General features: G+C 53.3%; 51 protein-coding genes (2 of these 51 running past the window's edge). 21 read left to right on the top strand and 30 right to left on the bottom strand.

Annotated elements, in window-relative coordinates; all coding sequences use genetic code 11:
- Both KP708_RS02760 and KP708_RS02765 read right to left on the bottom strand, forming a co-directional pair.
- Positions 1 to 443, bottom strand: the beginning of a protein-coding gene (locus KP708_RS02760) for an FGGY-family carbohydrate kinase (RefSeq protein ID WP_215750291.1). It extends 1204 nt beyond the left edge of the window; only the first 443 of its 1647 coding nucleotides appear in the window; its start codon is at positions 441 to 443; its stop codon lies beyond the left edge, outside the window.
- Positions 444 to 760: 317 nt separating this feature from the next.
- Positions 761 to 1783 (bottom strand): aldo/keto reductase, encoded by a 1023-nt coding sequence (locus tag KP708_RS02765; protein ID WP_215750292.1) that lies wholly within the window; start codon positions 1781 to 1783, stop codon positions 761 to 763.
- Positions 1784 to 2042: 259 nt separating this feature from the next.
- Between KP708_RS02765 and KP708_RS02770 the strand changes: the two genes are divergently transcribed.
- Complete coding sequence (locus KP708_RS02770; protein WP_215750293.1) at positions 2043 to 3161, top strand: class I SAM-dependent RNA methyltransferase; 1119 nt, start codon at positions 2043 to 2045, stop codon at positions 3159 to 3161.
- On the opposite strand, the gene KP708_RS02775 is transcribed toward KP708_RS02770, so the two are convergent.
- The gene (locus KP708_RS02775) at positions 3140 to 4048 is read right to left on the bottom strand and encodes a LysR family transcriptional regulator (RefSeq protein WP_252347388.1); all 909 of its coding nucleotides are present in this window, start codon (positions 4046 to 4048) and stop codon (positions 3140 to 3142) included. The two genes, KP708_RS02770 and KP708_RS02775, sit on opposite strands and share 22 nt — an antisense overlap.
- Before the next feature lie 511 nt (positions 4049 to 4559).
- On the opposite strand from KP708_RS02775, the gene KP708_RS02780 reads away from it, so the two are divergent.
- On the top strand, positions 4560 to 6956 hold the full coding sequence (locus KP708_RS02780; protein WP_215750294.1) for a TonB-dependent receptor: 2397 nt from the start codon (positions 4560 to 4562) through the stop codon (positions 6954 to 6956).
- A 429-nt stretch (positions 6957 to 7385) separates the two neighbouring features.
- Here the strand turns inward: KP708_RS02780 and KP708_RS02785 are convergent, their stop codons facing one another.
- The 8 genes from KP708_RS02785 to KP708_RS02820 form a co-directional block, all read right to left on the bottom strand.
- On the bottom strand, positions 7386 to 8192 hold the full coding sequence (locus tag KP708_RS02785; protein ID WP_215750295.1) for a cysteine hydrolase family protein: 807 nt from the start codon (positions 8190 to 8192) through the stop codon (positions 7386 to 7388).
- On the bottom strand, positions 8189 to 8614 hold the full coding sequence (locus KP708_RS02790) for a cupin domain-containing protein (RefSeq protein WP_202207887.1): 426 nt from the start codon (positions 8612 to 8614) through the stop codon (positions 8189 to 8191). Before KP708_RS02790 ends, KP708_RS02785 begins: the two co-directional genes overlap by 4 nt.
- Positions 8615 to 8619: 5 nt before the next feature.
- Positions 8620 to 10242 (bottom strand): CocE/NonD family hydrolase, encoded by a 1623-nt coding sequence (locus KP708_RS02795; RefSeq protein WP_215750296.1) that lies wholly within the window; start codon positions 10240 to 10242, stop codon positions 8620 to 8622.
- A complete protein-coding gene (locus tag KP708_RS02800; protein WP_215750297.1) occupies positions 10242 to 11528 on the bottom strand; it encodes a cytosine deaminase in 1287 nt (428 codons plus the stop codon). The genes KP708_RS02795 and KP708_RS02800 overlap by 1 nt, the downstream gene beginning before the upstream one ends.
- Positions 11525 to 12289: an ABC transporter permease gene (locus tag KP708_RS02805; protein WP_215750298.1), complete on the bottom strand. Its 765-nt coding sequence runs from the start codon at positions 12287 to 12289 to the stop codon at positions 11525 to 11527. Before KP708_RS02805 ends, KP708_RS02800 begins: the two co-directional genes overlap by 4 nt.
- Entirely contained in the window at positions 12286 to 13083 is a 798-nt protein-coding gene (locus tag KP708_RS02810) for an ABC transporter ATP-binding protein (RefSeq protein WP_215750299.1), read from the bottom strand. Before KP708_RS02810 ends, KP708_RS02805 begins: the two co-directional genes overlap by 4 nt.
- Positions 13080 to 14081: an ABC transporter substrate-binding protein gene (locus KP708_RS02815; protein WP_252347389.1), complete on the bottom strand. Its 1002-nt coding sequence runs from the start codon at positions 14079 to 14081 to the stop codon at positions 13080 to 13082. The genes KP708_RS02810 and KP708_RS02815 overlap by 4 nt, the downstream gene beginning before the upstream one ends.
- A gap of 123 nt (positions 14082 to 14204) precedes the next feature.
- Complete coding sequence (locus KP708_RS02820; protein ID WP_215750300.1) at positions 14205 to 14729, bottom strand: DUF2165 family protein; 525 nt, start codon at positions 14727 to 14729, stop codon at positions 14205 to 14207.
- A gap of 221 nt (positions 14730 to 14950) precedes the next feature.
- Between KP708_RS02820 and KP708_RS02825 the strand changes: the two genes are divergently transcribed.
- Together KP708_RS02825 and KP708_RS02830 are read left to right on the top strand one after the other, a co-directional pair.
- Positions 14951 to 15787 (top strand): creatininase family protein, encoded by an 837-nt coding sequence (locus KP708_RS02825; protein WP_215750301.1) that lies wholly within the window; start codon positions 14951 to 14953, stop codon positions 15785 to 15787.
- A complete protein-coding gene (locus KP708_RS02830; protein WP_215750302.1) occupies positions 15784 to 17130 on the top strand; it encodes an FAD-binding oxidoreductase in 1347 nt (448 codons plus the stop codon). The genes KP708_RS02825 and KP708_RS02830 overlap by 4 nt, the downstream gene beginning before the upstream one ends.
- A gap of 321 nt (positions 17131 to 17451) precedes the next feature.
- On the opposite strand, the gene KP708_RS02835 is transcribed toward KP708_RS02830, so the two are convergent.
- From KP708_RS02835 to KP708_RS02855, 5 genes are read right to left on the bottom strand one after another with little or no spacing between them, the layout of a single operon-like run.
- The gene (locus tag KP708_RS02835) at positions 17452 to 18345 is read right to left on the bottom strand and encodes a TauD/TfdA family dioxygenase (protein ID WP_215750303.1); all 894 of its coding nucleotides are present in this window, start codon (positions 18343 to 18345) and stop codon (positions 17452 to 17454) included.
- Positions 18342 to 19637 carry an MFS transporter gene (locus KP708_RS02840; protein WP_215750304.1) on the bottom strand — a complete coding sequence of 432 codons (1296 nt, stop codon included), beginning with the start codon at positions 19635 to 19637 and terminating at the stop codon, positions 18342 to 18344. Before KP708_RS02840 ends, KP708_RS02835 begins: the two co-directional genes overlap by 4 nt.
- Position 19638: 1 nt before the next feature.
- Positions 19639 to 22089 (bottom strand): TonB-dependent receptor, encoded by a 2451-nt coding sequence (locus KP708_RS02845; RefSeq protein ID WP_215750305.1) that lies wholly within the window; start codon positions 22087 to 22089, stop codon positions 19639 to 19641.
- A 52-nt stretch (positions 22090 to 22141) separates the two neighbouring features.
- Positions 22142 to 23509, bottom strand: coding sequence for an LLM class flavin-dependent oxidoreductase (locus tag KP708_RS02850; RefSeq protein ID WP_215750306.1), 1368 nt, complete (start codon positions 23507 to 23509; stop codon positions 22142 to 22144).
- Entirely contained in the window at positions 23509 to 24738 is a 1230-nt protein-coding gene (locus KP708_RS02855) for an acyl-CoA dehydrogenase family protein (protein WP_215750307.1), read from the bottom strand. The genes KP708_RS02850 and KP708_RS02855 overlap by 1 nt, the downstream gene beginning before the upstream one ends.
- An 840-nt stretch (positions 24739 to 25578) precedes the next feature.
- Here KP708_RS02855 and KP708_RS02860 point away from each other — a divergent pair.
- The gene (locus KP708_RS02860) at positions 25579 to 26748 is read left to right on the top strand and encodes an acyltransferase (RefSeq protein WP_215750308.1); all 1170 of its coding nucleotides are present in this window, start codon (positions 25579 to 25581) and stop codon (positions 26746 to 26748) included.
- A gap of 160 nt (positions 26749 to 26908) precedes the next feature.
- Here the strand turns inward: KP708_RS02860 and KP708_RS02865 are convergent, their stop codons facing one another.
- The 4 genes from KP708_RS02865 to KP708_RS02880 all read right to left on the bottom strand — a co-directional run bounded on the left by KP708_RS02865 (position 26909) and on the right by KP708_RS02880 (position 30592).
- Complete coding sequence (locus KP708_RS02865) at positions 26909 to 27634, bottom strand: SDR family oxidoreductase (protein ID WP_215750309.1); 726 nt, start codon at positions 27632 to 27634, stop codon at positions 26909 to 26911.
- A 63-nt stretch (positions 27635 to 27697) separates the two neighbouring features.
- Positions 27698 to 28036, bottom strand: a complete 339-nt coding sequence (locus KP708_RS02870; protein WP_215750310.1) for a DoxX family protein — start codon at positions 28034 to 28036, stop codon at positions 27698 to 27700.
- Entirely contained in the window at positions 28029 to 28688 is a 660-nt protein-coding gene (locus tag KP708_RS02875; protein ID WP_215750311.1) for a TetR/AcrR family transcriptional regulator, read from the bottom strand. Before KP708_RS02875 ends, KP708_RS02870 begins: the two co-directional genes overlap by 8 nt.
- A 494-nt stretch (positions 28689 to 29182) precedes the next feature.
- The gene (locus KP708_RS02880) at positions 29183 to 30592 is read right to left on the bottom strand and encodes a coniferyl aldehyde dehydrogenase (protein ID WP_252347390.1); all 1410 of its coding nucleotides are present in this window, start codon (positions 30590 to 30592) and stop codon (positions 29183 to 29185) included.
- 100 nt (positions 30593 to 30692) lie between these two features.
- Between KP708_RS02880 and KP708_RS02885 the strand changes: the two genes are divergently transcribed.
- Positions 30693 to 31301: a TetR/AcrR family transcriptional regulator gene (locus KP708_RS02885; RefSeq protein ID WP_215750313.1), complete on the top strand. Its 609-nt coding sequence runs from the start codon at positions 30693 to 30695 to the stop codon at positions 31299 to 31301.
- A 436-nt stretch (positions 31302 to 31737) separates the two neighbouring features.
- On the opposite strand, the gene KP708_RS02890 is transcribed toward KP708_RS02885, so the two are convergent.
- The 4 genes from KP708_RS02890 to KP708_RS02905 form a co-directional block, all read right to left on the bottom strand.
- A complete protein-coding gene (locus tag KP708_RS02890) occupies positions 31738 to 32343 on the bottom strand; it encodes a superoxide dismutase (protein WP_215750314.1) in 606 nt (201 codons plus the stop codon).
- A gap of 33 nt (positions 32344 to 32376) precedes the next feature.
- Positions 32377 to 32919, bottom strand: coding sequence for a DUF2753 domain-containing protein (locus tag KP708_RS02895; protein WP_215750315.1), 543 nt, complete (start codon positions 32917 to 32919; stop codon positions 32377 to 32379).
- A gap of 976 nt (positions 32920 to 33895) precedes the next feature.
- Entirely contained in the window at positions 33896 to 34780 is an 885-nt protein-coding gene (locus KP708_RS02900; RefSeq protein WP_215750316.1) for a bifunctional 5,10-methylenetetrahydrofolate dehydrogenase/5,10-methenyltetrahydrofolate cyclohydrolase, read from the bottom strand.
- A gap of 9 nt (positions 34781 to 34789) precedes the next feature.
- Positions 34790 to 35545: an IclR family transcriptional regulator gene (locus tag KP708_RS02905; RefSeq protein ID WP_215750317.1), complete on the bottom strand. Its 756-nt coding sequence runs from the start codon at positions 35543 to 35545 to the stop codon at positions 34790 to 34792.
- Positions 35546 to 35697: 152 nt separating this feature from the next.
- Here KP708_RS02905 and KP708_RS02910 point away from each other — a divergent pair, with 152 nt between their 5' ends.
- Genes KP708_RS02910 through KP708_RS02930 form a run of 5 tightly spaced genes read left to right on the top strand, consistent with a single transcriptional unit; the run spans position 35698 to position 40571 of the window.
- Positions 35698 to 36279, top strand: a complete 582-nt coding sequence (locus KP708_RS02910) for an NAD(P)H-dependent oxidoreductase (protein ID WP_215750318.1) — start codon at positions 35698 to 35700, stop codon at positions 36277 to 36279.
- A gap of 28 nt (positions 36280 to 36307) precedes the next feature.
- Positions 36308 to 37162: a tetrahydrofolate dehydrogenase/cyclohydrolase catalytic domain-containing protein gene (locus KP708_RS02915; protein WP_215750319.1), complete on the top strand. Its 855-nt coding sequence runs from the start codon at positions 36308 to 36310 to the stop codon at positions 37160 to 37162.
- Entirely contained in the window at positions 37159 to 38028 is an 870-nt protein-coding gene (locus KP708_RS02920; RefSeq protein ID WP_215750320.1) for a methylenetetrahydrofolate reductase, read from the top strand. The genes KP708_RS02915 and KP708_RS02920 overlap by 4 nt, the downstream gene beginning before the upstream one ends.
- Complete coding sequence (locus tag KP708_RS02925) at positions 38025 to 39332, top strand: lipase family protein (protein ID WP_215750321.1); 1308 nt, start codon at positions 38025 to 38027, stop codon at positions 39330 to 39332. Before KP708_RS02920 ends, KP708_RS02925 begins: the two co-directional genes overlap by 4 nt.
- A 57-nt stretch (positions 39333 to 39389) precedes the next feature.
- A complete protein-coding gene (locus KP708_RS02930) occupies positions 39390 to 40571 on the top strand; it encodes an MFS transporter (RefSeq protein ID WP_215750322.1) in 1182 nt (393 codons plus the stop codon).
- A gap of 3 nt (positions 40572 to 40574) precedes the next feature.
- On the opposite strand, the gene KP708_RS02935 is transcribed toward KP708_RS02930, so the two are convergent.
- The gene (locus KP708_RS02935) at positions 40575 to 41597 is read right to left on the bottom strand and encodes an isopenicillin N synthase family dioxygenase (RefSeq protein ID WP_371822726.1); all 1023 of its coding nucleotides are present in this window, start codon (positions 41595 to 41597) and stop codon (positions 40575 to 40577) included.
- Between the two features lie 311 nt (positions 41598 to 41908).
- On the opposite strand from KP708_RS02935, the gene KP708_RS02940 reads away from it, so the two are divergent.
- The 7 genes from KP708_RS02940 (at position 41909) to nadC (ending at position 49835) form a co-directional block, all read left to right on the top strand.
- On the top strand, positions 41909 to 42916 hold the full coding sequence (locus KP708_RS02940) for an ABC transporter substrate-binding protein (RefSeq protein WP_215750324.1): 1008 nt from the start codon (positions 41909 to 41911) through the stop codon (positions 42914 to 42916).
- Positions 42913 to 44271 carry an amidohydrolase family protein gene (locus KP708_RS02945; protein ID WP_215750325.1) on the top strand — a complete coding sequence of 453 codons (1359 nt, stop codon included), beginning with the start codon at positions 42913 to 42915 and terminating at the stop codon, positions 44269 to 44271. The genes KP708_RS02940 and KP708_RS02945 overlap by 4 nt, the downstream gene beginning before the upstream one ends.
- Positions 44272 to 44376: 105 nt before the next feature.
- The gene (locus tag KP708_RS02950) at positions 44377 to 45447 is read left to right on the top strand and encodes an NAD(P)-dependent alcohol dehydrogenase (protein ID WP_215750326.1); all 1071 of its coding nucleotides are present in this window, start codon (positions 44377 to 44379) and stop codon (positions 45445 to 45447) included.
- Between the two features lie 99 nt (positions 45448 to 45546).
- On the top strand, positions 45547 to 46428 hold the full coding sequence (locus KP708_RS02955) for an NrtR DNA-binding winged helix domain-containing protein (RefSeq protein ID WP_215750327.1): 882 nt from the start codon (positions 45547 to 45549) through the stop codon (positions 46426 to 46428).
- Between the two features lie 82 nt (positions 46429 to 46510).
- Entirely contained in the window at positions 46511 to 47494 is a 984-nt protein-coding gene (nadA, locus tag KP708_RS02960; protein ID WP_215750328.1) for a quinolinate synthase NadA, read from the top strand.
- A gap of 2 nt (positions 47495 to 47496) precedes the next feature.
- Positions 47497 to 48966 (top strand): L-aspartate oxidase, encoded by a 1470-nt coding sequence (locus KP708_RS02965; protein ID WP_215750329.1) that lies wholly within the window; start codon positions 47497 to 47499, stop codon positions 48964 to 48966.
- An 11-nt stretch (positions 48967 to 48977) separates the two neighbouring features.
- Positions 48978 to 49835 carry a carboxylating nicotinate-nucleotide diphosphorylase gene (gene nadC, locus KP708_RS02970; protein WP_215750330.1) on the top strand — a complete coding sequence of 286 codons (858 nt, stop codon included), beginning with the start codon at positions 48978 to 48980 and terminating at the stop codon, positions 49833 to 49835.
- A 61-nt stretch (positions 49836 to 49896) separates the two neighbouring features.
- Here nadC and KP708_RS02975 read toward each other — a convergent pair whose 3' ends face one another.
- Positions 49897 to 51975 (bottom strand): phosphocholine-specific phospholipase C, encoded by a 2079-nt coding sequence (locus tag KP708_RS02975; protein WP_215750331.1) that lies wholly within the window; start codon positions 51973 to 51975, stop codon positions 49897 to 49899.
- 243 nt (positions 51976 to 52218) lie between these two features.
- Between KP708_RS02975 and petA the strand changes: the two genes are divergently transcribed.
- Genes petA through KP708_RS02990 form a run of 3 tightly spaced genes read left to right on the top strand, consistent with a single transcriptional unit; the run spans position 52219 to position 54763 of the window.
- Entirely contained in the window at positions 52219 to 52875 is a 657-nt protein-coding gene (gene petA, locus KP708_RS02980) for a ubiquinol-cytochrome c reductase iron-sulfur subunit (protein WP_215750332.1), read from the top strand.
- An 8-nt stretch (positions 52876 to 52883) separates the two neighbouring features.
- Positions 52884 to 54080: a cytochrome b N-terminal domain-containing protein gene (locus KP708_RS02985; RefSeq protein WP_215750333.1), complete on the top strand. Its 1197-nt coding sequence runs from the start codon at positions 52884 to 52886 to the stop codon at positions 54078 to 54080.
- Positions 54077 to 54763 (top strand): cytochrome c1, encoded by a 687-nt coding sequence (locus KP708_RS02990; RefSeq protein WP_215750334.1) that lies wholly within the window; start codon positions 54077 to 54079, stop codon positions 54761 to 54763. Before KP708_RS02985 ends, KP708_RS02990 begins: the two co-directional genes overlap by 4 nt.
- A gap of 74 nt (positions 54764 to 54837) precedes the next feature.
- Here the strand turns inward: KP708_RS02990 and KP708_RS02995 are convergent, their stop codons facing one another.
- From KP708_RS02995 to KP708_RS03010, 4 genes are all read right to left on the bottom strand, one after another.
- Positions 54838 to 55296: a cytochrome c gene (locus tag KP708_RS02995; protein ID WP_202208011.1), complete on the bottom strand. Its 459-nt coding sequence runs from the start codon at positions 55294 to 55296 to the stop codon at positions 54838 to 54840.
- A 150-nt stretch (positions 55297 to 55446) separates the two neighbouring features.
- Positions 55447 to 56343: a cytochrome-c peroxidase gene (locus KP708_RS03000; protein WP_215750335.1), complete on the bottom strand. Its 897-nt coding sequence runs from the start codon at positions 56341 to 56343 to the stop codon at positions 55447 to 55449.
- Positions 56343 to 56861: a hypothetical protein gene (locus KP708_RS03005; protein WP_215750336.1), complete on the bottom strand. Its 519-nt coding sequence runs from the start codon at positions 56859 to 56861 to the stop codon at positions 56343 to 56345. Before KP708_RS03005 ends, KP708_RS03000 begins: the two co-directional genes overlap by 1 nt.
- A 155-nt stretch (positions 56862 to 57016) precedes the next feature.
- On the bottom strand, positions 57017 to 57671 hold the 3' portion of the coding sequence (locus KP708_RS03010; protein WP_215750337.1) for a neutral zinc metallopeptidase. It continues 203 nt past the right edge of the window; 655 of the gene's 858 nt are visible here — the last part of the coding sequence; the start codon falls outside the window, past its right edge — the gene reads right to left on this strand; the stop codon is at positions 57017 to 57019.

Consider the following 57671-nt stretch of genomic DNA (forward strand, 5'->3'; position numbering starts at 1 on the left):
CGTTTCAGCCACAGGAGCTTCGGCGTCTCCATTTCCGGAGAAATTTTTCCCCCGACATAGCGCAGGACATCGTACCCTCCGTTGTTGATTTCGGCAGTTTCTCTCAATGCACGGTGATCGGCCCAAAGAATAATGTCCTGCTCTGGTGCACCTTGCGGGTCCACCGAGAGCGGCTTGCCGTTCGTATCAAGTACGACAAGGGAACAGGTGGCATCAAATCCGATCCCGATGATGCGGAAAGGTTCAGTGAGTGTCGCGAGCGCAGTGCGGGTGGCTGTACAGACCGCAGCCCAGATATTTTCGGACGACTGCTGTGCAAAATCCGGGGCCGGTGACCACGTTCTGGTTGGCTGCACCGCAGAGGCCATTTTCTGCCCGGTCAGGGTGAAAATGCCAGCGCGTGCACTGCCAGTCCCAACATCAATTCCAAGAACCAGATCCATACAGCACACCTAAAGCTGACAAACACACATAAAACACGCTGTTGGGTGGGGATAACCCAGAAAGAAGGACCGTCAAATCTCAAAGCGAACATTCTGGAATGTTACGTTCAATAAATCTGAGGTGTGCTTCTTTAGGCAGGAATAACGGCCACACAACAACATATAACGTTATTCATGTTACATATATCATTTTCACTGTCCAGCATACGAGATGGGATTTTCATCAACCAAAGGTCGGTCTCGCTAAAAGATGATGTTTTAACGCTCAGGATCCTCCGGGAACGCCAGGAAAAATCCTGAGCAGACCGATATTAGGATTAAGCCAGTGCAGGCACTGGAGCACGTTCTGCAAGCAGGCCTTTTGACTTGAGTTCAGCCCAGAAGTCTTCAGGGATGGGCTGAGCAAACCACTCCAGGTTCTGCTTGAGTTGGGTCACATTTCGTGTGCCCGCGCAAAACGAAGAAATCGAGGGGTGTGCCACCACAAACTGAAGTGCGGCGGCAGGGAGTGAAACGTCATAATCGTCGCAGACTGCCTCAATTTTCTTGACGCGATCCAGGATGTGTCCGGGGGCAGGGGAATAATTGTACTTCGCACCCGGAACCGCTCCTGTTGCCAGAATTCCTGAATTGAAACCTCCGCCAACAATAAGGGTGGCGCCTCGCTGTTCACAGAGAGGTAGGAACTCGTTCAGCGCGTCCTGTTCCAGCAAAGTGTATCGACCTGCCAGAAGGAAGCAGTCGAAATCACGTTGCTGAAGAGCGGCATGGCAGACTTCCCATTCATTCACACCAACACCGACGGCTTTGACGACACCTTCTGATCGAAGTTTTTCCAAAGCGCGCCAACTCCCGTCCATTGCCTGTCGAAAGGCTTCTGGCTGATCGGGACCATGCGTAAATTGGTCGATATCGTGGATGAAAGCGACATCGATGTGCTCGAGCGCGAGCCTTTGAAGGGAGTCTTCAAAAGCTCGCATCGTTCCGTCGTAGCTGTAGTCAAAGGTCATTTTGTTGGGGGCGGCATTAACCCACGGAGCAAAGTCAATCTCGGTCCTGCGAGCAGAATGCAGCGTTCGCCCAACTTTTGTCATGACGACGAAATCATCTCTGTTTTTCCAACGGAGGGAGTGCCCGAGCCTGAGCTCTGCCAGCCCATGGCCATACATGGGGGACGTGTCATAGAGGCGAATGCCAGCACTCCAAGCCTGTTGGATCATCTCATCTGCCTCCTGATCTCCAACCTCCTGAAGAAAATTCCCCAGAGGGGCAGTGCCGAAGGCAAAAGCTGTAACGCTAAAGTCTTTTCGTCCGAATTTACGACGCTCTGAAGGGTTCATGGTCGCTCCTCCTGATGGGATGATCGTGCTGCACGTGGGATCGTGATGGGGAAAGGCCGCTGGTCACAGGAGATCATCAGGGGGCTTCCGAACATCTGCAGTTTACGTTGTGATGAAGGGCTCGTTCGCGTCAGCACAGAAATTTTATTGCCGGGAAGGTTAAACTGTTGGAGTGGTTTTTAATGCTTCGGTTTTTGCTGTTAGCTGGAATGCGGAACTGGCGATTGCTGTTTGGCGCTCTTCCTGCCATTCAGGGCCCATGACGAATAACAGGCACTTTGAGATCTTTCTTGCTGCTCCTCCGGGACTGGAAGAAACCCTTTGCTCCGAAGTCCGGATGAAGGGCTTTCGCCAGCCAAAAGTCGTACACGGCGGGGTGACACTGCGAGGAGGGTGGCCTGAAGTCTGGCGAGCCAATCTCTGGATCCGGGGAGCTAGTCGGGTACTGGCACGCGTGGCGCAGTTCAAGGCGGAGTATCTGTCTCAACTTGAAAAACGCGCACGGGAGATTAAGTGGTCGGAAGTGCTGCGTCCGGATGTTCCGTTCAAGGTGGACGTCTCCTGTTCGTCTTCACGGATCTATCATAGCGGTGCGGCGGCAGAGCGGATTTCCAAGGTTGTGACGGAAATCTTGGGTGCATCTGCTGAAGCTGATGCTGATGTAGTTCTACGTGTCAGAATTGATCAGAATTTCTGTACAGTCAGTGTCGATACGTCGGGGGATCTTCTGCACAGGCGCGGGCATAAAGAGGCGGTCAATCGCGCTCCCATGCGAGAAACCCTGGCTTCGCTTTTCTTGAGAAAATGTGGTTACGACGGTCAGGAAACGGTGGTGGACCCCATGTGCGGTTCCGGGACCTTCGTGATTGAGGCTGCCGAGATCGCGTCTCGCCTCAATCCTGGGCGCTCAAGACACTTCGCCTTTGAGCAACTCACGACGTATGACGAAGCTGCGTGGCAGACAATGCGCTCCGTTAAAAGTGAGCGTACACCCGGTTTCTGCTTTTACGGAAGTGACAGGGATGCCGGTGCGATTGCCATGAGCGAGGCTAATGCTTTGCGGGCTGGGGTTGCGGAGTGCACGGAGTTTCGTCAGGCCACAATCAGTGAAATCAGCCCGCCTGATGGAAGTGCCCCCGGATTGGTTATTCTAAATCCTCCTTATGGGACACGTATCGGCGATAAGGCGAAGCTTTCTGCGCTGTATCGTGCTCTGGGGCAAAGACTTAAAGAACACTTTAAGGGATGGCGTGTGGGTATTCTAACGACGGAAATTTCACTGGCCCACGCAACTGGGCTTCCGTTTCTCCCCACCGGGGCTCCCATTCCGCATGGTGGTTTGAAAGTGTTTCTTTTTCAGACAGAAGCGCTCGTGTAATCTTGGAGAAAGTACTCTACCCGTTCAATGAAGAGCGCGGTGAATGGATTGGAAATCTTTGACCGCGCCACGATTGAGAGGGTCTGGGGTTGGGTCCCGTGCTCGTTGAGAGACAGGAACTTGAGCTTTCCTTCGGCTTTCTCCTGAATGATGTCCAAGGGTGTCAGGAAAGTGATATTTCCAGGGGAAAGAGCCATCTGGCGCATTAGCTCAATCGAGTTGGTCTCGATGGCCGGCGTCAAGATCAGATTTCGAGCTGCATAGAGATCTTCGAGGTGGGGTCGAATAGCCATGCTGGCGTCAGCTACGGTTAGTGGCCACGCGTTGCATTCTTCGAGGGTAATGGATTCCTGATGGGCGAGGGGGTGATGGACGCTCATCACCACGCCTAGGGGAACCGTGCGCGACGTCTGTACAACGAGGCTGTTGTCCACAGGAATATCAAACCCGATGCCAATATCGGCCTGCCCATTTTTGACAGTCTCGACGAGATCATGCGTGCCGTAGGTGCTGACATGGATCCGCACGTTTTGATGTGTGTTGTGAAAATCAGCCAGAGCAAGCGGCAAAAAGGTCGAGATGGGACCTACCATCGTAGCGATAGAAAATTCCCCGCGTTTGAGACCTTTCAGATCTTCCAAAACTTGCCGCGTGAGGTTCATGTTTTTGAGCGTCTCGCGGACGTGAGCAAGCAGGATTTCTCCCGCAGCCGTCAAAACCAGTTTGCGGGGAAGTCTCTGGAATATGGGAGTGCCCAGATTATCTTCCAGCGTCAGGATCTGCCGATTAATCGCAGTTGAGGCAACGTTTAGCTGTTCGCCTGCCTTTCGGATGGATCCGCAGCGGGCAACCGTATCCAGATAGATGAGAAGGCGGCTATGGAGCATCGTAGTTTTCGCACCGAAAAGATGCAGACTAAGAACGTTCCGAAGATCTTTCAAGGAAAGATGGAAAACATCTCTAACACCTCTGGTAGCGACAGTTTTCGTAATTGGAAGAGAACGTGTTGCATTAAGAACACACCTTGGGAACCGTTCGCCTTATGCCGCCATTATGATTGTGATCAGCACACATGTGATGCGAAAAACAGTAAAAATTTTAGAGCTAAAAATTCCTATAAGGAATTGAAATAAAACATATATTTTAAAAATAGAAGAGCAAGGTATGATCTATCGGGAGAATGTTGCAAAACATGTGAAGGCGTGTGTAAAAGACACATCAAATGCTCGGGATCTGCCTTGTGTCCTATTTTTGATGTCGGTGCGAGGCAATTATTCGCCTTCTGAGGTAGCGCTCGATTATGTTACGTTTTCGTTATGGGAAAGGATCTCTTCTGCACAAGAGATCAGGTCCTGGCAGGAACGAAAATCGTTTTGCAGCAGGAGAAGCCAAAAGGTTATGTGTCCGTACCGATTTGAAAAACACTCGTCCAGGAAGGCACTTCTTCTTGTAACGTGTTTGGCTGGCTTTGGTTCGTCGTCTCTTGCTGCTTCCGCGCAGGCAGCTTCGAGTAACGCCGCTGTCCACCATAAAGCTCATGCGCATCACTCGCAGGCTGTGGCGGGTCAAAAAGCTGAGATTACAGCTGTTCCTGCTCATCCAAAAATGCGTCGCCCGGCATCGATCAACTCGACGGGGGATGAACACGTCACAGTGTCCACGTCCCGCCTGGCCAGAAGCCGGGGTGGCGGCATGATGCGTGTCGAGACTGCGCCTTACGCTATCCAGACAATCACGAAGGCATTTATCGAGGCTAAAAGCCCGACAAGCACAGCACTTGATCTTATCAAGAACCTGCCGAGCGTGAACGTTTCGACGCCTGATACGTCTGGTATGCAGGGTGGGCGTATTCAGAGCCGAAGCCTGACCGATGCTGATATGGCTCTTATGGTCGACGGTGCACCTGCAGCCAGTGCGGCTTATATGGCCGAAGACATTGATTCAGAAAATCTGGATAGTGTCAGCCTCACGCCGGGTTCGTCCGCCGTTGATCTGCCCGCCACGTCTGCTGCCGCGGGCGTCATGAACGAAGTATCTCATGATCCGTCGCATACATTCGGCGGCTTGATGGATTTTTCGTACGGCACGAATAACCTGTCTCGCGAATTCATGCGCTTAGAGACCGGTGATATCGGCAAGAGCGGCATTCGTAGCTACCTGTCGTTTTCGAATACACATGCTCGTTCATGGATGGGGGCGGGTATCAACGAGCGCCGTCATCTTGATTTCGGTATTCGCAAGGACTGGGAGAATGGTTCGTTTGCGAAGCTCTTCATGTCTTGGAACTTCGAAGACTTCACAATTGATCGGTATCCCACTGCTGCACAGTTCCATAAGTATAAGGACACAGGTGAGGGATACGGTCGTAAGGCTGGATTTGATGCAACTGGAAACGACTACTGGAAAAACAATATCGATCATTGGAACCAGCTCTTTCTGAGCGCTCCAATTCATATCGTCCTTACAGATAAGCTCCAGTTCGATCTGCGTCCGTATTATAACTGGGGCCAGGGATGGGATGGTTCGTCAGGTGGCTTTGCCAATGGTACAACAACATTTAAGTCTGGTCAGACCATTGCTGCTGGTACGCCGCTAACAAGCTATTTCCAAGAGAATGGAGCTCTTGACGTCGGTGCTACAGCCAAGCTGGGCTATGATATCGACAAGCATAACCATTTTGAGCTCGGGTACTGGTACGAAAACCAGGATTATACTCAGCACTTTCCTGTTAGCGTGACGAAGGCTGATGGTTCCAACCCGAGCCCGAACGATTCAACCTATCAAGTCTATTCTGGTGGTTCCCGCTCGTATTTCGGCAACACCACTGGTTATGAAATTCACTCCCTCTTTCTTCAGGATACAGCGAAATATTTTCATGACCGTCTGCTGGTCAATGGTGGTTTCAAATATGTGATGTCCAATGTCTGGTACACGACATATCCGGCACACAAGCAAATGGGCCAGAACCTGACGGCACCTCTGCCGCACCTGTCCGTCAGTTATCATTTCAACGAGCACCATCAGGTTTACATCAATGCTGAGGGTGACTTCCGTCAGCCTTCTGCATCGGCTCTTGGGAACACTACCCTCACTGGAAAGCTGCCCAAGAACCAGTATTCCATCAAGGAAGAGCTTGGATATCGGTATAATGATAAGTACGTTATCGTTGATCTTGATCTCTTCAACTATAACATTACGAACCGTCTCCTGAGCACGTACCTGGGCAATAATCAGTCGGGTGTAGTTAATGCAGGCAACCAGACTGCGCGTGGTTTTGATGCCATGTTCTCCACGCAGCCGATCTATGGTTTCAGCCCGTATGTTTCGTTCGAATACCTTAACGCGCGAATGGACACGAATATTGCCGCGTCCGATGCAAGTGGGAACCTGACCGCCTTCAGAACAAAGGGCACGCAGGCACCTCTGTCACCGCATGTTATGGCAAACTTCGGCCTGACCTATGTGAATAAAGGCTTCTTCGCTAACGCAACGGTTCATTACACAGGTCCGCAGTCCGTTTCGATTGCAGGCGATCAGCGTATTCCGGGATACGTAACGAACACACTATCTCTGGGTTATCATTTCAAGCCAGTTTGGTATGCAAAGTCTCCCACCATTCGTTTGAACTTCACCAACCTAACAGGTTCGATTGTTCGGACAGGCGTGGTTGGTGTAGGTACCAACGCTTCTGCCGTCCGGCTGATGAATGGGAATCTTTCAGGCGCTGGGTCTAGTGCTCAGTTCTACGTTGAACCGCGTTTCAGCATGACGGGAACGATTTCTACAGGGTTCTGATTTCTCTTCCGGCCCCACGAAGCCCTCAGAACATAATGTTCTGAGGGCTTTTTTTATGGTGATGTCTTTCCAGCAGGTTCAGGAGCGGCTGACGCCGTTCGAATTAAGCTGCAGTCAAATATAATTCTCTTTGCTCTAATTAATCAGAGGGATTGTAAAGCATCTTGAATTGGTGGCTGACGACATAGGCTTAATCTAAGCGTAGGGGCCTTCAATGACGGGCCTGTCATGAAGTTTTGAAGAGAAGAACTACAGACATGTCATCTTCTCTTTCAAAAAATTTAATATAGGTAACCCACTCTCATAACATTAGAAAAAAGAAAGTAAAATATTCCGTAGATAGATAATTATAACAATTTAATATTAATAGTCTCTAATAATGTCACTGGAATGTATTAATTACATATACTCCAATGACATTTGACATGGTCAGCTTTCGGATGTCTTTAATTCTGAAAGCCGCTCATTTCGTGTGTAGCTAGTAAGACGTTTTGTGAGATCTGAGCCTGATGCTACAAATCCATAGCACTGGCGAACGTTATAAACTGTTGCCTCTTGGCAGAACTCAGGAGAGGTCGTTGCGGAGCAATCGTCCAAAAAGATGCAGTCGTATCCGAGGCAGGCTGCATCTGTCAGCGTGCTCAGAACGCACTGATCGCTGTTCACCCCGGAGAAAAGCAATGTGTCCACGCGTAGGTTCTTGAGGATGCCTTCGAGGGGGGTGTCCCAAAATCCACTCATTCGATACTTGGAAACGTGAATATCTTCCGGATACACCGCGAGTTCGTTAACGATCGCAGCATTCCAGCTGCCATCTTCCAGAACTTTGCGATCTGCAGAACCTATAGCCGCTCCGATGCCCTTGTCTTCACCTGCGGGGTCATAAACATGCAGGATAGAAGGAGGAAGGTTGAGCTTATCTGGCCGATTTCCCCAGTTCAGCCAGATTACAGGGACATTATGCTCTCGCAGCGCGGGAAGGAGAGACTGAAGAGGCTTGATCGGACGACGGGCCGCCGTGATATCGACACCAATAGATGCTAACCAGCCATCAGGATGGCAGAAGTCGTTCTGCATATCGATCACGATAATGGCGGTACGAGCGAGATCGAAAGTCAGAGCCTGAGGCTGGGACGGAACGCTGACAGGCCGGGAAGGACGCTCAGGCCGTAAAAGGCTGATGGAAGACGTCGTGGCCCCCCAACTGTTGACGTGTGTACTGCCCAGACGTCTCATTGACTCCCTCCACACAGGACCGCCAAATCCTCCGCATCAAGCTTGACTGGAATTCCGCTGCGGATCAGCTTTCCGAAGTCTTCGTCTGGGGTCATCACTGTCAAAGTATAGAGTTTGTTGCTGCCTGTGTTTTCCAGAACGTGCTCGGATCCCGGCTTGACCAGAAGCGCGTCGCCAGCCTTGAGTTCGCAGCTCTGACCATCACACCAGGCGCGGCCTGTGCCGGACAGAACGAAAAACATTTCGTCCGCATCCGTGTGTGTGTTGGGCGGTGTTGCGCCACCAGGTTCAAAAATTTCGACAACGGCAATAGACGCGTAATCGCCAGCTGTCTTGTCAAACAAAATGGCAAAGTAATTGGTTGAATCCGGAGCAATCCGGAAGGCTTCAACGCTATCAGGGCTGCATTTTGCGAAAGGCATGAGAATTATCTTTCCTGTTTGATCCAAGGAAGAAGAAGGTAGGTTCCGGAGCCGCATTTGAAGTGAACTGTCGTCACCTGTTGTTGGTCCAGAGTGGCGGTAATAGGGCTGGCCCCTGTGCCGGGGTTGATTGGAAACACGGGAAAGCAGGAGAGAGACAGGGACAGTCTCAATCTTTCTCCGGCTTTCAAGGTGACGCATGTTCCCCGCAGCGGCAGAGATGTCTGACCAGGGGCAGTCAGCGCATATCCTTCTGCGAGAGGGTGTACTTTGCCGTTCTGATCGATACGCGAGACGCAGGCATGAAGGTCAAAACCGGCGTATTCACTCTCGATTTCAAAGCACCCTGTGATCGTTCCTGCGAGCAGCTGATCGAATTCGAGCGGGAACGTCGTGAATGTCAGGACGTCTGAACGCGCATCAGTGCGGGCACGATCTACTGGGCCTCCCGGAAACCCGAAGCTTCCACCACACGGACCGGAAGGGCGCCACGGATCGAGAGTAAGGCTCTCTGACGGTGCTGTAGGCGCTGTCGACGCGCTCAGAATGCCATCGCGTGTGTCAATCGCGGAGCGGCCTGTCCCGACTGGATAGCTTGGAACTGTCCCCGTCGAGAGTGTCGGGAAGTCCTGCCAGCAACAGGTGCCCATATCGAAAAGGCGTACTGGGTTCGCGTCGGGTATAGGGGCAGCTTTTAGATATTGATCGAAGAATGCGATCTGTTGCTGATCAATATCTGTAATGGCAGCCTCGCCGACGTCCACGTCCCCGATATGTCGATCCCAAGGAAAGTGAGACCAGGGGCCAACAATCAAGCGTGTTGGCATGTGCGGGGACAGAGCACGATATGCTTCCAGCGTGCCCGGAAGATGGCTGTCGTACCATCCCCCAATCAGTAGAACTGCGGGTGCCAGTTCCGCGATTTCGGACAGCCGCGATGCGGGAGAGATTTTGTCCCAGTAGGCATCTCCCGGAGGCGTCTCCCTCCAGCGGGTATAATGGCTATATTTCGCCAGAAGCGCCTCATGGGCAGGCACAGTTGGCTGTCGCCCATTGAAAGACATACCCCGACTAGCCGCAAAGAGCGCCTGCTGGGCCTCATAGTCTCCCTGAAGCCTTGCGGTTTCTGCTGCCAGTTGCGTCGCCCAACCAAGATTTGCGCGCATCGGGAAAGCCCCATTTTCATACGCCCAGTCTTGATCCAGCTGCCAGCCGATCATGGCAGGGGCTACCGCTTTGAGCGCTGCTGGTTTTTCTCCGGCCGCCAGAAGTTGGTTGCTCCCCTGAAAGGAGAAGCCAAACATCCCCACGCGACCATTGCTGCGCGGTAAGGATGCAGCCCAGGCGATCGTATCTGCGCCGTCAGTCGCTTCATGCTCGAACAGGACAAACTCACCGCCAGAATCTCCGCGTCCCCGCACGTCCTGCATGATGACGATATAGCCGTGACTGGCATACCATTCTGGTGGTGCGTAGCAGAGCGACGTACCAATCTTGCGACCGTAAGCCTGTCGCATCAGAAGAACGGGGAAGGGGCCGTCTCCTTCTGGTTCCCAGATATCAGCAATCAGTGAAACGCCATCCCGCGTTTGCATTGTCTCCGTCCGGCGAGATTTCAGCGCGAACATCAGATTTCACCTCCCAGAGTTTCGTATGAAGGGGGAGTTTCTTCGAGAATGCGACCGTTTCGGAGAACTGTCCGTCCGGCCTGAGAGCGGCTCATCCATTCATTCATGGAACGAGCTGGAAAGATAATCAGATCGGCTGGTGCATCTTTTTCCAGACGATGGGTCCTTCCCATCCAAGATCCCGGACGGCTTGTGACCGACTGCGCCCAAGGACGGTGAGTATGATCCAACTGGCCGATCCTCGTACCGCCCTGAAGAATTTCGTGCATGTCAAAGTCCCCGTAAGCGTAGAAGGGGTCTCGGACATTGTCGCTGGCAAGCATGACTGGGATACCCGAGGCATCGAGTTCCTGTAGTAAGGTTACACCTCTCCATCTTGGTGTGCGCCCTGCGGTGCGGTCCTGAAGGTACATGTTGCAAAGCGGAAGACTCACAATGCCAATCCCGGCTTCGCCGAGCAGGGAAATAATGTGCGTCTGTTGCGTCTCGCTTTGAACGCTAAGGCTACAGCAATGGCCGCATAAGATCTTTTGACGAAACCGAAGCTTCAGAGCTGTCTTGGCAATCAATTCCAGGGCCGTTCCGTCTGTTTCTCCATTCTCATCGACATGCAGATCCAGTTCGAGCCCATATTCTGTGGCCAGTCCAAAGAGAACTTCGAGGGCTTCGGGCGTCGTGTTGTGCTTCATCAGGACGGCTCCCAGAACGCCCCCCTCTGTCTCGGCGACATTTCTAACGATGCCGTCCCGGTCTTCACCCATGTAGCGCTCAGGCATGGTCAGGGAGACGCCTTGCAGAGCAACTTTCCCGGACCATTTCTTTTGAAGGCGACGCAGAAGCGGCCAAACGCGGTTCCCGTGCGTGCCGAAGGTGTCCAGGTGCGTTCTTATGGCGCTTGTCCCGTGCGCGTAGGCACAGTTCAGACTGAACTCCATGCGGCGCTCAACGTCTGCGTCCGTCCAATACGCTTCTCGATCCTGGGTTGTGGCTTGCAAGGCCCCCATGAAGGTTCCATCAGGATTGGGTGTACGCTCCCAGATGAAGGCCTTGTCCAGATGGGTATGAATATCTGCAAAGCAGGGCCAGACCATCTGACCTTTCAGATCGATTGCTTCACCGACGGAAGAGAGATTTCCTGCCGGTAGAATATCTGAAATCTTCCCATCTGAGAGCGCGATATCGTAGCACATGGACTCATCAGTGAATGACGAAGGCCGCAGACTTGCCGGAATAGTCGCGTTCAGGAGGACGCCTGGGGCGGTGCTGAAAGAAGCTGGAAAAGTCATGAGCGATGTCTCAGAGCAAAGCGCTGGAGGCTGGCTGCTGCGGCATACAGGACGAGGCCTGCGACTGTAATAAGGAACAGCGCCGCGAACATCCGGGGAATATCCATCTGAAAGCCGGATTGAAGGATTTGGTACGCCAGGCCAGCCGAATTGCCGCCGGTTCCGGCAACAAACTCAGCTACAATGGCGCCAACAAGTGAAAGGCCTGTTGCGATGCGCAAGCCCGCCATGAACATGGGAAGAGCACTTGGAATTCGCAGTCGCAGCAGCATTTGAAGGCGGGTGGCTTTGTGCATCTGAAAGTAAGCCGCAAGATCAGGATCCACGCTGCGCAGGCCTTGCAGAGTGTTCGAGATCACAGGGAAGATCGCTACTAATGCTGCGCAGGCAGTGAGGGCGAGGGGAGTATTGTGGATCAGGATGATGATCAGCGGCGCAATTGCTACAATTGGGGTCACCTGCATGATGACCACATAAGGCATCAGGCATCGTTCGATCAGCGGGCTTTGCACCAATAGGAAGGCTATCAGAACACCCCCGAGGACGGCCACAACGAGCGCCGCAAATGTGATTTCCAGAGTGATAAGCAACGCATGGAGTAATGACACGCCGTCCAACATCAAAGCACGCCAGATGGCAGACGGAGAGGGCATCAGGTAAGGCGGGATATGCCAGAAGCGACAAACCGCTTCCCATGCTGCCAGAATGATGATTCCGAGTGTGATGGGAGCAAGGAGCGAGAGAGAGCGGGATGTCATCATTGCCGCGCCTCCTGACCAATCATGCTGTCCCGACTGGCATCTTCCAGGAGGATCGCCAATTCTTTGCTGATGCCGGCAAACTGATCGGAAAGGCGGAAAGTTTCGTCGCGGACAATGCCACGGTCTATTTCGTATTGAGCATGAATACGCCCAGGATGAGCCGCCATGACCATCACGCGGCTGGACAGAAATGCAGCCTCATGAAGGGCATGTGTGACGAATAGGGTGGTAAGCCCGTCTTCATAGCAAAGACGAGCCATCTCTTCATCCAGACGGTTTCTGGTAAATTCGTCCAGTGCACCGAATGGCTCATCCATCAGAAGAAGATCTGGTTCAGTAACGAGTGCACGGGCAATGGAAACGCGCATCTTCATGCCGCCGGAAAGTTGTGCCGGATATTGATCGGCCACATGACCTAGGCCAACGCGTTCAAGAGCGGCATGGGCACGCTTGTCAGCCGTTGTCCGATCCACTTTTTCCAAATCAAGCGGAAGGCGCACATTTTTCACGATCGTGGCCCATGGCATGAGCGTTGCGTCCTGAAAGACGAACGCCATACGGCGCCCTTTCTGACCTACGTCCCTGAAGCCGCCGCCCCACCAGTTCAGTGTGCCAGCCGACGGGGTATGAAGATTGGCGATGAGCTTGAGGAGCGTACTTTTGCCGCATCCAGATGGCCCAATCAGCGTAACGAAATCTCCTTTCTCCACACTCAGATCGACAGGAGAAAGACCGCGCACGCCGTTGGGGAAAATTTTCTCAACGCTGCTCAGGGAAAGAACGGGACTGCTCATGCGGGGACAGTCGCCAGGCTGTTGTGGACGACATCAAGGGTATACCCATCTTTCCATTTCGGACTGTCTGCAATGAGTTGAGCTGAAAGCTGGATGTCGTGAATGCGCTGCCAGCGCTCATCATTCATTGTCATGATGGGTGCTCCCGGTGCGCCCAGAGCTTTGATGTCGCGGAGTTTCTGACGGGACCACGCGAGTTGGTCCGCGCTCATATCCGGATTAGCTTTACGGATCGCAGCATCCCCCTTGGTGGACTCTCCAAAAATATAGCGTTTCCAGCCTTCGCTGCTGGCCGCGATGAACTTCTGGAGTTCGGGGCGACGTTCTTCGAGGGTCTTGCGGGACACCATCAGCACGTTTCCATAGGCAGCGTAGCCCAGGTCATCGAGGAGGAAGAAATTGAATGGAATACCCGCTTTTTTGGCGCCGTAGGGCTCCGAGGAAACAAAGGCCTGCATGGCCATCTGCGGATTGAAAGCGAAGGGCTGGAGATTATAGGTGTAGGGATGGGCCTGGTCTTCCGTGAAGCCATAACGCTTCTTAAGCCACACCCAGAAGCTGGCTCGCCCTTCTGAACTGATCAGAATGGGATGGCCCTTGAGTTGGGCAATGTCGTGAATATCCGGATGGGTCATCACGCCGCCAACGCCTTTCTGGAAAGTCGTAGCGATTGCGACGGCGGGAATGCCCTGTACTGCACAGCGGATGGCTTCTTCACCCTGCATGATGGCGATGTCACATTGTCCCGCCATCAGAAGCTGGGTCATGTTCATCTGGGGGCCACCCATCTGAATTGAAACATCCAGATTTTGAGCACTGTACAGTCCGTCTTCGGAGGCTTGGTAGTAGCCTCCGTGCTCTGCCTGAGCATACCAGTTGGTCAGCAGACTCAGGGGCTTGGATGCCGCTTTTGCTCGCCCAGAGGGCAGGGAAGACACCGCGCCCGCAGCCATGATGCCGCGGAGCATACTGCGTCGATCAAGCCTGTAAGGTGTCATGAGCTGCCTCCCAACGTCCATTTATAATTAGACCGTAACGGTTTTTTTGTCTCCGTGGGAAGAGCTATTCTGCTGCTTGACCGATACCTTTTTGACCCCTTTATGCGCACAAAAAGGATGCACTCATTCTTTTTGCTGGGTGAAAATACATACTCCAAGCATGGTCATGAAAAACCGGAAGGCGGCTTCCTGTCCGTTCCAGCTATGGGATTGCCACATCGCGAACCACTCACCTCCGACGACAGAGAAGCCGAAAAACCAGATGAGAAATCCTACAGCCGTCGCGACGGGAACAAGGGTATGAGCGGCCTTAAAGGCTGAAAAATCCCCGTTAATGGTCTTGGCCATCTTCCAGGCAGCCAATGAAAAAAGGGCACCGGTTGTGAATTCAGCGCCAATAATCAGGACGTAAAAAATATGCCAGAGCAGCGGGTTTGAGATCGCGCGCCATTTGAGGCTGTTGCCGGGAAACGTGGTATCCATCGACAAGACGTGACGGACAAATGCGTAGTTCGAACCATAATCTGTAATATTATTAAGTGCGACGAGCAGACCGAAGACACCCAGAGACGCGACCATCACCGTTTTGGAGAGGCGAGTCAGGCGCACAGAGCGCTCAGGCATTGACTGTGTTGAAAATTCAGACATGGCAGGGCTCCTGTTTTTTTGAAACGCTAGCGGAATGCCCGTGAAATTTTCGCCCTCTTTTTTGCACTGGTCCGGTCGAAAATAGATGCTTTAAAAGCTGCAATCTTCCTGTTTCATCTATCTTTTCGTTCCGGGATGATATCATATCGGAGCAGGGGATGTGTTGGCTCGTCCTGACCGGGGCGTGTCATTCCACAAAACAGACAACGGAAGACAAGCCCATGACAAGCAGTTCCGAGACGGTTTTCTGGCCCAAAAAGCGCTGGTGTGACATGATTTCCCGCCAGTTTCGCCAGCTTCCCCCTGAGACCGTGGCCATTCTTCCTGTGGCGGCGGTGGAACAGCATGGCCCACATCTTCCGGTCTATGTGGATGCCTGTATCAACGAGATGCTGCTCGACAAAGCAATGGAAGCGCTCCCTTCAACCGTCCCCGCCACGGCACTTCCTATTCAGGCTGTTGGCAAAAGCGAAGAGCATGTTGCTTACCCTGGAACACTGACCCTCAGCGCGCAGACCCTCACACAGGTCCTCATCGAAATTGGTGAAAGTGTTGCACGATCTGGTGTGAAGAGGCTGGTGCTCCTGAATTCTCATGGTGGACAGCCACAGATTTTAGACATTGTTGCCAGAACACTCCGCCGGACACATGGAATGTTTGTTGTCTGTGTGGGCTGGTCTCGTTTCGGTGTACCGGATGGCATGTTTACCGACGAAGAGCGCCGATATGGCATTCATGGTGGCGATATTGAAACATCGCTGATGCTTCACCTGCGTCCAGATCTTGTTGAGATGGAACGCGCTGATAATTTCGAGCCATGGCCTCAAAAGCTTGCTGAGACGGCCAAATGGCTGGAAGCAGAAGGGCGCGTCGGCTTTGGCTGGCTAACCCATGACATCCATCCGTCAGGCGCGGCAGGGAATGCTGGCATTGCTACGGCTGAGAAAGGCGAGGCTGTCGCTAATCAGTGGATCGAAGGCTTTCTTGAACTTCTCGCAGAAATTGCGGAATACCCATTGGATCGCCTGCGTCCGATTACGGAGGATCTTGGTCGATGAGTTCTGTTGAGACCTTCCTGTCGCTTCTTGGCGATATTCCCGTTCAGACGGTTCCAGCTCTTGTGAAGCGGAAAAGCCGGGATTTTTACTGGTACAGCCCCGTTTTGAAGCGACAGCTTGATAGCTGTTTCGGCGATTGTATCGTTATGCCACGTAATGAAGAAGACCTGCTTCACATTGCCCGAGCCGCCCGTGAGACAAAAACTTTCCTTACTCCGCGTGGAGGCGGGACCGGGAATTACGGCCAGGCTGTTCCCATGGAAGGAGGCGCTGTTATTGAAATGACAGAGCTTAATAAGCTACTTTGGGTCAAGGATGGTGTCGCGCGGGTGCAGGCTGGCATGAACATGCTGGACTTGGATCGTGCTTTGCATGAACGGGGCTGGGAAGTCCGCATGTATCCGTCCACGAAACGGACGGCAACGATCGGCGGATTTATTGCGGGTGGATCCGGCGGCATAGGGTCTGTTCGTTGGGGCGGTCTTTCGTCTCCCGGAAATGTTTTGGGGCTCCGCTTTGTCACTCTGGGTGAAAACCCGGAAGCTCTCGAACTTCGCGGCTCTGATGCGCGGGGCATTCTTCACACCTACGGTACGACAGGCCTGATTACCGAGCTGGAAATTGGTGTTGAGCCAGCCGTGGATTGGCAGGATATGGCCATCTCATTCGGCACGTTTGAAGAAGCGGCAGTTTTTGCGCGTGATATTGCTCTTCAGGCAGGCATTCAGAAGAAGCTGGTGTCTGTCGTTGACGGTGACCTGCCGCCATTCTTCGCATCCGTACGCGAGCACGTGCCGGATGGGGCGTCACTGGTCATTCTCATGATTGCTCCGGCGGGTATTGAAACGGTCAAGGCGCTGGCTGAAGCTGCTAACGGCCACCTTTGCTATGAAGCTAACACCAGAGAAGCTGAAGACACGGCAGGGGCAACCCCGCTTTACGAGTTGACGTGGAATCACACGACGCTTCAGGTTCTAAAAAAGGATCGTGGTTACACGTATCTTCAGTGTGGTTATCCGGCAGTTGGAACTTTGGAAAAAGTCGCGGAAATCCGTGCCCTGTTCCCTGATGATCTAATGATGCATCTGGAGTTCTTCCCGATGGGCGGTCATGTAAGTTGTGCCGCTTTGCCGGTCATCCGCTTTACAGATGAGGCGCGGCTTAATCATATCATTGCTGAACATGAGAAAAGGGGTGTGAGTATTGCGAACCCCCATGTCGTGACTATTGAGGAAGGCGGTATGCACCGTGTGGCATCACCGGATCTCGCAGCTATAAAGAAGCGATATGATCCGATGTTGCTTCTAAATCCAGGCAAGATGCTTAGTGCTGGGTCAGCCTGACAAAAGATCCTGGCGGCGGCAAGATTGAGTGAATTTTTGAAAGACCGATCGATCTTGTTGCCGTAGGATAAAACGAAGTAAGTGTCCGTCCGGTCTTCGGTGGATCCGGAAGGCCGGGCTGTTCATGGTATTGTGGCAGTCGATAAAGCGGTCAGCAATGTTGCGCTGTTCACCGATGACGAGGATGTTAATGACGGCATGGCTATGAAAGCCATTCGTCGGGATAATAGGGCTCGCGGCGGGGAGGAGCACCATAGCATTTCGAAACGTGCTTGCCGGTGCTCCCCTACTGCGGCGAGTATTCATAACTTTCGGATAGAATCAGTGATCGAGGTTCTGACCATCATCAGGGCCTTTGAGTAAGCGACTTTGTTCACCCGTAACGCTGACAGGCGTATCTCCGCGCACCGTGATGCGGCGCAGAAGGCGGGGATGCGTGTCAAAATCGGCTGTAGCGTAATGCTGCGTGGCGCGATTGTCCCAAATGGCAACATCACCGGGTTTCCAGTTCCAGCGGACGGTGTTGTCGATCTGCGTAATATAGGATTGGAAGATCTCCAGTAGCCGGTTGGCATGCTGGGTAGGGATGCCGCGGATCTCCTTGAAAAAATGTCCCAGGATCAGCGTGCGCTCGCCAGTCTCAGGATGAACGCGGACGACTGGATGTTCTGTCTCATAAAGGCGTGAAATGAAACGAGCGCGGAAGTCCGCAATTTCCTCGTGGCGCGTGTCGTATTTGTAGAAATTGGTGTCGTAGTCGTTGCCATGAACGGCCCAAAGTGTATCTGCAAGCTGTTGCAGCGGCGCGGGGAGATCGTCATAGGCCGTGGCTGTGTTGGCCCAGAGTGTGCTGCCGCCGTAGGGCGGGATCGTGATGGCACGCAGGATCGAGGCCTTGGGATAGGCCGGCACGAAAGTGACGTCTGTGTGCCAGGAATCCGTGGAACGACCGTTACGGGAGTTCAGTTCGAACGTATAGGGTGTGCCGTCAGCGGCGGGGATAGTCGGGTGAAGGATCGGATCTCCGAAGACGCGGCTAAGCGTTTCGTGCTGGGCATCATCGAGAAACTGGTCGCGCAGGAAGATCACCTTGTGGCGCAACAGGGCCTCATGGAGAAACGCCTTGTGCTCGTCGGAAAAGCGCTCGCGGGCGTTGATGCCGTGAACGATGGCGCCGATACGCGATGTGACCTTTTCGATCGTAAGCTTTGTCATGAGGGAACTCCTTCGGATTGGGGGAGTGTCTGACTACTAGTGCGGTCAGGTCGCGTGAGAGACGGAGGCGTAATGAAAAAGGTCAGGATTGCGCTTGCCAGGAACAGAGCGGCGTAGATGAGGATAATTCCCTGCGTGCCGACAGCGCCTTCAAAAAGGTAAACAATGAAAGGCCCGATCCAGACGCTACTCCCTGCGCCAAGGTTCAGCAGGGACATGGCAATACCCTTGTGATCTGGCAGAAGAGAGGGTGTCAGAGCCGAAAGCGGCACATATCCGGCAAGCGTCATGCCAAAGACGGCAGCGGAAGCGTAGACCATAAGCAGGCTACTTTGGGCGTACAGCAGCGGGACCCAATACAGGCCAACGCAACTCACGGCGCTCCCGATACCGCCAAACCAGATGATGGTCTGCCGCCATGAAATATAGTCGCTGGCAAAACCGATCAGCAGGTTAAAGACGATGTTGCTGGCAAAGATGATTTCGAGAAAGCTGATCCATACATCCTGGGACAAGCCCAGACGGCCCGTGAAAAAGAACGGCATGAAAACGATCAGGCCATGCGTAGCGCTGGAATTGACCGCCCGCACGATGCACGCCAGACCGACCCCCGGATTGTGACGGATCTGACGAACCGTTTCGCGCAGGGTAGGGCCGATGTCTTTCAGGCTGCCTTTCTCTGCACGTGGCGTAGTGGGCAGCGGCAGGACGGCAAGGAGGCCACCCGCTCCCACGCCGAGAAGGGCGATCCAGAGTGTAATGTACTGGCCGTAAACGGGAAGCAGGAGTTGCGCCACGATAGAACCGACCGTGGGCAAACCGCAGGTAAAGCAGAACCAAAACAGACCGACAGCACGACCCAACCGGTCCTGACGGATCGTGGTGACGAGCAGGGTCAGCAGCCCGTAGGAAAACAATGGATATCCTGCTCCTCGCAACCCGTAGGTCAGGAGTAGCAAGGCTGAAGAATGAGCCGGAATGGCAACGCCCAGAAAGAGAAGTTGCGGAACAATCCAGAATAACAGACCAGCCGTCATGACGGCACGACTACCAAAGATGTCGCACAGCAAGCCCGAGAACCAAGCCGCCAAAGCAGCGAAGAGTCCGTAGGCTGTGAAGAGAAGGGCTACGAAGTGCTCCGTCTGCCCCGTCTGGACCAGAAACGGCGACAGATAGCCGACCTCGACGCCATCCCCGATCATGAAGACCAGAAGGCCAGCATACTGGAGGGTAAAGCTCCGGGGCAGGCGGCTGGCTGGCAGAAGCGGAGCGGCGGGAAACGTCGTCTGCATGTCAGAAATCCGCATGAACAGCGCCGAAATACTGGCGTGGCGCACCGAGGACGACAGACTGGTAATCACCAGCCATAGGGTAACCGTTCTGCCCCATGGTGGAGATGTATTTTACGTTCGTCAGGTTATAGACGTTCAGGTCTACCGAGAGGTGCTGGAGAAAGCCCGTGTGAGACAACCGGTGCAACTGTTTGCTCAGGTCGTAACGTGCGCCAAAATTAGTCAGCCAGTAGGACGGGACCTTCGTGTCACCCGTATAGCTGAGGTTTCGCTTGCCGACATACTGCGCTTCGATATGGGCCTGAAGATCGCGCCAGGTGTAAGACAGATCAGCGTGATACATGAGACGCGGATAGGCCACGACCTGCTGGCCGCGGATATTGTAGGTTACCCGCGATCCGTTGACGGTCTGAGTAATGTTGTTGTCATAGACGGCATGGTTGTAGCTGATGCTGTTGGTCAGGCTCAGCCCCTTAACGGGTGTGAGTGTGACGGCACCATCCACACCGGTCATCGTCACACCGCCGACGTTCTGGATGGTGGTGTACGGCTGGGTTGTCGGACCGGTGGAGATGCGCTGCAGCCGGTTGGAAAAGATCGTGTGGTAGCCATAGAGCGAGCCGCTGATGAGGCGGCCGGTGTAGCGATAGCCTCCCGCAAAATTCCAGTCGGTTTCGGGGCGCAGCGTGCTTTTCGAAGCCAGATAGGCGGCCTGGGTGGTCGAGAACGGGGATGAACCGCTGTTATAGCCCGAGACAGGATAGACCTTTACGTTTTCTGCGATGTCAAAATAGAGCTGGTGGCCAGGGGCGAAGCGCCATTCCCCGCTGAAATGCGGCAGGAAAGGCTTACTGGACGTCAAGGAGTTTCCGCCCGCGATAGCGGTCGTGCGGGTGTAAGTTTCCCAGTTGGCCAGCGCGCCGACGCGGGTCGTGTTCAGGACGGACCGGAAACCAGCATGAAGCGCGATGGTGCTGGTTACGTGATACGTATCCTGGAAATAAGCGACAAACGTGTTGGTATTAAAGACCTGTCGGTAGCCATTCTGGAAAGGGTTCTTGAGGTTGTCGAGCCCGTTGACGGGTGTTGCGGTCCCGTCGAGGACGTCCTGCAGCAGCGGCTGCTGGTAAAGCGGCTTACTAATGTCGAAATGGGTATTTTCATACCACAGACCTGCATTCAGCACGTTATGCGCGATGCGATAGGACAGGGACGTCGTAAAGCCGAAGCGGTTCGTATCGGGCTGCGTAACCTGATCGATCAAAGGCGCTCCGTTAGGAGACGAGATCAGAGGGCTGGCGACTGAACCGCGCTGATAGGAGCGATGCCCATAGACGGTACTCTGCCAGCGCAAGCGATCAGTCAGAGCAAGATCGGCCGATACACCCCCGACATAGGAATGCTGCATTTGGGCGCCCTCGTAGTAGGACGCGGTGTAAGGGCTCTTGAGGTTGGCATAGGCTGCAGGAACCTGCCCTCCCGGAAGTCCACGCTGGGCCAGAGCGAGACGATATGCCTTTTCATAGCCGCCAGGTTGCCCGATGAAATTATCGATCGCGTAGCCACCCTTATTGAACATATCCAGGCTGTAGTCCTGATAGTTCTGCATCTGCATATCGGTGTAATCGAAGTAGGCTGTAATGCGGCTGTCCTGCCCGATCGGGTGCAGAACCTTGGCGTTGACCTGCTGCATGAACTGGTCCTGCCCACCACGCCATTTGGTGGTGTCGTTGCGGGCATAGGAGACATAGAAGCGCGTCCCCTGGCGGTTCAGATCGCCGCTTTCGAGACGCACAAACGTCCGGTAGGTCGCATTACTCCCGAAGGTCTGGTTCACACTGGCCCCGCGTTTGTGAGACGGATCGCGTGAGATAAACTGCACCGTACCGCCCAGATTGGACGTACTGGCCACGCTCTCCGAACCTGTGGACGCCGAAACATCCATACGCTCAATGTTTTCAGACGAAATAGCGGAGGTCGGGCTCAGGCCGTTAACGTTGCTGAATTGCTGGTCTCCAAGCGGAATCCCATCCAGCGTCATGCCGATCTGGCTCTGATCGAAGCCGTGCATCAGGAATGAGTTCTGCCAGGTGTTCACACCCTGCGGATCACCGGAATTGAACAGAACCCCAGGTAGTCGGGTGAGGGCCTTGAGCGGATTGGTCCCAGCAGCATATTCGCGAATGGTAACAGCAGAAACGGGATTGGACACCCAGTTAGCCTGCCGGTGGCCTTCCACCCCAATGCTCTCGGTCGCTTTGGCGCTGATGGCGCGGGATGCAGTCGGTTTGTGAGCAGGCAGTGCAGGCGTGCCGTGACGCGGATTTGTGCCCACCTTGGTGGCTGGAGAAGCAGTATCAGCGAAAGCGTAGGTATTAACCGAGAGGGTCAGCAGGGCGATCAGAGAAACGGAGCCACTGGCGCTACGGCTGGAAAATGAAAATGCGGGCATGGAGATACACTCACAAGATACAGGAAACGGGAATTTTCAGGTCTTGGGAGGGTCAACAGCGCCAGGCCGGATGGTCGGGAGCTGGATGTGCGGACATATTCTGCGGAAAAAGCCTTTCACGCAGGGTCTTGCCGTCCTTGGGCTTGATACGGCCACGACGCTTCAGTTCCGGCAAGACAAGGCGGATGAAGTCGTTATAGCTGTCCGGATTAACAAGCTGGATCAGATTGAGGCCATCGGTCTCGGATTCCTCGAGCCATTGCTCAATCTGATCCGCGACGGTTTCACCTGTACCGACGAAAGTTTTGGCACGGCCAAAGCCTTCTGCCGGGCTTGTGGCTTCTGCAATAGTCCATGAACGACCACTGATGGCAGGGTCAAACTGTTCAAGGACAGACTGGCTGGCTTCTGTCGGACGATAGGTCAGGACCTCGTCTGTCTGGTTCTTCGAGAAGTCCACACCCGTCATTGAGGAGTAATGAATGAGCGATCCGGTGGCATCGTAGAAGGCTTTGTATTCCGCAAATTTGCGAATAGCGTCTTCCTCAGTCTCCCCGACCACGACTGCAGCGGCGCAAATGAAGCGCAGGCTGCCTGGATCGCGACCTTCGCGAGCAGCGTCCTCACGAATACGCCGGACATTTTTGCGTGTCCCTTCTGCGCCGGCACCAACGACAAAAATAACCTCGGCATGTCGCGCCGCGAATGCGCCGCCCCGGGCTGAAGCGCCTGCCTGAAGCAGAACGGGAACCCGTTGCGCGCTGGGCTCGGCAGTATGGCCGTCCGGAACGCGGTAGTACTGGCCATCATGCCGTATAGGGTGAACTTTTGCCGGGTCGGTATAAATCCACTCACCCGAAGCCGTTTGGCCTCGGATGACAGCATCGTCTTCCCACGACTTCAGCCACAGCTTGTAGACGACGCTCATGAACTCGTCCGCCCGGTCGTAGCGTTCGTCATGGGGTATCTGATGGTCTAATCCAAGATTGCGAGCCGCACTTTCCTGCTGCGACGTCACAATGTTCCAGCCGAGACGGCCCTTGGTCAGATGATCGAGCGTCGTGAGCTTGCGGGCCAGCAGATAAGGGTGCTCATACGTCGTGGACAGCGTGATGCCAAAACCAAGCGTCGTCGTCGCGGCAGCCATGGCGGACACCAGCAGAAGCGGATCGATCAGCGGGGACTGGATACCGTGCTTCAGGGCAGCGTCTGGACTACCGCCGTAAACATCAATCTGGCCGAGGGCATCCGCGATAAACAGGGCATCGAACCCAGCGTCATCGAGTGTGCGTGCCAGCTCAGTCCAGTAGCCGATGTCCTTATAACGATGTGTCTGGTCAGCGGGATGGCGCCACAGGCCGTAATTCAGGTGCGAGACCGTGGCCATCGTAAAGCCGTTGAGGATGATGTGCTGTCCCATTACGCCACCCCCACGCGCCACTGAGCGGGGGGCAGGGTTCCATTGACGGCGTAGTCCCCAACGACGCGCGTGCGATAGACACGGGGGTTGTGATTACCCAGCGTGCGAACGTTGCGCCAATGTCGATCCAATCCGACGACGCGCAAGGTTGCACCACCGCTTAGCGCGTCGAACAAAGCCGTCGTGGCTTCCAGAACCAGCGGCAAAATCCGATCCTGTACCTGCCAGACTTCGAGTTCAGCACGCGCAACCGTAAGTTCGACTTCCGAAGCAGGACTATCTGCAACGGCCTGAATGGCGCGGGCAGCGCGTTCGACAGCTGCACCGGCGATATAAGCGCCACTGAAAACATGACCGACAACTTCGAGGATCTGTGGATCTTCCGCGGGGAGGTCTGCATTACCGTGGCTGAAGGTGCGTTTACGGCGCCGTACGGCATCCGCGACATCCGTTGCAGCGGAGCGCGCAATTCCGGCAACAGTCGCCAAATGATAGAGCTGGAAGAATGCTTGGGAATACGGGAAGGCCGTGTTGCCGTAACGCAGATCGGCGTCTTCGGTATGGACGTCACGAAAATGTGCCGTGCCGCTGGCGGTCAGGCGTTGCCCAACACCGTCCCAATCATCCACAATTTCCAGGCCGGGGTCATTGCGGGCGGCCAGTGTTTTGACGGTCTGGCCATCTTCCGTGGTGCCGGTAACAGTCAGCCAGTCGGCATAGAGAGAGCCGGTCGTGAAGAACTTGGAGCCGTTGATGACCCACTGACCATCTTTCTGGGACAGGGTCGTACTGAAAAGATCACGCTTGGACGTTGGGCCTTCTGCTGCTGCTGCGCCTGCGGTCTGTCCGGCTCCAAGGCGGTCGAGCCATTTTGTCCGGTAAGACCCGGCAGGTTCGAACAGGAGATGCTCAACAAAGCCAAAATGGGCCCGGAGCGCCTGTGCGACGTTTGAATCAGCTCTGGCCAATGCGGTGACAAGCGAGAACAGGTCTTCAAGGCTGGCACCAAGGCCACCATGCGCAACGGGAACGCGGAGGGCCGTGAAACCACTCTCTTTAAGAAGGCGGATCTGCTCGAAGGGTAGTTCGCGGTTCAGTTCCGCCCGAAGTGCCTTCGTGCGGATCTGCTCGAAAACAGGAGCAAAGCGGTCGTGAAGATGGCTGGCTTCACGAGCATCCTGGCCCCAGAGCAGGGAGAGATCAGGAAGCGGAGCGGAGATGAAGGTCATGATATCTGCCTGTGACGTGCGGTCCGAACAAGGGGAATGAGAGCTGGGAGGAACCCGGCATCATCGGAGGACAGGGACAGGGCAGCATTACAGACATAGAACTAGGTCATTTCGTGTTTATGTAAGACATTAGAATTAGTGTAGTGATTCTTTTGTTTCGTCAACATGATAGTTATTTATAAAATAAACTATATTATATAGTTATATATCCAAGGGTTGGTTTATGCTTGGAGCAAGATTTGCGGGTGTCTGGAGTTGGCCGTTTCAAGACGGGCGTAAGGGGCAGCATTTTCTAAGCGACTTAAGAAACCTTGTGATGGCCTGTCCGGTCCCAGTCAGATACGGAAATTTATTCCGGCGACTGAGAGCGGCCAACTAGTAGGAGTTACTCCCAGGAAGATGAAAAGCGATCGTGTCAAACGCTATCTAACCCTTAACGAGAGGCACAGGCGGATGTTGTCCTTAGGCGCCTCTGGCTGAAACCATTTTCTGTGAATTCCAGGGCATGGAAAAGTTCAGCAGGTCGTTGCCCCAATGGCCTTTCAAAAACAGAAGGAGCGCCTTCGTTCGAGCATTTGACGTTAACCGGGATCGTAGTCGTAGAATTTAACCGTTCTGGAATTCTTCGGTTGGGTTTTGTTGGCTCCAAAGTGAACAAACGTGGTCTTAGAGCAATTTTATAAGTAACTATAGCAAGCAAGCTCTAATAAAAGCACAGTATGAGGAACCGCCGCCATTTTGTGTGGCAATATTACTGCATTTCTCGTATGTGAGGCCACACTGTTACCATAATTACGATTGCAAACTGATTATCGCCATATTCAATTATGCAGAGGCCCTATGCCGCTTCCGATCCCAACAAACATGAAGCACTTAGCGGAACGTAATGGCGGGATAGATATCCTTCGCAGCCTTGCTGTTGTTCTGGTCGTCATCCATCATGTGGCGCTACGAATCCCTCTGACGCAAACCGGCCTTGCCACTATTTTCCCGTTATGGCTGCTCAACGCATTTAGTGGAAATGGTCGAAGCGCTGTAACCATCTTCTTCGTCATTTCCGGCTTTCTCATTACCTCTCATACCCTCAAGCAATGGGGTACTTTGAGCCAATTGGATTGGCAAAGTTTTTACCAGAGACGGGCGGCACGCATCTTACCCTGTCTGGTGACCCTCGTTGTGGTCCTTTCAGTGCTCGATCTTGCTCAGGTCCCGGACTACACGATTGAACATACCGATCAGTCTCTTCCCCGAGCAATCCTGGCTGCTTTTGGAATGCACATGAACTGGTACGAGGGCCAAACGGGCTATCTCCCTGGCGGATGGGATGTCCTCTGGTCCCTATCCATTGAAGAAGCCTTCTATATCGGCTTTCCTTTATTCTGCCTGATTACCGCTCATTTTAGCCGATTTCGGGCATTCATGTTTTTCTGTCTGGCGTTCTCGATGCCGCTCAGCTTGGCTGCACTAACACACGCCTCGCCAATCTGGCAGAGTAAGGCCTATCTACCGGGCATGTCGGCTATCGCGATGGGCGTCTGCAGTGCTTTGCTCGCTCATCGCGTATCGATAAAGCGGCGCACAGCATTGCGCTCATTGATCGGAGTAACAGGTGCCATTGTGCTCTCATCCTATCTGATCAATGCGCCCTTCTTCTGGAACATATTGGGCAGCATCGGGGCTCTCGCTCTGACTATCTCGACAGCATTTCTGCTCATTGCGTTTTCGTGGGGATGGATGGCTGATTATACAACGCGTGGCACCAAGTGGCTTCGATCCTTCGGGTTTATGAGCTACGAAATTTATCTGAGCCATATGTTCGTGGTTTTCCCACTCATAACCCTGTTCCGCATCAGCGGTGGAAATATGTACATAGGCTGGCTATGGTTTGTACCTGCGATCAGTCTTTCGTGGATACTGGGCTATGGCGTGGAGCATCTTTTATCCCGTCCTGCCGACCGCTGGTTGCGTGATCGTCCAAAACCGCAGGTTATTGATCCAGCTACAACCTGACAGGCTTGTTCATTGTAGATGGATGTCAGTCTCCTATATTCCGACCACACATGATATTTAAAGCGCTCAAAAAGCGAATACTCCAAGTGTCGCGAGTTAGGAACGATCCGATTTACACATGAAATGAAAATCGGATCAAATGCTTGTAGCTGCTCTACACTTACCAGCCCAGAGCTCCATCCTCATTGATGAATGCTCCTGTTGGCCCATCATCGCCCAGCAAAGCATACTGGATCGCGATCTTAGCAGCCTGATCAGGCTTCCGATCTCCATAATGGTTGGTAGCATCCGTCGCGGTTAGGCCGGGACAAATCGCATTCACCTTGATATTCCGGTCAGCGAGAAGTTTGGCGTAGCTGAGAGTCAAAGAGTTCAGAGCAGCCTTGGATGCCTGATAGGTCGGCATGGCCACGTCCTTGTAAATCCAGTCTGCTTCTCCCCGGCTCGAAAATGAGGCGAGAACGGACGACACATTAACAACCCGCCCATGCGCAGATTTTTCAAGCAACGGAATCATCGCGTCGGTGAGTGCCGCCGTACCAACAACGTTCGTTTCAAATGTTCTCGATAGTTTTTCCCGAACTGACAGATCTGGATAGAAATCTAGGCAGATGCCGGCATTGTTTACCAGAATGTCCAGCCGACCATACTTCTCACGGATTAGCGCTGCCAGACTGTCAATGGTGGCCTGATTGGTCGTGTCGAGCTCAACAGCTTCTGCCTGAGCATCTGGTGCGCTGATTTCTGTTGCGACTTCCTGACCTATCTGAAGGTTTCGGGCACCCAGCAAGACCTTGACGCCTTGATGGGCGAGCCCCTGTGCAATGGCGCGACCAATACCACGCGTTGCTCCACTGACGAGTGCAATTGGTTGACTTTGAGTCATGATAAACTTTCCAAAGATTTGAGAGAGGAGGAAAACTCGGTGTCGACTACGGCCCTGAACGCGTCATTTTTTTTGGAGATAAACAGACAATATCAGAAGGCTGAGAACGACGAGTGGGGCGATCGCGTGAGAATATTCGCCATGGAAAACCACCGTGGCGATCGCTGAAGCCATAATGCAACCGCCAAGAACGCTACCAACAATCCGGCTCGCCGATCGCGTCATCAAAAGGGCGGAGGTCAACTCAAGGCATCCGGTTACCAAATGGAACCAGTGCGGATAGCCCCATCGCGCGTACTCTTCTGCAATGGTCTTTGGCGCCATAATATTCCCGGCAGCTCCTATAAGAAAGAAGCCCACCAGGACATATGCTAGAACCTGTTTCGCTGTAATATTACGCATGATCTGTCTCCTGAGCTGCGGAAAGAAAAAGCGAGACGGCCAGAGAAACCTTGCTTCTGTCCTGCTCTTCGGTCGTGCAAGGGCCACCACTCAGCAACTGCAACTGGGCCTCCCCGGTGACCATATGGATGAAAGCGTAAGCCAGTCCTGACGCATCTAATGCAGGTCGAAGTTTGCCCTGCTCCTGCTGCCTCCGGATCCAGGCGGCAAGGACTGATTTTGCGTTATGATGACCGGCGGACCATATGGTCTGCGAAAGCTGGGGAAACCGCTTTCCTTCCGCGATCATTAGGCGGTGCAGTTCAAGTACGCGGGGCTGTTTGATGATATGCAGGATTTCTGCACCGAACTTTTCCAATGTCTGTCGGACGCAGCGATCTTCCAATATGAGGCTTTCAAGCGGCGCAGCCAGTTTCACGCACTCTTCCGCGATAACGGCTGAAAAAAGCCCTTCCTTGCCACCAAAGCGCTCATAGATATTGCGTCGCGATCCGCCGACCTTCTGGATGAGCATATCCATGGAGGTGGCTTCATAACCATGCTCAAGGAAAAGCTCGGTGGCAGAGTACGTAAGCCTTCTGAGGCGCTCGACACCCTTGGGGTGCAATCCCTTTTCGGACGCAGGAGAGAAGGGGAGATCACTAGCCACCATATTCAAACAAGCCCTTCATGCTTTTGAAAGGTATGGTAATATACCGTACCATAATTACAAGAGGCTAGTGCGTGAACGGTTTGCCATCACCATCCTGGTTATGAACCTGAGTTTTCCAGGTATCAGGGCTCACCCGTCAGGTTATGCCATAGGAGGAATGGACCCCTGAAGTTTTTTGGAGCGTGTTCAGCATCAACTCGACATCAAATATGAAATATACGGTATTAAAGATGCTTAACGAACACGTGCTGATCGGTTGTAAAATGTTTGGTTTTCCGCAGGGGCAGTCGTTTTACCCTTAACAGCATGGACAATTAAAGCATCCAAAACTCGACCGATTGGCATGGGTCATTGGACCGCATCATAGATGGCCGAAATACAGGTTTCTACCGCCTGTCCCCTTACGTAGGGGATGACGGTCTCCGTCCGCTTGGCAAGCCCCGTATCAACGAGACGTCCGATAAGGCCGGCCCTTCCGATAAGCGGTATACGCGTCACCATCGCAAAATCAGATTTGTAAGGACGTCCGTGAGCTTGCCAAATGGTGGCTGAAGCAGTGTTGCCGCATTGAAACGGCCCTGTCGGTACACACCACGGGCATGTGTGAGCGCGACGAAGCCTTCCTTTCCATGATATGCTCCGATGCCACTGTGTCCCACGCCGCCAAAGGGCAGATCGTCTTGCACATAATGCATCAATGTGCCGTTGATCGTCACGTTGCCTGAAATGGTGCGCTTCAGAAGCCTGTCGCGTTCAGCGCGGTTGTCGCCAAAATAATACAGGGCCAAAGGCCGGGGGCGTGCATTAATGAAGGCGATTGCTTCATCACGGGTCCTGTAGGTCAGCACAGGCAAGAGAGGTCCGAAAATTTCCTCCTGCATCACCGCCATGTCAGGTTGGGCATTTAGTATGAGAACGGGCGACAGAACATGACTGGCGGTTGAATCGCTACCCATCCTGATGACCTGTGCGCCATGCTCCTCAGCATCACGGATCAGACCGCTCAACCGCTCGTAGTGATGCGTGTTGAGAATAGCTGTATAATCGGCAGACCCCACATAACCGCCCGGATGCAGCTTCTTCACGGCGGCCTGATAGGCCGCAGCAAAAGCGTCCTTATCGCCTTCATGCACCAGCACGTAGTCCGGCGCGATACAGGTCTGTCCCGCATTGGTCAGCTTTCCGAACGCCACACGGCCTGCCACCCGTTGCATGGAAAAACCGGGCTCGATCACTACGGGAGATTTACCGCCCAGTTCGAGCGTGACGGGAGTCAGATTGCGCGCCGCAGCCTCAGCGACCTTCTTGCCGACGGCTGTACTGCCAGTAAACAGGATATGATCGAAGGGTAGAGCCGAAAACGCAGCCCCCACCTCGCCACCGCCAGTCACAACAGAAACTTGTTCGGGTGTAAAGACAGCCCGAACAATCTCTTCGATCAACGCGGATGTCGCGGGCGTGAACTCCGACGGTTTGAGTATGGCCCTATTGCCGGCGGCAATAGCCGTTGCCAATGGTACGAGAGCCAGAGAAACCGGATAATTCCACGGGGCGATAATTCCTACGACGCCCACCGGTTGCCGGGTTATCCAAGCGCTACCGCACTGGAAATAGGCCGATACATGGCGGCGTTCCGGCTTCATCCAATGCCCCAGATGCACGATCATGTAATTGATCGACCGCACTAGCGGGATCAGTTCTACAATGGCGCTTTCGCGTTCGGACCGCTGGCCGAAATCTGCTTTCAGGGCGCGCACGATGTCAGTCCGCCGCTTCAGGATCTCGGCTTTCAGACAACGCAGATGGGTCCGGCGCTGTTTCAGGTCAGGTGGTCCGGCATGCAGAAACGCAGCACGCTGGCGGTCGAGAATGCGGCGCAGCTCGGCGGGCGTAACATCGGACATTGCGTCCTCCATGTTTACAAGAGAAACTTATGCAGGCAAGATATTGAGCATGACGTTCCAGTGTCAATAAAAGTTTCTTCTGTAAACATGAGCCTCACGAATGAGTGAAACCAAAGACCAACCCTATCATCACGGTGATTTACGCCGCGCTCTGATCGACACGGCGTTAGCCATGCTAGCAGCAGATCAGAACTGGACCTTCACCTTGCGGGAGGTAGCTCGCCGCACGGGAGTCAGTCATGCAGCGCCTTACAAGCACTTCCGCGACAAGGAAGCGCTGCTTCGGGAACTAGCCCGAATTGGGTTCGTCAGGCTTGAAAAGACTATGACCGAGGCCATGCGCCCGGATCTTCCTTCCACACGCGCGCAATTCATGGCCGCAGCGCAGGCCTATATCGGGTTCGGCTGTCAAAACCCCGGACTTTATCGTCTGATGTTCAGTTCTGATGCGGATAAAACGATAGATCCGCAGTTGCATGACGCGGCCATGAGCACATTTGGAATTCTTCTAAGACTTTTGGAAAACGGACAGCGAGACGGGAGTTTTCGGACAGTCGCCATGAGTGCGCAGGCAGCAGCAAGCTGGGGGCAGGTGCATGGTCTCGCCATGTTGGCGATCAGTAACCAACTACTGGAAGAGAAGGTCGGGTCAGCGCCAGTCCCCGCTGCGCTGGATGTGCTGCTTGACGGCATATGCTGCAGCAATTGACTCAGCTATCGCACGATATCCGTAATCCTTAATGAGCGACACGGAGCATAAGAGTAACTATCGTCTTCGTTTCGTCTGGGAGATTGGATTTCTGTTGTGCCTACCCGAGCCGACATCGCGTTTAAAACGCCCACCAGCCGTTGGGACAATCAGTTCTTGAGCGTATTGACCGTTTTGCCGCTCGTGATCATCACATCAGAAAACGGCCTCTTGTACCGGCAACCCCTCGTCTAAGCCGGGCAAGGGCACGATCATGACTGTCTTTTCTCACTCCTTTAACATCGGCAGATCATAAGAAGTGTTCTCCTGTAATCTGCCGATCAATCCCATGAGGACATTCTGGTTCGTACGTCCAACCACGGCGTTTCTGTGATGCAGGCCCGAATGGAGAAATACGAGAATATCCTTCATGACATGACTTCTTTGGAAGGGCTTATTATGCGGAGAGGGCGGCCTGATAACGCCGTTCGACCATCTCCCAATCCACCAGGTCCGTAAGGAAAGCCTCCACGTATTTCGGGCGCATATTGCGATAATCGATGTAATAGGCATGTTCCCATACATCACATGTCAGCAGCGCTGTTTGCCCATGTACCAGTGGAGTATCGGCATTGGCGGTCTTTGTGATAGCCAGTTTTTCACCGTCGTGCACCAGCCAGCCCCAGCCGCTCCCGAACTGAGAGACGCAGGCATTTTTGAATTGGGCCGTGAATGCATCCAGAGAACCGAAATCTGCGATAAGCTGCTTCTCCAAGACGCCGGGGATAGATCCACCGCCCTTTGCTTTCATGCTTTGCCAGAAAAAGGAATGGTTCCAGTGCTGGCCGGCCTGATTGAACAACACTTTCTGGGCGGCATCCTGAGCTGATTTTCGGATCACCTGGTCCAGATCAAGTCCCTGATATGAGCCGCTGGCGGTCAGTTCGTTCAGCTTGTCGACGTAGGCCTTATGATGCTTGCCATGATGATACTCAAGCGTCTCGGCGGACATGTAAGGCGCCAGCGCGTCCAGAGCGTAAGGCAGCTCGGGAAGTTTGAACATTTTCTCTCCAATTCTGTTTGACTAGACCCTCGTCTATGAGGGGTCTCCTAGGGGTGGGACGTCTTCCAGTGAGGTTTGTGCTGCGTAGCCAGAAATCCGATAAACGGCGAGCGCCACAGTTCGGGCATTAAGCACCAGCATCTGGGTTTCCTGCTGCTCGGACAGCGCACCGCCCTCACACCCCATCAGTGCAACAACGGCGGGGCGCAGCTGCTCCACGCAGACCAATCGAGCCCGCATGGGCAGGCTAGGCAGTTCGGCTAGGCGAATTAGTTCTGTACAAGCGCGACGCAGAAAGAGAACTGCATGATCAGGCTTTTTCTCCACGACATACAGATCGGATAAATTATGGCAGGAAACGACAAAAATAGTGGGGGCCGAAAGAGGCAGTCCTGTTTCCTGAAAATGATCCAGAAGTTCGGAGGCTTTCGTCATGGCGTGCGCATAAAGAGTCCGTGCCTGTTCATGATCGTGAAGTAGGTAAGCCTGATTTGCCTGCTGGGTCAGCTCCTGCCAACTGATACTGGGTTCTGATAACTGATCGAACTGCGACATTTTTACGACACTTCGTTCCATGGAGCTCCACCACCTAACGCTAGGAAATAAGCAATCACTTCACTTTATGCAATATGCTATATTTATATGCGTATTGAAACCGCATTGGTAGGTCCAGTTGCCCACAGATTCATGAAGTTGCTACGCGGCAATTGGTTGATAGTTTTACGTTATAAAATTGTGGTTAATGTGTATCTGTTCGTACCAAGTGATAAATATTTAATAAATATATTAAACGTTAATAGAAATTTGTTCGATATATAAAATTAACCTTTATAAATAATTGTATTTTTATACCCAATATCATCTGTATACTATATCTTTCAGTAGAGCGTCAAATAACTTGATAATTTCATTTAATTACAAGACGTTATTATCCGGTTTGCGAATGGGCTGGGCGATATGCCTATCATATCTCGTTCGGAAACGGTCTTCCGTAATGGTAATCTGTTCCCATTCAATCTAACGCAGCAGTTCTGCCATGCCTTCAATACAGAAACCCGCCGCGTATAGCCTGCGGGTTTGAGGAGAACACTCATAAGAATGCTCCCGGCTAGGTTTGGTATAGAACCGTTTAGAGACGTCACGCGAATGCCAATATGATCAAATGTCAGGTCAGAAAAGTTCATTATTGGCCCTCGTTTCCAGGCCAACCACGGTTTTCTGGAATGGAACAAATCGCTCCAGACTTTCTACTTAAGGCAGCCAAACAGCAATCACGTTATATTCGGACAAATCGACATCGCCCGCCTCTTCCTCGAGGGGATCAACGTGAGCGTATAATGATCCAAAGCACAATGCCTTTCGCTCTACCCAAAACGCAGAGCGAAAGTCCATCACCCCGAACCGTTAATCAGCAGTTGCTCGGTTCCTTTAGGTGACCAAGTTTCTTTTTATCGGTATTTTTGCCACTGGCATGTCGCCCATTTCAATGTGCATTAGAACAATTCTCCAGAATGAGAATTTTCATGGGAACTGAACGGGGAACATTTTCGTATTATTGGCTAGGAAGGGAGGGGTATATAAAGTTTACTCCCATTCGATCCAAAGCGCTTTTCACAGTATTAGCCAACAAGGTACAGGTTGTAAGTGGTCCAACACCATCCGGAACTGCGGTAACCGTATGCGCGACACCTTTGACAGATTTGAGGTCGACATCTCCCACAACACGCCCCTCATCCGGGCAATAGCTGATCCCGATATCGACGAGGCAACTCCCTGGCTTGATCCAGTCCGCAGTGACCAATCTGGCTTTTCCTACCGCTGAAAAGAGGACATCTGCTTTCTTACAATGTGATGTGATGTCCTGTGTGTCGATGTGAACGACGGAAACCGTTGCACCACGATCCAAGAGCAGCATGGTAAGCGGGCGCCCAACAACGGGTGAACTACCAACGATGACACAGTCTTTTCCGCGTAAATCGCCGACGAGATGCTCTGCGGCCATCAAGGCACCTGTTGCCGTGCAGGGTTGAAAGCCTGGAGTTCCACTCACAATCCTTCCAAGATTGAGCGGATGCAGACAGTCGACATCTTTCTCTGCAGGAAGAGCCTCAATAACAGCTTGACGTGAGATTCCCTCCGGAAGTGGAAATAAGATCAGAATTCCGTCTATCTGCTTGTCGGCGCCGAGATCTCTGACCGTTTGGCAAAAATTTCTCTCATTTTGTCCCGCAACGTCAACAACTCGTAGGTTTGTTCCGGCTTGTTCCGCCAGTAAGCCAATGCGACGCAGATAGGCTGAGGGTCCTGCGTCAAAAGAACTGGTGACCACGGCGAGAGTGGGCGTATGGTCCAAATTTTTCTGTTGCGAAAAGATCTGTGCCTTGAGGCTGGCCAAATAGTTTTGGGCGAGTTCAGAGGTATGTAGGATGGCTGTCATTTGTAGGCCTCACAGGGCGCTGACGAGATATGTCGCGCATCTTTGAAGGTGGGGAAAAAGATCTTTCTGGATTTGCGTCAGGGAGTAACGGCTGGCGGGAAAGACGATGCTGAGCGCACCAGCAATCTGTCCATCCATATTGAAAGCAGGCACTCCAAGGGCCTGTAGATCGCTGTCTGGGGTCACGTCTTTCAACGCGAAGCCCTGAGATTGAATTTCTGTCAGTCCGTGAGCCACACTGTGCGCCTCCGCGTCAGAAAGGCCAGACGTGCTTAAGATGTTCTGTTGTCGATCCTGGGGCAGAAACGCGCAGATGGCCTGACCAGTCGCGGTTCTGGCAAGAGACATGCTGCTCCCAATGGTATGCCCAGACATTTCAGCAGACTTGTCGGCAGGATTATGAAAAACATAGATCGCCTCGTCTGCGTCCAGCAGGGCAAGAGAAATGGACTCCCCAATAACAATGGATTCCGCTCGGAGAACTGGGCCAACAAGATGACCGATAGAGCGGCTCTGCAGAAAGCCAAGACCTAGCTTCAAGGCGCGTGCTGTGAGTCTGTATCGCTGATCAATGCTCCGGACATATCCCAGGGATTCCAACGTTCTGACAAGTCGCCGCGTGGCAGCCCGTGTATGACCGACCAACCGAGCAATGTCGGCAACAGTCATGTCTGTGTGACCATTTTCAAATGCTCGCAGAACTTCAAGACCCTTAACAAATGTCAGGGAAATCTCGGTATCGGACACAGGCGAGGGTTGATCCATGGACAAATCCGTTCTTGGACAAAAAACTATGCGTAGACGTTACGAATATCATTGCAGGCTGAAAATGATTATGCCTAAAATAATTATAACGAACAAGAGTTCGAATACCGAACAATCTCTTCTCATAGAGTTTGAAAAACAGGAATCACCGTGTGAAAGTCCACGTCATTTTTGCCCATCCTCTGGAAGATAGCTTCAATGCTGCGCTGTTCAGGCTTGTTAAGCAGACGCTGGAAGCTGAAGGACATGAAGTCGACGCTTTGGACCTGTATCGGGAAAATTTCGATCCTGTACTCAGTCCACAAGATCGTATTGAATACCATGATGTTACCATCAATCAGCATCGCGTGGCAGATTACGTGAAGCGCCTTCAAAGTACGGATGTGCTGATTCTCTGTCATCCCGTATGGAATTTTGGCTGGCCCGCCATTCTCAAGGGATATTTTGATCGGGTTTTCCTGCCGGACGTCTCTTTTAAGCTGATAGACGGAAAACTTTCTCCCGGTTTTACAAACATCAAGAAGGTCATGACTGTCACCACTTATGGTTGCCCAAGGCACCGTGCTTTCGTTCTTGGTGATCCGCCAAGGAAGAACGGGACACGCTTTCTGCGGGCTGTCATGAACCGCCGCGTCAGTGTCGATTACCTGGGGCTTTACAACATGAACAACACCACGTTGAAGGCCCGTCGGACGTTTATGAAAAAAATCGTTCGTCGTCTGAAAGCCATCTGAGACCTTTGCCAACCGGGGAGTAAATGCGGTGACTGCTCGTTTCTTTGACTTGGACGCCCTGGGTCTCACGCTTCTAGAAGAAAGCAAGGGCAGGGCCGCAGCGTTGACGCAAAAAGGGATTATTCCCTGTCTGGCACTGGTGGAGGTCGGCGATGACCCACAAAGTGCTACATACGTCAGTCGCAAAATCGAGGACTGCAAAAAGGTTGGGATTGCAGTCCAGAAGATTGTTCTGCCCGAAACGATTACGCAGGCTGACCTTTTGGACCAGATCCTGCGGCTTGATAGAGACACATCCATTACCGGAATTCTGGTTCAACTTCCTTTGCCCGCACATTTGAATGAGGGACAGGTTCTTCAGACGATCAGTGCCGAGAAAGATGTTGATGGTCTTCACCCTGTGAATTTGATGTCTCTGACGACATCAGATCCGTCTGTTATTCCCTGCTCTGTGAGGGGAATTGATGCAGTGTTGCAGCAGACAGGGCTTGTTCTGGAAGGGGCAAATGTTGCTGTTTTAGGGCGAGGGCGCCTTGTCGGAGGTCCGGCAACACTCTTGCTTTCTGGAAAGAGCAGGAATGCAACCGTTACGTCGTTGCACCGTAAGAGCAGAAATTTTAAGGATGTACTTAGGAATTCCGATGTCATTATAGCAGCAGCGGGTTCAGCGCATCTTGTGACACCTGATATGGTTCGCACCGGAGCCGTAGTTATTGATGTTGGCATGAGCTGGCCCGAAGGCTCTTTGCAAGGCGATGTTCACCCTGCGGTTGCTGAGATTGCGAGCTGGATGACCCCGCCTGATCGAAGTTTTGGCGTAATGACACGCATGATGCTTCTCAAGACCGTTCTGGACCTCGCGGAAAAAAGGATTGCTGCATGACTGTATCGGTCGGCCGAGTGCGTGCGGAGCTCATGAAGGAAAGCTCCATTGAGCTTCTGCCGTCCCGTATTCTGGAGCTTTCGGGTGTTCTGCCCGATCTCGCCTGTGGGTCGAGGGTTTTCGTCACCTGGCTTCCAGGTGTTCCATTTGCAGACGTCTTGGCTGCCTGTGACCTGCTAAAGCTATGTGGCTATCTACCTGTTCCTCATGTAGCGGTCCGCTCTATCCGCAATAAAGACCATTTGCAGGAAATCTGCACTGCGTTGAGTGAGCGGGATATTCCGCGGATGCTCCTGATCGCAGGGGGAGCAGAGAAACCTGCTGGCATCTTCGCGGATACAGTACAGGTTTTGGAAACAGAGATCCCTGTTCGCACGGGCATTCGCACTGTCTACGTTGCGGGGCATCCTGAAGGGCACCCGCAAGCCTCCGAGGCAACATTGCTGGAGTATATGCGCCGCAAACAGGATCTTGCACGGACGCAGGGTTTGAATATGCAGATCGTAACGCAGTTCTGCTTTGATGCTGCTCCAGTCCTTGCTTGGGAGAAACGGCTAAGGGAAGAGGGCATTACACTGCCAATCAACCTGGGAGTTTACGGGCTGACAACGCCAAAAACGTTGGTGCGGTATGGTCTGGCCTGTGGTGTTGGGCAGTCTTTGCGTTTCATGCAGCGTCAACGCTGGAAACTTCATCGCTGGTTTATGCCGTGTAATCCGCTGCCTCTTGTGGATGCCGTTGCCCGAGAAGTTGCCGAAACACCTAACACCAATTTCCGCGGACTACACTTTTACCCGTTTGGAGCGATTGCTCGCACGCTGGAGTGGCGTCGTACACTTTCTCTCAGCACTGGAGACCATTCATGACAAAAAAACTGTCGGGCCTGACATGTGCGGGTGGTGCGCTTCTATTGGCGCTTGGAGGGTGTTCAACATCACCGCACGCGTCCTCTTCAAGTCTCCCGGTTGATGACCGATACGGTGACGGGGGCGTGAGTGCCTTTTACAGGGCCACTTCAGCTATTCCGCCAATACCGGGACAGCTGATACAGCATGAAGAAATGGATCCGACCAAACTCCCTCAAGGAGCCAGTCACGGGGTCAGGATCCTGTACTCTGCCAATAATGGGATGAAAAAAGGCAATCTCGTAACGGTTTCAGGACAGGTCCTTTTTCCAAAAGGCAAGCCACCAGCGGGAGGATGGCCTGTTGTCGCCTGGGAGCATGGAACAACGGGAATTGCGGATGTCTGCGCCCCATCATGGCGCGGCTATTCGAGCCGGGATAAGGCTTACCTCTCACGTTGGCTGTCTGAGGGGTTTGTTGTTGTCGCGACCGATTATCAAGGTTTAGGGACACCGGGACCGCATCCATATCTGTTTTATCGCCCCGAAGGGTACAGTGTTCTGGACGGGCTACGAGCTTCCCTCAAAGGTTTTCCCGACGAGATCCGGAACTGGATTGTGCTCGTTGGGCAGTCTCAAGGCTCTGGCGCAGCGCTTGGAGCAGCGTGGCTGGCCCCCTCATATGCTGCTGAGTTGAATATTCATGGTGTGGTTGCAACGGGTCTTGTGACGGGCTTTGCTGTGCCGCCCGGAGCCAGACATGCTCCCATCCCCGAAGTCTATACAGATGCTAGCAAAATGGATTCCGCATTTGCCATGCTGCGGGTCGAAGGGTCTGATCAATCTTTACAGCTCGAAACAGACAGCCATACGGTCATGACAAGCGCGGGGCACCACATGTCCCAGATTGCCCGACATGCGTGCCTTCATGATCTTTTCGAGAAGGCGGATCAGTTAAAAGTGCAGAGTAGTGCACTGTTCAACGAGAAGCTTTCTGCTTTTGAAGCAGGCCATGATGCAGCATTCACGATACCGAACGCGAAGATCAGCTTTCCCGTTTTTGCCGGGACAGGTCTGGCCGATGGTGAGGCCGGGGTGATCGGGCAGTATAACGCTGTGGCAGCCATGTGCGATGCAGGAACGCATGTCTTGTGGAAGCGCTATCCGGGCATGACCCATAATGGTGCAGTCAATGTGTCTCTCAAGGACTCCATTCCCTTTGTGAAGAGACTTCTGGCTGGCCAAAAGCCTCAGCAGAACTGCGCTTCAATCAAGCCTCCCGGACCTGTAGAGGCAGCCCTTCCGAATGTTCCATGGAATAACTGAATCGACTGAATAGCCCTTAGCCGGACCCGTGGCCGGCCTTTTCAAGGATACAAGACCATGCAGACCACGAGCGACAGATCAGGCTATCATCTCTTTCTTGTTCTGGTGATTTACGTTTATTCGGCAGTATCCATGGCCGTTGTCGGACTGGTGGTTCCGTTTATCAGTGCGATCGCGGAAGCCCGACATGTTTCTTCAGGACCTGTGGGCACCAGTTTGTCCTTCTTTTCGGTTCCAGCCGCCTTTACATCCTTCCTGTTCGGCATGGTGGTTGACCGTATTGGCGTAAAGCGCGCTTTTCCAATTTCCGTTGCCCTTACGTTAATTGGTGACAGTCTTCTCTTGTCAACATCCACGTTATGGAGCCTGCGGATCGGCCTTATGTTGTGTGGATGTGGGTTCGCGTTCGCAACGGCAGGTTCCCCCGTATTGTTCATGCGCTATCTGCCGGAAAAAAGTCGTTCCAAAGCTTTGGCATTCTGGTCCACTTTTGCTCCGGCTGGTTATTCAGCCGGTCTTCTTCTCGCCATTCCTTTTTTAAATGGTGGGCGCTGGCAGGCAGCCTGCACAGCTCATATGGCGCTAATGGTAGTTATTCTTGCTGTTGGAGTTCTGACACTCGCCGGCTTGAAAGAGCCGCCGGTTGTCTTGACTGAAAGCGGTCCGGCCAAGCGACTGTCACCTTGGCTGGTCACGGCTCTCGGGCTGTCAGTAACGCTCCCGAACGGGATTGCTTATGGAACCAGTTTGATTGCGCCCTCTTACCTTGCGCGCGTTCACCACGTGAGTTTGGCTGCGTCTGCCGCAGAAGTTGCAATCATCAAGATTGTGGTAATGCTGGCAGGTGGGCTGATTGTCAGTCTGTGTGTCGGAACGGAGCGTCGTTCCCGGGTGATGTTCTGCATCATGGCGGCTATTGGAATGCTCGCTCAATGGCTGCTGCTTTTCCCGGGAAGCACGATGCTTGTCGCGTCTGCCGGGCTATTTCTTTGGACATTCGCCTATAGCGGCCTGAGTGGTGCAGGGATGTCTTTGCTGCCGGTGGTTGCGACGGACAGGAAGACCCGTGGCGTTGTCGCAGGCACGGTCGGTCAATTTATTTCCGTCTCGGCAGTTCTGATGCCTTATCTCTACTTCTCGACAACACTCTGGACCAGTTATGCCCTGTTTGCGTTCTGCGCCCTGGGGATGGGTTGCCTGACAATTTTCCAGGTCAGGCAACGTAAGGCGCTGGCTTGATCTTTAAAGGGCAGCAGCAGTTTCTGGGGTGCTGCCTTTCGATTCAGTCGCCGCAAAATTAGCCTTCAGGCGCTCCAGAAGGTAGTTCTGCGCAGATATCGGAGCATATTTCTTCTCTGGCCCCTGAATGATTGCATCCCGATTGGCTTGGCAGAAAAAGGGAATGGAGAGGCGCTCACCAAGATATTCGCCCGGTTGTGGCATGCGAACACGATGAAGCGTAGACAGCAGCTTGTCGTCGCTCCACCGCATCAGCATGTCGCCAATATTGCAGGTCACATATCCTGAGACGGGCTCTACGTCGGTCCATGCCCCGCTCTTTGCATCCTTCCCAGGGCAAACCTGAAGACCGCCTTCTCCTGTTCGCTGATGAAGAAGTGTCAGGCAATCAAAATCCGAATGGGCGCCTGCACGCCAGCGTTTGAAGTCCTCAGGCAGAGCATTCTCCATGCTCATATAATGAATGAGACGCAGGGTGCACTGGTAGTCAGGAGAGGACGGGTCGTGCAGTTCGGTAAAGAAGTTTTCGTCAAATCCGAGTTTGATGGCAAAGCAGGACAGTATCTTCATACCCAGAAGCCAGTTCTGGTGCTCGAAGTGGGTCAGGAATTCCTTGAAGTCTGGCGCGTCATGCTCTGTTGGCCATAGAGCCGCCATTCTGGGAAGTGTGATCTGAAATGATTCTTTATGGTCAGGTGTACCTGTTGAAGGCCGCACCTGTTCCTGAAATTCCCATCCGGCGTTCGTACCAGGTTTTAGGGGGAGGCGGGCTTTTGCCTCTTTAGGTAGGGCAAAGAAGGCTGTTGCCAGTGAAAACGCTCGATCTATGTCGTTCTGCGGAATGCCGTGATTATAAACCTGAAAAAAACCGATTTCCGTGGCTGCAGACCAAAGTTCGTCGGCAATCTGGTATTTCCGCTCTTCAAAAGAGGAGAGATCGATCCTGGGAATTTGACGGGCGATATTCGTCCCCATTCCGCCAATATGACGTTCGGTTTCAAGTTCGCTCAGACCTCTGGGGGCCATACTCGTTTTCTCCATAAACGTATTGAAGACAACAGATCCGGACTACGGCATGGGGGAGGAGCTGTAGCGATCAATCATGGCAAATGCCCCCAACCAGAGCCGTGGTCCGGATCTGTTGGAGCAATGCCCAAAGCCTGCAACAGGACTTCGACCGCTTCTACTCGTTTCCAACACAAAACATGGTGGGCATTTGCCTGTCAATTACAAAAGCCGTTCTCATAAAAGCATTCCGATATTCTCAAATAGGCACTTTCATGAAAACCGTTTCGATTCATAAACTGTGACTGAATGAAGAATGGAGAACGCTCCGTATGTCCAGGATGTCTCTCAGTCGCAGGCAAACCCTTTTGGGGTTGGCTGGAAGTCTCGGCGGATTATCTATGCCGCTCATCAGTAGGGCGCAAAATGCGGGGACGCCCGTCAAGCTTATAACATCCTGGTATGCACAAGCTGAGTTTGGCGGGTTTTATCAAGCTCTGGCCAAGGGATATTACGCACAGGAAGGACTGGACGTCACGATAGAGGCTGCCAGCCCGCAAATGAATGTTCCTCAGCTTCTGGCTGCCGGCCGTGCAGATTTCATTACTGGCTACGACTTCCAGCTTCTTTCCGCCGTTGCCTCTGGAATTCCTCTTGTTGCTGTGGCCAGTACATTTCAGCACGATCAGCAGGGCCTGATGACGCATGCTGGTGTCACGGATCTCGCCCAGCTCCGTGAGCACCCAATTCTGATAGCAGCATCTTCCCATGCGACGTTCTGGCCATGGCTCAAAAATCGCTTTGGTTACAGGGAAGAGCAGGCGAGGCCTTATTCGTTCAATCTCCAGCCGTTTTTTCTGGATCCGGAAATGGCCGTTCAGGCTTATGCATCCTCCGAACTGTGGGATGCCCGGCAGAAAGGAATGCCGGTCGAGTTTTTCCTGTTCAAGGATCTGGGTTATCCGCCCTATGGTGCTCCTATGGCCACGACTCAGCATATGGTTGCGACCGATAAGAAAAAGGTAAGCGGTTTTGTGAAAGCGTCTTTGATGGGATGGCGTGATTATTTTCAAAACCCCGATCCGGGGAATGCTCTCATTCTCAAAGCTAACCCTAACATGACACTGGAGCACTTGGCTTTCGGCTATGCTGGGCTGAAAAAAGCAGATGCTCTGTCATCCCCAGATGTCAAAGAGCGAGGTCTTGGAGCGATGACGCTTGCCCGGTGGCAGGCCACACGGGACTTTATGGTCAGCCAGAACCTCTTGCCAGCCGATGCTGACTGGACAAGTGCCTTCACCACAGAATTTGTGGATACTCTCCGGGTGATGCCAGCATGAGCTTACTGATACAGAATATCGGTGGAATTCTGACTGGGCTACGCGGCGAAGCTGCCAGACGTGCCGGTGACATTCGCATTCGCGACGGCAAGATCACGGAAATCGGTCATTTGGTACCTGACTCTGGGGAAAAGGTTCTGAATGCCAAGGGAGGAATTGCAACTCCCGGGCTTATCAGCACGCATCATCACCTTTTTCAGAGTGTGCTCAAAGCAGTTCCCGCGGCCATCAATAAGCCATTGGAGCCATGGCTTCGCCTTGTGCCCAACACCTACTGGAACCGCATAGATGAGCGGGCGCTGAATGTGGCGGCCCGGGTTGGAATGGTGGAACTGCTCTTGTCGGGCTGCACGACGGTCGCTGATCATCATTACCTGTTTGCAGATATGTATGCATACGATCCGGCTGCCGTACTGTTTGAAGCCGCTGAAGATCTTGGTCTGCGCTATGTTCTGGCACGTGGAGGCACCACGCGCGCCAGAAAATTCGATACGGACGATATTATTCCAGCGCCGACGGAGACGCTGGATGTGATGATGAAACGTGTCGAAGGGCTTGTCGGCCGGTATCATCAATCTGGCCCGAATGCGAAACGCCGAATTGCTCTGGCCCCTAATACGCCAACCTGGGGCGTCACGCCGGATGAGCTTCGGGAAATGGCTATTGCCGCCCGAAGCATGGGTATTTCGCTACACTCGCATCTGTCTGAAACGGAGAACTATGTTCGGTTCTGTCTGGAAACTTACGGAATGAGGCCCCTTCAGTTTGTTGCCGAGCATGGCTGGGTTGGAGAAGACGTCTGGTTTGCGCATCTGGTTCATCTTGATGAGAGCGAACTGGCGCTTATGGCCCAAACCGGGACCGGTATGGCGCATTGTCCTCAGAGTAACTGCCGCCTTGGTTCAGGTATCGCGCCTGCACCGGCCTTGGACGCTCTGGGCGGGCGCGTATCGCTGGCAGTTGATGGGGCAGCATCCAATGAAGCCTGTGACATGGGGGCAGAGATGCATTGTGCGTGGATGATTCATCGCGCAGTTCACGGCGCTGATGCTGTTACGGCTGAGGATGTTATGCGCTGGTCAACATCCGCGGGAGCGCAAATCCTGGGGCTTACCGATGTCGGCCGGGTTGAAGTGGGCGCAGCGGCGGATCTGGTTATTCATGGCCTGGACGCACCCAGATGTGCTGGATTGCATGATCCACTGATTGCTCCGGTCGTGTCAGGCGCGACAACTGTACGTCATGTCCTTATGGACGGTGTGCCTGTGGTAGTGGATGGCGCTATTCCGGGACTGGATCTTGAGGCGTTACTGGCAGAGGCTCGTGACGTTGTGGGTTGTCTTACGTGTGCCTGAAGAAACCTGTGCGAACTCAGCATGGGTACAGTTCAGCGGGACTTCCTGTTAGAGTGGATCAATCGTTTTGACGCTTTGATTCTTTTGTCTCGACAAGGACCTGCAATGCTTACCTGTGTTGGTTACGCGGCCTCCAGCCCGACATCTCCCTTGGCTCCCTTCGCTTTTGAGCGCCGTGACTGCGGTCCTTTGGACGTTCAGATTGACATTACCCACTGCGGTGTCTGTCACTCTGACATCCATACCGCACGGAGCGAATGGGGGCCTGCTTCTTATCCATGCGTGCCGGGGCATGAGATTATCGGACATGTCAAAGCGGTTGGGCCTGACGTAACACGCTTTAAAGTCGGTGACCGGGTGGGCGTGGGCTGCATGGTGAATTCATGCCGAACCTGCGCGTCCTGCGAGGTTGGTCTGGAGCAGTATTGTGATGCCAGCCCAACATGGACATACAACAGCCCCGATCCGGCATTTCCGGCAGAAGGCGCCTACACGTTCGGCGGATATTCACGCGCTATCGTTGTCGATGAAGGTTTCGTCCTGCGTATTCCCGAAAATCTTGATCCGGCGGCGGCGGCACCATTGCTTTGCGCCGGGATCACGACATGGTCTCCGTTGTCTCACTGGAAAATCGGAACAGGGCATCGTGTTGGCGTTGTCGGGCTTGGTGGACTTGGCCATATGGGGGTCAAATTTGCCGTTGCGCTTGGTGCCGAAGTGACGCTGTTCACAACGTCTCCAAGTAAAGTCGAAGATGGGAAGCGACTTGGTGCACACCGGGTTGTCATTTCCCGCGATGAACAAGCGATGGCTGCCGAGGCAAACCGCTTTGATTTCATTCTTGATGCTGTGTCGGCAGATCATGACATCAATGCGTACCTGTCCCTGCTGAAGCAGGACGGACATATGGTGCTTGTAGGACTGCCGGAAAAGCCGATGTCTGTTGGGGCGTTCAGCCTTGTTGCCAAGCGCCGTAGTCTGGCTGGCTCTGCTATCGGCGGTATTCAGGAAACGCAGGAAATGCTAGATTTCTGCGGTCAGCATAACATCGTCAGTGACGTGGAAATCATTCGGATGGATGAGATCAATCAGGCGTATGAGCGCGTCCTGCGTTCAGACGTCAAATACCGCTTCGTGATCGATATGGCGTCCATGCCAGACAGCATCGCAGGCTGAAACCTTGGAGGGGAGGCGGTAGCAAGAAACTCCCCGCCTCCTTCCTGAGAAGAGTTTTACTTCTGGAGTTTCTACCCAACGGGAAGAAATGATTTTAGAATGAATCATCACGTTGCGACGTGTCGGGCGGAACTGGTTGCCGTCCTGACCACACTCCAGAGCGGAACACCAGAAGTTCTGACCGTTCAGAACGGAGCCTGCTTACCTGCAGGCGCCCTGGAAACGGAACACTCGTCATTGCAGCGTGGTGTGCGCCATTGGGTAGAGGAACTCACGGGGTTCCGCCTGGGCCATGTGGAGCAACTCTATACGTTCGGGGACTCTGTTCCTGCTGAAACTGAACGGCTTGTGCGTATTTCCTATATGGCTCTGACGCGCGACAGTGGCAATCAGGCAGGATGGAGGGGATGGTATCAGTACTTTCCTTGGGAAGACCGCCGGACAGAAAGAAGTGTTGCCCTCCTCAAGACCATCGAGCGGGCCCTTCTCAAGTGGGCTGCCCATGAGGAGGAAAAGCTCGACCGCTGTAAGGCCACGTTTGGCCTGAACGGGGAAAGCTGGAACGACGAAGCCGTGCTGGAGCGTTATGAACTGCTATGGGAGGCTGGTCTGGTCCAAGAGTCACCCCATTGTAGCGCCGGGCTGGGAGAGACTCCCATGCTCTGGGATCATCGGCGTATTCTCGCAACGGCGATGTCTCGTTTAAGAGCAAAAATTCGTTACACGCCTGTCGTGTTCGAGCTTGTGCCCGAAGAATTTACGCTTCTTCAACTCCAACAGGCGATGGAAGCCCTTTCGGGGCGTTTGATGCACAAGCAGAATTTTCGTCGATTGGTACAAAATCAGGATCTGGTCAGCGAAACCGATCGCTACGAGAGCGGGGTTCAGGGAAGACCTGCGCGGCTTTACAGGTTCCGGAAGGACAATTCTGAAAACTGCTATCTGACAGGGGCCAAGCTTCCACTGGGAACCTTCTCCTGAAAACGTGTTGACCGACAGGCTTGTAAATACCGTAAGATACATTATGCTCAATAGGAGCATAATGTATCTTACGGAGTCCGTCATGGGCCGTCAGCATGTCTTGGAAAGCCGTGACAGGCTTTACGAACCTGTCTCCCGCCTGATGGCGCGGGAGGATTGGGAACGTTTATACGCGGATGACATCGAGGCTATTCTTCGCCTGAAACGCGAACGAAATGCCGTTATCCTGGCTCATAACTATCAAACACCGGAAATTTTCCACTGTGTCGCGGACATCCGCGGAGACAGTCTGGCTCTGGCTCGTGATGCCCAGAACCTCGACGCAGACATTATTGTCATGGCTGGCGTTCATTTCATGGCGGAAACCGCCAAGCTGATGAATCCCGACAAGACGGTTCTAATTCCCGACGATCGGGCTGGCTGTTCTTTGGCAGAGAGCATAACGGCGGAAAACGTCCGGGAGATGAAGCGGCGCTATCCGGGGGTTCCGGTTGTCACGTACGTTAACAGTACAGCGGAAGTGAAAGCGGAAACAGACGTCTGCTGCACGTCGGGCAATGCCAGACGGGTCGTGGAAAGCCTAGGTGTTCCTCGTGTTATCATGATTCCAGACGAGTTTCTGGCTCAAAACATCGAGAACGAAACAGGCATCGAAATGCTGACCTGGGCGGGTCATTGTGAAGTGCATGAACGCTTTACACCGCAGGAAATTCGGCAGTATCGGCGAATTCATCCAGGTGTGACGGTCATAGCGCATCCTGAATGCCCGCCAGACGTGGTTGCCGAGGCGGACTATTCCGGCTCTACCGCCAATATGATTGACTACGTCGCGACGCACCGCCCGGAAAAAGTGTTGCTGGTGACAGAATGCTCAATGAGCGACAATCTGGCCGCTCTGAATCCGGAAACCGAGTTTGTTCGCCCGTGTAATCTTTGCCCACACATGAAGCGCATTACGTTGGCAGGAATCCGCAGAGCGCTCGAAAAACTCGAAACTCCGGTAACCATCCCGTCCGAGCTTGAAGGGCGAGCCCGCATGGCGGTCGAGAGAATGCTGGCAATCTAATTGTGAAGGAAATTCTTTTAAGTCACCTCGCTGGGCAACCCGTTATCGTAGGGGCAGGACTGGCAGGTCTTTCCGCTGCCCTGCACCTTCGCCAGCCCTGTGTTGTTCTCAGCCCGGCTCCGTTAGGGCACGAGGCGGCGAGTTCTTTGGCTCAGGGGGGAATTGCAGCCGCAGTTGGAGCAGAAGATTCACCGGATCTGCACGCTCAGGACACGTTAGCTGCAGGTGCCGGCCTCAGTGTTCCCCACATAGTGAAACTGATTACGAACTCGGCACCTGACGCCATCAGGACCTTGCTCGAGTGGAGCGTCCCTTTTGCAAAAAAGGGCGAAGCACTGGACCTGCATCTGGAAGCCGCGCATTCCAGACACCGTATTCTCCATGTCGGCGGAGATGGAAGCGGTACTGCGATCATGCAGACGTTGATAAAGCGTGTTCGAAGTCGCGATACCATCACTGTTCTGGAAGGAGCGCGACTAGAGGGCTTGGTTACGGAGGAAGAGCGCCTTGTTGGAGTCAGAACCTCACAAGGTTTTCTGCCCACTTCATGCTGCGTCATCGCATCCGGAGGCATTGGCGCTCTTTATGACTGTACCACTAGTCCTGGAACATTGACCGGGAACGGTCTGGCTCATGCTGCACGTGCCGGCGCCAGATTGGTCGATATGGAATTTACCCAGTTTCATCCAACAGCTCTCAAAGGCGTTGGCCAGACTGGGCGCAGACCTCTGGTGAGCGAAGCGGTACGCGGGGCGGGTGCTCTTCTGGTCGATGAAACTGGAAACAGATTTACGGAAGAACTCCAGCCACGCGATATCGTCGCACGAGCGATTTCGGCTCATATTCAAAGCGGACACGACGTTTTTCTGGATGCGCGGGGAATAGGAAAAACGCCCTTTAGTGTGAGGTTTCCGGCCATAACAGCGTCATGCATGGCCATGGGGATTGATCCGGACGCACAGCTAATCCCAGTCAGTCCAGCAATGCACTATCACATGGGTGGTCTGGATGTTGATGAGCAGGGGCGTACCTCTCTGCCTGGTCTGTGGGCCTGTGGAGAGGCGGCGTGTACCGGTCTTCATGGCGCTAATCGACTGGCGAGTAATTCACTACTTGAAGCCTTCGTAACCGGGAAATGGGTCGCAGAAAGCGTCGATAGCAGCATGCTTCCAAAGGTGCCGTTCGGGACGATTGCGCCGCGCGAAGTCAGCAATGCTCCTGCTGTGCATGATTTGGCCTCACTCATGAGCCAGTATGCCGGACTGCTCAGGGACGAGCGTGGATTGCAGGCCCTTTTTGAAACAATTCTTCCTGATATCCACGTCAGTAATGAAGCGCTCATTGCCGCCTTCGTTGCATCGTCTGCCCTGAAACGTAGGGAGAGCCGTGGAAGCCATTGGCGCACGGACTTTCCAAATCAAACGATGCCTAACCGAACTGTGCTGACCATAACTGATCTTCCTTCGCCATAAGGACACATTGCATGACCTTTCAGACCTTTCTGCCTGATCTTCTCTGGGAACCTGTAGTTCGTGCCGCGCTTGTTGAAGACCTGGGAACGGGCGGAGATGTGACGACACAGGCTCTTCTTGATCCTGAACAGCCCCTTCAGGCAGTTTTTCGTGCAAGACAAAACGGCGTTCTGGCGGGGTTGCAGGGGGCCCAGCTGGCATTCAGTCTTCTGGACCGCAAAGCAGAGTTTATTTCTCACAGGCAGGACGGTGACAGGATTGGGGCCGGGGATGTTCTGGCCGTCATTGACGGGTCTGCGAGTACCGTTCTGGCAGGCGAACGCACGGCGTTAAATCTACTCTCGCACCTGAGCGGCATCGCTACAGCGACGCGGGCGATCGTAGATGCCGTTCATGGCACGAAGGCTCGGATCTGTTGCACGCGCAAAACGCTTCCTGGCCTTAAAGCGGTTCAGAAATATGCAGTACGTGCAGGTGGGGGCGCCAGTCATAGATATCGGCTTGATGACGCCATCCTGATCAAGGACAATCATCTGGCCCTATGCGGGGGCGTCTCAGCAGCTTTGAAGGCGGCGCGTCAGCGGGCGGGGCATCTGATGAAGATTGAGCTGGAGGTGGATACGCTGGACCAGCTCGAAGAAGCGCTCGCGGCTGGCGGAGCAGATGCTTACCTTCTCGATAATATGGGTGTGGAAACGCTTCGTAGAGCTGTCAGACTTATCGATGGCCGCTCTATTGCTGAGGCATCTGGTGGAATTACACCGGAGACGGCGCGCCCGATTGCAGAGACCGGGGTGGACGTTTTGTCGTTGGGCTGGCTTACACATACGGTCAAAGCGCTGGATATCGGCCTTGATATAAGCGGCTAAGCTGGTTTTTCCGGCAAGAGCATTCCAGAGTAAGCTCTTGCCGAGAGTATGACTGTGTCCGTCAGGCCAGGACGTTGCCCATGGCAGGGTCTGTGATGCTCGTTTGTCCGGTTTCTACATGCCCGGCAAATCGAGATTGATTTCCCGGTTCATTGGAGCAGGAAAGAACAAGATCATACCAATGATGACTGGCATCGAGCTCAACGGAGACGGATGCCGACTGATTTCCTTCAAGGGAAAGAAAACGGTCTTCCGCACCATAAGCGTTATCCTGGATCCTGACCTTCTTTTCTGTGGACGCAGTATTCTTGAGGTTTAGAACTAGATTGCCGGTTCGAGCGTCTCCCCGCGCTTGAACCTGGATGTCCATAGGTTTTGCGTTCTGGAAGTAACGCGCAAAACCATTTGGCCCGAGAATGGTGAAGTCGTGCTGTCCGGCGCTCTCTATTTTCCAAACGTCAGTGATGGCTTTTCCCGGTTCCAGAGTATGGCGGCGAGGGGTCTCCTCGGTACCATCACGGTAAACGTAAAAACATGCCCCTGATGTTCCGTCATTGCGGATTTCAAAAGTCACGCTGCCTGCACGGGTCTCCAAGAGGTCTGCAGACAGTTTGTAAGGCAGAGGTCGCGCCAAGCGTGCACCTCGTTCCTGATCGCCGATATCGTCGAGCGTGCTTTGATGAGGAATAACGGGCGAGGGAAGCTTACAGGACGCGTCAGCAATTTTCCTGTAGGCGGCCGTGTCTGGAAGCGGCGGCTTAACCGTAGTTTTGCGCGAGAAATCGAACGCACTGGTCAAATCGCCGCAGACTGCACGGCGCCATGGCGTAATATTGGTTTCCTTGACGCCAAAACGGGCTTCGATGAAGCGTAGCACAGAGGTGTGGTCAAACACTTCGGAGCAGACAAAACCCCCAGTGCTCCAGGGAGAAATAACGAAAGCTGGTACACGCGGCCCTAAGCCATAAGGAAGATCGTCGGCCTTGTAGCGGTCTGGCCTGAAGCTTTGGAGGTGATTGTGAATTTCGTCTCTTGTCGTCACCGTGCTCTGACCGGGGAGAACCGGTGTGGGAGGCTGCGGGGGCGGCATATGGTCGAAATACCCATCGTTCTCATCATACATCACGAGAAAGACGGTTTTGGCCCAGACATCCGGGTTAGCCGTCAGGGCATCGAGCGCGTGAGCAATAAAGGTCGCACCGTAGCCGGGCGTCCACCGGGGGTGTTCAGAATATGCCGCCGGAGGCAGAATCCATGACACCTGTGGCAGCCGATCCGCCAGAACATCCTGTTTCAAGTGATCAAGGGTTCGCGCGGTCATGGCGCGCTCATGCAGGGCTGATCCCGGCTTGGCGTCAGCGAAATTCTTGAAACACATCAGAACGTTTGTGCCGAAATTACCGTTCTCAACATCTGCGCCTGACAGGCCCTGCTGATAAATCTGCCATGACACACCGGCCTCCTGAAGGCGCTCAGGGTAGGTCGTCCAGGTGAAAGGTTCAGGCACCTTGGGATAAAAATCTCTGTCTACCCAATCCACATTGTCGAGGATCGGGCCACCGCCTGTCGCATTGGGATCGACGGTACCAGACATGAGGTAAAAGCGGTTGGGGTGTGTCTGGGTCGGCGTGGAGCAGAAATAGTGATCGCAGACCGTGAACGCGTCAGCCAAAGCGTAATGGAAAGGAATATCTTCCCGTGTGTAATAGCCCATCGTCATATCTTTCTTGTGACGAGGCCACTGGTTGTTCCAGCCTTTGTTGATCGCTGCGTGAGTAGGGGCCCAGCTGTGGTCCAGATCAATCACGCATTCTGCACTGGTAGTTTGTGTTGGGAGATGGAACGGCGTGATCCAGCCATTTTCGGCTTTCTGCCGTTGCTGCCACCAGATCGGTTCGCGGTTCGGACCACGTACGACATGCCGGTCTCCATATCCACGGACGCCTGACAGGTGACCAAGATAATGATCGAAAGATCGGTTTTCCTGCATTAGCACAACGATATGCTGGACGTCTTCGATCGTTCCTGTGTCCCGACGGGCAGGGATGGCACGGGCACGCTGAATGGATGGAAGAAGCGCACTCAGGGAAAAGCCCGCTCCCAGACCCAGCACGCCGCGACGGTTCAGTTTTGTTGCCACCGTTGATCTCTTCCATACACTCAATTGTGATAAGACGCTTATCAGCCTCCGGAGATGAAATCATCAAGGAAATTCAGGATGTTTCATGTCACTTTTGTGAACGGGCATGGCGTTGAAGAGCGGACGTCGGCACCCACGGGTGAATGCCCGGAAACAAGCCGCCTTTTAGTTCAGAGTGTGTTTGAGATTGACTTCGCCTATAGGGGCTTGAATGATTTGTGCTGGTTATTTGAGTAGGACACCATGACACAGGATGATGCACCCACTTCCTCGTCCCGGCAGGGACGGGAAGAGGAAAACCACCCTCGGCGACGCGATGTGCTCGCGACAGTTACGCTCGGGATGGGCTGTGCAGGGGCCTGCGCGCTGGCATATCCGTTTCTCAACAGTTTGAATGGTACGCAGAGCAGTCGCATTGGCGAAGATGATACTGTTGAGGTTGATTGCTCGAAGCTGTCGCCGGGGCAGCAGCTTGTGGTGACGTGGCGTGGATGGCCGGTGTTCGTTCAGCGGCGCACACCAGAAATGCTGGCTTCGCTCCGTGTTCCTGAACTAGCGCATCGGCTGCGTGACCCAGATTCCAAAATGCACCAGCAACCTCAGGATGCGATCAACTGGCATCGCTCTGTTGTGCCTGAGATTGGCGTTCTGATCGGGATCTGTACGCATCTGGGGTGTGTGCCATCTTTTGACGCGCCATCGTCAGGCGATCGATCCGGGAAATATGCATGTCCCTGCCATGGGTCACAATTCGATATCGCAGGGCGGGCGTATAAGGATGCGCCAGCGCCATATAATCTTCCTGTTCCGCCTGTGACGATAATTTCTGATCAGCACCTTCTCATTGGGAAGAGTAAAGGCGATCCAGATTTTGATATCGCGAATATCCAGCAGATCTGATTGTCCTCATGACCGATAAATCTCAAGATCTCTCCCGGTGGGTAGAGAAACGTCTCCCGATTGTTTCTTCTTTTCGGCGTGAATACGTTGATTTCGCGATGCCGAAAAACCTCAATTATCTATGGAATTTCGGTGCTTTTGCCACGGTTTCGCTCGGGATGCTTTTGCTGAGCGGAATCTTTCTTGCTCTTAATTACACTCCGACAGTGTCAGATGCATTTTCCAGCATTGAGACCATAGATCGGCGGGTTGCATCGGGCTGGCTGGTTCGATCCATTCATATGGGCGGCGTTTCCATGCTGTTTGCCGCTCTCTACGTCCATGTCGCGAGAGGGCTTTATTACGGATCCTACAAAGCGCCTCGCGAACTGATCTGGTTCACCGGGCTCGGACTGCTTTTAATGGTCATGATAACGGCTTTTGCGGGATATATTCTCCCGTGGGGGCAGATGTCCTATTGGGGCGCCACAGTAGTCGTGAATGCGCTCAATACTGTTCCAGTGATAGGCAAATCCCTGACGTCTTGGCTGATGGGAGGGGAGGGACTTGGCAATGTTGCTTTACACAGGATCTACGTTCTTCATTTCCTGACAGCATTTTCCATTATTGGCGTCGTTGCACTCCATATCGCAACATTGCATGTGGCAGGATCTAATAATCCTACAGGAAGAGAGCCCAAGTCCTCTGACGACACCGTACCATTTCACCCTTATTACACGTCAAAAGATGGTTTTGGGCTTTGTCTTTTTCTCACCGTTTATGCAGCTGTTGTTTTCTTCGCTCCTGATTTCCTGACGCTTGCAGACAATTACGTGCAGGCCAACCCTATCGTGACGCCTCAGGACATTACACCTGAGTGGTATTTTTCGCCTTTTTACGCGATCCTTAGAGCGGTTCCCTCCAAGCTGGGAGGCCTCATCCTTGCTACAGGAAGCATAGGCGTATTATTTGCGGTTCCATGGCTGGATAAGTCCCCTATCAGATCCGCACGGTCTCGACCTCTCCTCCGACCAGCGCTTTTAATGCTTTTCTTCTCGTTTGTTGCTTTGGGTTTTGCGGGAATGCATCCACCAGCAGGGGGATGGCTATGGCTCAGCCGTGTGGCCGTTTGCTGCTGGTATTTATATTTTTTGGTACTTCTGCCTTTTCAATCGCGACGTGAAACATCACCATCCCCGACCGTCCAGCACGAGGGCTCGGAATGAAATATTTTTTCGTGGCTTTGCTTGCTCTTTCGCCTTTACAAACCATGGCTTCTACGCCTGAACAACGTGGGTTTCAGGTATTCAGGCAGGTCTGTAGTAACTGCCATAGCTTGAATTATGTCGCTTACTCGGATCTGTCAGAACTCGGCCTGTCTGTCTCGGCTATCAAGGACTATGCGGCACAGCATCAGGTTGCTGATGGTCTGGATGACGATGGGGACCCCAAAACGCGTCCAGCCCACCCATCCGATAAAATCGGGTCACCCTATCCGAGTGAAAATCTGGCCCGCATGGCCAATCATGGCGGCCTGCCACCGGATTTTTCACGGCTTGCCCTTACGCAGAAGGGCGGAACGGCCCGCATTATCCAGATTTTGGAATCTTACGCCTCGGCACCGGAAGGAACGGTGCTGCCCCAAGGGTCTTATTACAATCTGGCCATGAAGCATCGCCATATTGCAATGCCTCAACCTCTGCATGCTGGTCAGGTCAAGTACTCAGACGGGACGTCGGCAACCATTTCCCAGATGGCACAGGATGTAGGCACATTCCTGGAATGGACAGCTCGTCCACACCTTCAAACCCGGCATAGAATAGGCATTTATACGTTAATTTACCTTATTGTGATGAGTGTATTGGTATTCGTTCTCAAAAATAGAATATGGAAAAAGGTGAAGGAATAGGCTGTGACTTCCAATATAGTTTTTAAAGGGAAGTCACAGGAAAATAAATCTCGCTTTCAGAAAATGAATTCTTCTTACGGCAGCGGATGAAGAGCGTTCAGCGCTGCTCGTTCCGACACAATTTCTTTCGCTTTTTTGGGAGTGGCGCGAGCAGCCTTGATTTCATCATCAGAAAAGACCGGAGCCTTACCAGACGTATTCAGCGACGAGACATACGTAAGAACAGCGGCAATCTGGCTATCTGTAAGCGCTTTGAAAGAAGGCATAAAGCCCATGTATGTCTCGTCGGAAACGTCAATCGCACCATGCAGCCCATTTAGAAGAACATCTGTAAGATAAGCCTTTCCCTCAGGAGAAGAGGCGATTTTACCAACTCTTCCGCTTAAGGGGGGAAACTGCCCCGGCGATCCAATTCCAGCGGCCTGATGGCACACGCTGCACTTGCTGCTGTAGAGTGCCTGGCCATCTTCTGCATGAGCTATGGGCGCGGTTCCGAATAGAAATCCCATAACAAGAACTGTGCGTTTGATCATGGATGGCTCCCGACAGATCATCTGAGTGAAACAAAGACAAATTGATGTAACAGTATCAAAGCCTCGTACCAAGTCATTGGCCCAGTTCCAGGGAAACGCCCGGTCGATTTTACCTTCACCGTGCAAGTTAGCCGCATCATCAGGCCTCGATCACAGTGTGCTCAGGGGGCATTTTTCAGATGGCAAGCCTAGCTTGGCGTCGGAGAGGAAATCCTGATCCGTCAGCAGCCTGAGGAATGCGGTGAGATCTGTCAGTTCGGCTTGTGACAGTATTTGGCCTTTTGGGTGGGCCAGAATGGCGTCCTTGAGCGTAGAAGCAGAACCGTCATGCAAATAAGGTGCGGTTACCTCGACATTTCGTAGAGAAGGAGTCCGGATAGGTTCGGAATAAGATATCGACAGTGCATGGAATTTTTGGTCAGTGAATAGAGGTGGTTGGTGGCATGAGCTACACTGTCCCTTACCAAGAAATATCTCTTTTCCGTTTATTTGTGAGCGTGTCGCGCCAGATAATCCCAAGTCCCACGGCGACTTATAGGAAGTTAGCTCTCGCTCGAATGCTGACACCGCCTCGGCAACAGAGCGGGCATCAATCGGAATGTGTTTTTCAGGAAAAGCTTTCGAAAACAGAAGGCGATAGCAAAGGTTTCGGGAAAGCCGACGAGAGAGTTCTGACATGTTGGTCATACCCATTTCCACAGGGTGATGGCCACTCAGCGGAATAAAAAACTGATCTTCCAGTGTTATGACATGTTGGTTGATCCAGGTGAACGTATGAAATTGTCCGACATTCGCGAGTGGTGGAACATTCCGGATTCCGTCCTCATCTGTAACGCCGGGATGGGTCGGATTTCCATCTGAGAAGGCATGACGCTGCTCATGGCAGGTTGCACAGGACATACTGCCATTAAGAGAGAGGTCTGCGTCGTAGAAGAGTCTGTGCCCCAAATCAATTTTTGCATCGAGTGAGGAAATATCCGTGGCAACCGCTGGTAATGCTATCCCGGTTATAAGAAGCCCTAGAGATAGCAGTAGCTGATGGAGCATCAGGGAAGCGCAGAGACCATGACAGGCATGTCTTGCAGGCCGCTTCCCGCAAGTTGAACTGTATATTGTCCCGCCGAAAGCTGAAAGTCCACCATTTTGCGGATGCCAGAGCAGTCGGGACCATGCTGATGATGTGTTGAAGTAGCTGGGCCACCCTGTCCAAGAACATCGATCCACGTTTTATTTGGCAGCATGATACGATAGGTCCCACCCTTGGGAGCCTCGAAAGCAATCATCCCTCCGTAACTGACACTTCCGCCCGGTTCAGCGGGCCTCTGCAGAAAATGAACGTCAGGAGTGTGTTCCAGATGAACGGTGGCCGCGTGATTGAGCGTCAGGTGACTGTTAGAAAGAACGGCTTGATTTGTGGCGGCCGTCAAGGGAGTGGGATGGCTCCAGCCCTCATCCCCAGCAGGCAGAGAGGTTGTTCCAGGTTTGCAAGCTGCGGGGTCAGCCAACGCTGTACCGGCACTAAAAAGCATGGCTAGGGAGAGGATACCGGGCAGGATACGCTTCATGGTTATGTTTTCCAGCAAAGCCTTCAGGTGCGTCTATTGAAGCACCTGAATATGGAAATTTGCCAGAGGTATGACGACATCGAAACGTGTCAGATGGCCAGCCCCTAAAAGCGCGGACATGGTTGGGAACGCCATACCCGCAATACCAGAGAAGGTCAGAGAGCAGGGGCGTTGAACGTGTCGCAGCGTTTGATATCGCCGCTTTCCAGCCCGCGCTTGAACCACGCTACTCTCTGCGCAGATGTTCCATGCGTGAAGCTATCCGGGACAACGTATCCCTGGGCTTGCCGTTCCAGGCGATCGTCACCAACCGCTGAGGCTGCGTTCATACCTTCTTCGATGTCTCCCGTCTCAAGGAAATGGCGGGTATCATTCGCGCGCTTGGCCCAGACACCAGCGAAACAGTCTGCCTGTAGCTCAACGCGCACGGAAAGGCCGTTAGCCCCTTTCTGGGCGGCGCTCCCTTGCTGATTGACCTGCTGCATAATGCCCAGTTCATTTTGAACGTGATGCCCGACCTCGTGAGCAACCACATAGGCCCTCGCGAAGTCTCCGCTTGCTCCCAGACGATTCTGCAACTCCTGAAAGAACTGCAGGTCGAGATAAACCTTGTGATCGGCAGGGCAATAGAACGGGCCTACAGACGTTTGAGCATAGCCACAGCCAGACTGTGTGCCGCCTGAAAAAAGCACCAGACCGGGATCATGATACGTTCGCCCCATCTGTTGAAAGGTGCTGCTCCAGACATCTTCGGTAGATCCGAGAATACGGGCGATGAATTTTCTTCCCGGATCGTCTTTTACTGCCTGC

The organism is Gluconobacter sp. P5H9_a (assembly GCF_018812085.1).
Lineage (GTDB): Bacteria > Pseudomonadota > Alphaproteobacteria > Acetobacterales > Acetobacteraceae > Gluconobacter.

Bases quoted from the DNA above. Each gene is read 5' to 3' on its own strand.
- KP708_RS02765 (WP_215750292.1), bottom strand. From the start codon at position 1,783: ATGAACCCTTCAGAGCGTCGTAAATTCGGACGAAAAGACTTTAGCGTT.
- KP708_RS02770 (WP_215750293.1), top strand. From the start codon at position 2,043: ATGACGAATAACAGGCACTTTGAGATCTTTCTTGCTGCTCCTCCGGGA.
- KP708_RS02775 (WP_252347388.1), bottom strand. From the start codon at position 4,048: ATGCTCCATAGCCGCCTTCTCATCTATCTGGATACGGTTGCCCGCTGC.
- KP708_RS02780 (WP_215750294.1), top strand. From the start codon at position 4,560: ATGTGTCCGTACCGATTTGAAAAACACTCGTCCAGGAAGGCACTTCTT.
- KP708_RS02785 (WP_215750295.1), bottom strand. From the start codon at position 8,192: ATGAGACGTCTGGGCAGTACACACGTCAACAGTTGGGGGGCCACGACG.
- KP708_RS02790 (WP_202207887.1), bottom strand. From the start codon at position 8,614: ATGCCTTTCGCAAAATGCAGCCCTGATAGCGTTGAAGCCTTCCGGATT.
- KP708_RS02795 (WP_215750296.1), bottom strand. From the start codon at position 10,242: ATGTTCGCGCTGAAATCTCGCCGGACGGAGACAATGCAAACGCGGGAT.
- KP708_RS02800 (WP_215750297.1), bottom strand. From the start codon at position 11,528: ATGACTTTTCCAGCTTCTTTCAGCACCGCCCCAGGCGTCCTCCTGAAC.
- KP708_RS02805 (WP_215750298.1), bottom strand. From the start codon at position 12,289: ATGATGACATCCCGCTCTCTCTCGCTCCTTGCTCCCATCACACTCGGA.
- KP708_RS02810 (WP_215750299.1), bottom strand. From the start codon at position 13,083: ATGAGCAGTCCCGTTCTTTCCCTGAGCAGCGTTGAGAAAATTTTCCCC.
- KP708_RS02815 (WP_252347389.1), bottom strand. From the start codon at position 14,081: ATGACACCTTACAGGCTTGATCGACGCAGTATGCTCCGCGGCATCATG.
- KP708_RS02820 (WP_215750300.1), bottom strand. From the start codon at position 14,729: ATGTCTGAATTTTCAACACAGTCAATGCCTGAGCGCTCTGTGCGCCTG.
- KP708_RS02825 (WP_215750301.1), top strand. From the start codon at position 14,951: ATGACAAGCAGTTCCGAGACGGTTTTCTGGCCCAAAAAGCGCTGGTGT.
- KP708_RS02830 (WP_215750302.1), top strand. From the start codon at position 15,784: ATGAGTTCTGTTGAGACCTTCCTGTCGCTTCTTGGCGATATTCCCGTT.
- KP708_RS02835 (WP_215750303.1), bottom strand. From the start codon at position 18,345: ATGACAAAGCTTACGATCGAAAAGGTCACATCGCGTATCGGCGCCATC.
- KP708_RS02840 (WP_215750304.1), bottom strand. From the start codon at position 19,637: ATGCAGACGACGTTTCCCGCCGCTCCGCTTCTGCCAGCCAGCCGCCTG.
- KP708_RS02845 (WP_215750305.1), bottom strand. From the start codon at position 22,089: ATGCCCGCATTTTCATTTTCCAGCCGTAGCGCCAGTGGCTCCGTTTCT.
- KP708_RS02850 (WP_215750306.1), bottom strand. From the start codon at position 23,509: ATGGGACAGCACATCATCCTCAACGGCTTTACGATGGCCACGGTCTCG.
- KP708_RS02855 (WP_215750307.1), bottom strand. From the start codon at position 24,738: ATGACCTTCATCTCCGCTCCGCTTCCTGATCTCTCCCTGCTCTGGGGC.
- KP708_RS02860 (WP_215750308.1), top strand. From the start codon at position 25,579: ATGCCGCTTCCGATCCCAACAAACATGAAGCACTTAGCGGAACGTAAT.
- KP708_RS02865 (WP_215750309.1), bottom strand. From the start codon at position 27,634: ATGACTCAAAGTCAACCAATTGCACTCGTCAGTGGAGCAACGCGTGGT.
- KP708_RS02870 (WP_215750310.1), bottom strand. From the start codon at position 28,036: ATGCGTAATATTACAGCGAAACAGGTTCTAGCATATGTCCTGGTGGGC.
- KP708_RS02875 (WP_215750311.1), bottom strand. From the start codon at position 28,688: ATGGTGGCTAGTGATCTCCCCTTCTCTCCTGCGTCCGAAAAGGGATTG.
- KP708_RS02880 (WP_252347390.1), bottom strand. From the start codon at position 30,592: ATGTCCGATGTTACGCCCGCCGAGCTGCGCCGCATTCTCGACCGCCAG.
- KP708_RS02885 (WP_215750313.1), top strand. From the start codon at position 30,693: ATGAGTGAAACCAAAGACCAACCCTATCATCACGGTGATTTACGCCGC.
- KP708_RS02890 (WP_215750314.1), bottom strand. From the start codon at position 32,343: ATGTTCAAACTTCCCGAGCTGCCTTACGCTCTGGACGCGCTGGCGCCT.
- KP708_RS02895 (WP_215750315.1), bottom strand. From the start codon at position 32,919: ATGGAACGAAGTGTCGTAAAAATGTCGCAGTTCGATCAGTTATCAGAA.
- KP708_RS02900 (WP_215750316.1), bottom strand. From the start codon at position 34,780: ATGACAGCCATCCTACATACCTCTGAACTCGCCCAAAACTATTTGGCC.
- KP708_RS02905 (WP_215750317.1), bottom strand. From the start codon at position 35,545: ATGGATCAACCCTCGCCTGTGTCCGATACCGAGATTTCCCTGACATTT.
- KP708_RS02920 (WP_215750320.1), top strand. From the start codon at position 37,159: ATGACTGTATCGGTCGGCCGAGTGCGTGCGGAGCTCATGAAGGAAAGC.
- KP708_RS02925 (WP_215750321.1), top strand. From the start codon at position 38,025: ATGACAAAAAAACTGTCGGGCCTGACATGTGCGGGTGGTGCGCTTCTA.
- KP708_RS02930 (WP_215750322.1), top strand. From the start codon at position 39,390: ATGCAGACCACGAGCGACAGATCAGGCTATCATCTCTTTCTTGTTCTG.
- KP708_RS02935 (WP_371822726.1), bottom strand. From the start codon at position 41,597: ATGGCCCCCAGAGGTCTGAGCGAACTTGAAACCGAACGTCATATTGGC.
- KP708_RS02940 (WP_215750324.1), top strand. From the start codon at position 41,909: ATGTCCAGGATGTCTCTCAGTCGCAGGCAAACCCTTTTGGGGTTGGCT.
- KP708_RS02945 (WP_215750325.1), top strand. From the start codon at position 42,913: ATGAGCTTACTGATACAGAATATCGGTGGAATTCTGACTGGGCTACGC.
- KP708_RS02950 (WP_215750326.1), top strand. From the start codon at position 44,377: ATGCTTACCTGTGTTGGTTACGCGGCCTCCAGCCCGACATCTCCCTTG.
- KP708_RS02955 (WP_215750327.1), top strand. From the start codon at position 45,547: ATGAATCATCACGTTGCGACGTGTCGGGCGGAACTGGTTGCCGTCCTG.
- nadA (WP_215750328.1), top strand. From the start codon at position 46,511: ATGGGCCGTCAGCATGTCTTGGAAAGCCGTGACAGGCTTTACGAACCT.
- nadC (WP_215750330.1), top strand. From the start codon at position 48,978: ATGACCTTTCAGACCTTTCTGCCTGATCTTCTCTGGGAACCTGTAGTT.
- petA (WP_215750332.1), top strand. From the start codon at position 52,219: ATGACACAGGATGATGCACCCACTTCCTCGTCCCGGCAGGGACGGGAA.
- KP708_RS02985 (WP_215750333.1), top strand. From the start codon at position 52,884: ATGACCGATAAATCTCAAGATCTCTCCCGGTGGGTAGAGAAACGTCTC.
- KP708_RS02990 (WP_215750334.1), top strand. From the start codon at position 54,077: ATGAAATATTTTTTCGTGGCTTTGCTTGCTCTTTCGCCTTTACAAACC.
- KP708_RS02995 (WP_202208011.1), bottom strand. From the start codon at position 55,296: ATGATCAAACGCACAGTTCTTGTTATGGGATTTCTATTCGGAACCGCG.
- KP708_RS03000 (WP_215750335.1), bottom strand. From the start codon at position 56,343: ATGCTCCATCAGCTACTGCTATCTCTAGGGCTTCTTATAACCGGGATA.
- KP708_RS03005 (WP_215750336.1), bottom strand. From the start codon at position 56,861: ATGAAGCGTATCCTGCCCGGTATCCTCTCCCTAGCCATGCTTTTTAGT.